Genomic DNA, 51,827 nt, shown 5'->3' with positions numbered 1-51,827 from the left:
GACCGGGGTTCGACAAAACGGCCCGCCGTTTTGCATGGCCGCAAGGCCACCCGCAGGGCGAGCGCAGCGAGTGAATCCCCCTCTCACCGCCACATTTAAAGAAGAGTCCAGACTAACCTCTGGACTTTTTTTTTGCATATTCTCCGCTGAGGGGGATGAGAAGCCCCGACCGGGGTTCGGCGTCTACATACCTTGATGCTTAGAGGTAAAGAGCTCAGGGCCGTTATCGCGAAGAAGTTGCAGCATCCGCATCACCGGTGGGCTCGGTGTGATTTCACCTCGCTCCCATTTCGATACGCTATCGACCGTCATGCCAAATGAGAGCGCCACAAGCGATTGCGACATTCCCCAACGCATGCGCACGTCTTTAATTTCAGTTGCCGTCATGGGCTTTACTGCTGCAATACGCGCGCGGAGTTCACGATTTTTTGCGCGCTTTGCTATGGACTCCACTTCTTCATCCGTTGCCAGTCCTAACGCGTGAAACGCTTTCGCATCTTCAAGTAGTTCGCTCAATTCGGCGGGTTCAGTTTTCATTACATTTAACCTCTCTGACCATTCCGCTTCTGACGAGCAGGCTCATCACTTCACTGTTTGCACGGAAAAACATTCTTGCCACATCCCTGTAGGTATCCAGCTGATCTTCATCGATTTCCCTGGCGTATTTCCTCGACAAGTTTTTAACCCATCCATCGTAATAAACCAGGTTGGTGCCTTGTCTGAAGAAGATGACCGTTCGCGCGCCGCCACGCTTGCCCTGGCGAAGAGCAAGGCGCTTTTTAATAACGCCCCCGCCTAAGTCAGCCTCAAACACGCCAATAATAACGTCACCTGCTGCGTAACACAGGACGCTGTCTGTCAGACGCGTTTTTTTAAACACTCTGTCAAAACGTTTATGAACATAAAGCGTAAAACCCATGAAAAGTCCCTTTTCGTTATGGCGAGAATTATAGTAATGATTACTACACTTCACAAGCCTGAGGCTCCTGGTCTTACGTCCAAATGGGTCTGAAGCTATTCGTAAAAAAGCAAGAAATCCAATCGGTGCGCATCGCCATTACCGCTGGCCATGAATAACACCCGCCCACACTATCAGCGATTCAGATTCCCCACTCACCTGTTCACGCCTTGCCTACGAGAAGTGCGAGCCGCTCCCCAAAAAATTACGCGCTACGAAATGTATCCCCCACCAATACAAAAGGCCTACCGGTCTACCCGGCAGGCCCTTAACACATCCATCCCTTATTTTTTATCCAGTGACCATGTCGCGCTGCTGACATCCACCTTCACCGGCAATAATCCAATCTGCGTAAATTTATCCGCCAGTGTCTGCTGCTCTTTAAAGACATCCGGCGTCATTCGCTCGGCCCCTAAAGGCATTCTTGCCAGCGCGCGCTGCCAGACAAGTTCGGGCAGGCCCGTCGAGCCAGACAGAATTTTAGCGGCTTCGCCCTGATTTTTATTGGCCCAGCTGCTCAGCTTTTCAAGTTCTGAAAGAACCTGTTTTGCGGTGTCGGGATGACCGTCAGCAAATTTGCGACTGGCCAGATAAAAAGTGTAGTGCGGCACCAGGCCTTCGGCATTTTTGAGCAGCAGCGCTCCAGCATTGGTTTCCACTTCCGCCAGGTAAGGGTCCCAGATGACCCATGCATCCACGGCGCCACGCTGGAATGCGGCTCGCGCATCAGCCGGAGGAAGATAAACCGGCGTGATGTCTTTGTAGCTCAGCCCCGCCTGCTCCAGGGCTGATACCAGCAAATAGTTCACATCCGATCCCTTGTTCAGGGCGACGCGCTTGCCTTTTAAATCCTTGACACTTTTTATCGTCGAATCCGCGGGCACCACAATGGCTTCGGTTTGTGGATTCGCCGGTGAGTGACCCAGATAAACCAGGTCAGCCTGTGCGGCCTGCGCAAAGGTTGGCGGCGCGTCACCGGTTGCGGCCAGATCGATACTGCCAATGTTGAGCCCTTCCAGCATTTGCGGGCCTGCCGGAAACTCCACCCAGTGCACCGCAATCCCCTGCTTTTTGAATTCGCTGTCCAGCGTGCCACGGTATTTGAGTAAGGCAAAAATATTGGCCTTCTGAAAACCGATATTCACCACGTTGAGCTTTTCTTCTGCCTGTGCCGTCACGATAGTGCCAATGTGCGCGACCGCAAGCAGCGCGCTAAATAAGATTTTTTTCATGTCTCTTTCCTGAGTGGTGTTGTCATCCGCGCAACATAACAAATCAGGCGCAAACGGCTTAATGCGTAAAACGTCTATCTTTAGTCATAAAACGTCATTGCGGCCATACCCTGTCACGCACGTTAATCGCTCGGGGAAACAGGCCGAGCGCATAAAAGCGATCGGCGATTCTCTGCTGCTCACGAATGATCGCCAGGTTCATTGACTGTGTTTGATGGCTTCGCCGGGCTAAGGCACGACGCAGCGCGCTATCGGACATGCCCAGCTCTCCGGCCAGCAGCCCGGCGGCCTCTTGCGGGTACGCATCAATATAGCGTCCTGTCTGCTCCAGGGCGGTCATCAATATCTGCAGCAGGTCTGGCGAATGGTTCGCGAAGTGATGGTCCGCAAGGTAGAACTGATGGTTATTCACTCGCCCGACACCGTCGGCAATGACCCGAAGCTGATCCCCGCTTTCCGCCTCGCTCAGTAAAGGGTCCCACATCATCCATGCATCAACGGCATTCAGATCGCTGGGCGTTAACGGATATTTAGGCGGTGCATAAACAATCCGCACGTCCTCCGGCGTCAACCCTGCCTCATCCAGGATTTGCAGTAGCAGAAAATGGACGTTGGAACCTTTATTCACCGCAATACGTCTGCCCTTTAAATCGGCAATCTGGTTTATTGGGCTGTGCTTTGCCACCAGCAGCGCCACGCTTTGCGGCGCGGGCGGTTCCCAGGCAACATAGACCAGTGCGCAGTGGCTGGCCTGGGCAAACAAAGGCGGTACTTCACCCGTGGTGCCAAAATCTATTTCCCGGTGGCTCAGCGCGTGTAACAACTGAGGCCCGGCGGGAAACTCGCTCCACAGGACACTGACGTTTTGCCCGGCCAGCTGCTGTTCAAGTTGCTGGCGCGCTTTGAGGATGCCAAGGTTGCCGAACTTTTGATAACCGATGCGCAACTCGCGCTCCTGCGCGACGGCCGTTGAAGCAGTGAGGGGGCTTGACATCAGGCTACGGCGCGGCTTGATGATGCCGAAATGGCCAAGGTGGGTACGCAGGCTGTTACGGCTGATTCCCAGCAGCGCCGCGGCCTGTAACTGGTTGCCCTGGCTCAGTTCATAGGCATTTCTGACCAGCGCCTCGATGACGCGGGGATAAAGTGGCGACTCGCTGCACTGGATCTGCTGGCGAATAAACGCATCAAGCGCATCCTGCTTTTGTACCTGTCCCGCGCCCGTCACCGTGCCCAGCCGTAGCTGCTGGGGTTCTATCTGCGGTGTTTCGCAGAGCAACACCGCGTTGTGCAATGTATTTTCCAGCTCCCGGATGTTCCCCGGCCAGGAATAGGCTTTGAGTGTTTCCATCGCCTCGTCGCTCAGACGCAACTGCGGTCGCCCCAGTCGGCGCGCATACCGTTGCAGAAAATAGTCTGCCAGAACCGGGATATCCTCAGACCGCTGGCGCAGCGGGGGCAAGGCAACGCTGGCGACGTTAAGCCGGTAGTAGAGATCTTCGCGAAACCGCCGCTCGGCTATCGCCGTTGTCAGATCGCGGTTCGTCGCGGCAATAACCCGGACATCAACCTTCACAGCCTGAGAAGATCCCACGCGGGTAATTTCCCTTTCCTGTAGCACGCGAAGCAGCTTGACCTGAAGGGGCAGACTGAGTTCGCCGATTTCATCCAGCAGTAACGTTCCGCCCTGCGCGGCCTCAAACCAGCCACGATGGCGATCGCCCGCCCCGGTAAACGCCCCCTTTTCATGACCAAAGAGTTCAGACTCGGCCAGGCTCTCCGTCAGCGCACCGCAGTTAACCGCCATAAAGGGCGCATGACGACGCTGGCTGTGATGATGCAGATAGCGCGCCATCACCTCTTTGCCGGTACCCGTTTCACCGATGATCAAGACGGTGGCGTCCGTGGGTGCCAGCTGATCCAGAATATGCCTGAACGCCAGGGAAGCGGGGTCAATTAAATCGGGGCCAGCGTGCTGCATAGCGCATTCCTGCAGAGTGAGTGAACGCTAAACATATCCCTTGTTGCGGTCAGAAACGAGCCGGTGCCGGTCGTGAATTGCTGCAAACGCAACAACAGCTGTCACACATTGCTGCATTTGCAGCAGTCATTACCACACCGATGAAAATCCATCTCATTGATATTAATAGATAAAAAATACAACACCGGTTGGCACGCATTCTGCTTAAGGCTATATAACCGAAAATGATTTTTCTAATTACCAATTTCAAATATCGTTATAAAGGAATCTGCTAATGCGTGATGCCGCTGAAAAAAACATTAACCTTTTTTGGTTCTTACCGACCCATGGCGACGGGCGTTATCTGGGGACTACCCAGGGCGGCAGAGCGGTAGATCTGCCCTATCTGCAACAGGTCGCCCTTGCCGCCGATAATCTGGGATTTTACGGCGTACTGATTCCGACCGGGAAAAGCTGTGAGGACGCCTGGCTGGTTGCCTCGGCGCTGACTCCGATAACCAAACAGCTTCGTTATCTGGTGGCCGTCCGACCGGGTTTACAGCCACCGAGCCTGGCCGCGCGCATGGCTGCAACGCTGGATCGTCTGTCTGAAGGACGTTTACTTATTAATGTGGTGACGGGCGGTGACCCGGTTGAAAACAAAGGCGACGGCATTTTTCTCAGCCACGCTGAACGTTATCAGGTCACTCGTGAGTTTCTTGATGTCTATTCTCGCCTGCTTAAAGGGGAAAAGGTGGATTATCACGGGGAACATATTCACGTTGAAGGCGCTGAGATCCTCTTTCCCCCAGTTCAGGCCGAAGGCCCGCCCCTTTATTTTGGCGGCTCCTCAGATGAAGCCGTTGAGGTTGCAGCCAGCCAGGTTGATACCTATTTGACATGGGGCGAGCCGGTAGACCAGGTTGCCGCTAAACTGGAAGGGGTGCGCAAGCGTGCCGAGGAACGTGGCCGGACGCTCTCCTACGGCATTCGTCTGCACGTGATCGTGCGGGAAACCGAGGAAGAGGCCTGGGCCGCAGCCGATAAGTTGATCGCGCACCTGGATGAAGAAACCATTGCCGCAGCACAGAAAATCTTTGCCCGCATGGACTCGACCGGTCAGGCCCGCATGAGCGCCCTGCACGGCGGTTCACGTGATGGACTGCGCATCGGGCCTAACTTATGGGCTGGCGTCGGCCTGGTGCGGGGCGGCGCAGGCACTGCGCTGGTGGGTAATCCGCAACAGGTGGCGGAACGGATACGGGAATATCAGGCGCTGGGCATTGATAACTTTATTCTGTCCGGTTATCCGCATCTTGAAGAAGCACATCGGGTTGCCGATTTACTGATGCCGCTGCTGCCGCTTTCCACCCATGCCGATAAAAAGCAGCGCAGTGTGAATACCGGTCCTTTCGGCGAAACCATCGGGGGCGATCGTCGTCCCGAAAAACAGGCCAGTGCGAGCTAATCAGAGAGGCAGTGTATGTCCGAGCAGCATATTGTCATCGTTGGTGGCGGATTCAGTGGAACGGCGCTGGCCGTTCATTTGGGTCGTCTCGGCAGTTCAGGATTGCGCGTGACGGTTATCGAACCCCGGGCGCAGCTGGCTCAGGGCGTTGCCTACTCGACAACCGATCCGGCCCATCGCATTAATGTGCCCGCCTCGCGTATGCAATTAGCCGGTGATGAAGAAGGCAGTTTTGACCGCTGGTTCCGTGCTTCCAGTGCGTTTATCCGTGATTCGGCTGCACACTGGCATGACGGCAATGTCTATCCTCAACGCAGGCAGTTTGCACACTGGGTGAATCAGCAGTTTGAGGCGGTAAAGGCGCATTCCCCGGTCGGGCTGGTACATGTGCAGGACCGCGCCGTAGCCTTGCGGCAAGGCACGGTCAGCACCGCATCCGGCAAGCGTATTCAGGCGGATATCGTGGTGCTGGCGATCAGTCATCCCGCGCCCCAGCTTCCCGCAGCCTTAACACCGCTGGCAAATCATCCAGGGCTTATCGCCAATCCCTGGCGGCATCAAGCCCTGTCACAGATTGCGCCTGACGACCGTGTCGCGATTGTCGGGTCGGGCTTAACCATGTCCGACATGGTTGCTACGCTTGAACGGCAGGGACATCGTGGCCCTGTCACCGTCTTTTCCCGGCGCGGGCAGCTTCCCCGGCCCAATCTGAGCGAGGCGAACCTCAGTTGGCAGTTTGATGGTGATCTTACCGTCCCCTTGAGCACCCGCACCTGGCTGCGGCGAATAAGGCAGGACATCCGCCAGGCCGAAGCAAAATCGATTCCCTGGCAGGTGGTGTTTGATGAGGTCAGGCGCAATGGCCAGGCGATTTGGCAGCGCCTGCCGTTGGGTGAACAACGCCGCTTTCTGCGGCATCTGCGGCCATGGTGGGACGTACACCGCTATCGCATCGCGCCTCAGGTCGGACAGGTCTTAGAGGACAGACAACGCCGTGGTGAATTATGTGTGCTCGCCGCGCGGCTGACAGTAGCTGAAGCCCTACCGTCCGCCATTCAGCTTACTCTGCAACCCCGTTCTGGCAATGCAGTGATGCTGGAGGTTGAGCGGGTCATCGTGACCACTGGCCCTGCACATGGTGCTTTAACCGAGCGCGATGCGCTGTTAAAACAGCTTTCCGACGACGGCGTTATCCAGCCCGATCCGCTGGCGCTGGGAATACATGTCAATGCGCAGTCACAAACGCTCAACCTTCAGGGCCAGCCTAACCCCCATCTTTACGTGGTCGGCCCCGCGGCGCGCGGGCGTTTTGGCGAACTGATGGGCCTGCCCCAGGTTGCCACACATGCTGAATCCGTCGCCCGCCAGTTGCTGAACCTCACCGCCGAAACGCTAAATGAGCGATGTCCCCTTTCGCTGACTGACTAACTCACCCCTTTTCTTCACCATCCCAATAACGTGGGCGGCCTGACAGTGCCGCATCCGCTCAGGAGTTTGCTATGCCTAAACAACGTGAAATTCGCTTAAATGCGTTTGATATGAACTGTGTTGGTCATCAGTCCCCTGGCCTGTGGGCGCATCCCCGCGACCGCTCATGGCAATACAAAGATCTGGAGTACTGGACGGACTTAGCGGCGCTGCTGGAACGCGGTAAATTCGATGGCCTGTTTATCGCCGACGTACTGGGTATTTATGATGTGTTCAACGGCAATAATGATGCGGCCATTCGCAGTGCGGCCCAGGTGCCGGTGAATGATCCTCTGGCCCTGATTACGCCAATGGCGATGGTCACAAAACACCTCGGTTTTGGCCTGACCGCATCGCTCTCTTTTGAGCACCCCTATCCGTTTGCCCGGCGCATGTCGACGCTGGACCATCTGACCAAAGGTCGGGTCGGCTGGAATATCGTCACCTCCTACCTGGAAAGCGGCGCCCGCAATCTGGGTCAGGCCACGCAAACCAGCCACGATGCCCGCTATGACTACGCCGACGAATATCTGCAGGTGGTTTACAAACTGCTGGAAGGCAGTTGGGAGGATGATGCCGTCATACGCGATCGCCAGCGCCATATTTTCAGCGATCCCAGTAAGGTGCATCCCATCAATCACCAGGGAACCTTTTTCCAGGTGCCTGGCATTCATCTGTGTGAACCTTCGCCGCAGCGCACGCCAGTGCTTTATCAGGCGGGTGCATCCAGCCGCGGTAAAGCCTTCGCCGCGCAGCACGCCGAATGTGTGTTTGTCGCCGCGCCGTCTAAAGTGCTGTTAAAGAAAACGGTGGCCGATATTCGACGTCGTGCAGAGGAAGCCGGTCGCGATCCACGCAGTATTTTGATTTTCAATATGCAAACGGTGATTGTGGGGGAAACCGACAACATCGCCCGGGCTAAATGGCAGGATTACAAACGCTATGTCAGCCATGAAGGGGCACTGGCGCTGATCTCCGGCTGGACCGGCATCGATTTCAGTCAGTACCAACCCGATCAGGTGTTTAAGCATCTGCATACCGATGCGATTCAGTCCGTTGTGGAGAGCTTTTCCACTGCCGATCCGCAACGGGAATGGACCGTACAAAATATGGCCGAATGGGTCGGCATCGGCGGCTTTGGGCCTCTGCTGGTCGGCAGCACTGAAACCGTTGCCGATGAATTACAAAGCTGGGTAGAGGAAACCGATGTTGATGGCTTTAATCTGGCCTATGCCGTTACGCATGAAACCTTTGCAGATGTCGTCGATTTGCTGGTGCCGGAACTGCAAAAACGGGGCGTTTATAAACAGGATTATCAACCTGGTACGCTGAGAGAGAAGCTCTTTGGCCAGGGCGCGCGCCTTGAGCATCCGCACCCGGGCGCTGGCTATCGACGCACCACGTCGGAATCGGGTCTGATTGTCCCGGCGGAGGCATCATGATGAGGTTTGTCCCACCGCCTGAGGTCTGTCCATCTGGCCTGTCAGCCCCTGGTCAGGCCTGAATTATTCCCTCTGAGGCTCTCTTTTCACCGGATGCGCGATAACGCTTCCGGTGTTTCTCATGCCAAAAATAAATTAAATAACTTATTGAATTTAAAATAATAGTTATGACTTTTTGTTGTTTGTTTACGGCTCAATTCCTTCATATAAAGGCATTACCTGTACAGACAATAACGAGGACAACATGAGCACACTGAATATTGATGAGGCGGCGGCGATCCCCGCCTCGCCTCACTCCACGCCTATTCGCTCCGTCAGTGATGTCGCGAAACTGATTAATACCCAAAGTGAGAAAACCAGCTATGCACGCTGGATAGTGTTTCTGGCGCTGGGCGGTGTATTTCTGGATGCCTACGATCTGACGACCCTGTCTTACGGCATTGATGATGTGGTGAAAGCGTTTAGCTTAACGCCCACGTTAACCGGATTAGTCACGTCATCCATTATGATTGGCACGATTTTGGGCAATCTGATCGGTGGATGGCTGACCGATAAATATGGTCGCTATTCCGTGTTTATGGCTGACATGCTTTTCTTTGTGGTGTCCGCCATTGCAGCCGGTCTGGCACCTAACGTCTGGGTACTGATTGGCGCGCGCTTTCTGATGGGCATTGGTGTGGGCATTGATTTGCCTGTGGCGATGGCTTATCTGGCTGAATTCTCGAAATTCTCCGGCAAAGGCAATAAAGCGTCCCGCCTGGCAGCCTGGTGCCCGATGTGGTACGCCGCCTCCTCGGTGTGCTTTCTGATTATCTTCGCCCTTTATTTTCTGTTACCGGCGCAGCACCTTGACTGGTTATGGCGTGCCTCGCTGTTGTTTGGTGCCGTGCCTGCTCTGCTTATCATTGCCGTACGCAGTAAGTTTATGAACGAATCCCCACTGTGGGCGGCGAACCAGGGTGATTTAAGCGGTGCAGTGCGTATCCTGCGCGATTCGTACGGCATCCGCGCGCATGAAGACACCAGTATTCCTGCGGCAACAAAACCGGCCGCACCGGCGGTCAGTTTTCGCGTGTTATTCCAGAAACCTTACCGGGAGCGCACCGTGGTGGCAGCGGTGATGAACGCCTGTATTTCGTTTGAATACACCGCGATTGCCTTTTTTCTGCCCTCCATTCTGGCGCAGTTTCTGGGGGCGGGCATCTTCGAAACCATTTCCGCCTCGCTGGGACTCAACGCGCTGTTTGCCTTTACCGGCGGCCTGCTTGGCATGCGTTTGGCCTGGAAATTTCCGTCACGCCATGTCGCCATTGCCGGATTTGCCCTGCAGTTTATTGCCCTCACCTCACTGGCTTTGATTGGCCATCCCGATGCGACAACCGGCGTGGTGTTTGCCATTTTGATGCTGGGACTGTGGTTGTTTGCTGAGGGCTTTGGACCGGGCGCGCAGTTAATGATCTATCCCGCACTTTCCTATCCCACACATATTCGTGCCACTGGCGTCGGTTTTAGTCGTTCCATCTCGGGCATCGGAAGCGCCCTGGCGCTGTTCATCCTGCCCATCCTGCAGGCGGCTTATGGCACCAACATGTTCTGGATTGTTTCACTGGCCGCCATTATTCCCATCATTTTCTTGTTAGTGGTCCGTTTTGAGCCGACTCGCCACGATATTGATGACCCGTCAACACACGGAGAACACCATGTCTGAACCTGATTACACCTTACTGGCCGCACGTTTTCGCCCCCTTTTCGCCCGTATCGCCGAAGGCGCTGTCGAGCGTGAACGTGACCGTACGCTGCTGCATGAGCCTTTGCGCTGGCTGAAGGCGGCGGGCTTTGGCACGCTGCGTATTCCTCAGGCACACGGCGGTTTTGGCGCGTCCCTGCCTCAGTTGTTCCGCTTACTGACCGAACTGGCCGAGGCCGATTCGAACCTGCCGCAGGCGCTGCGTGCCCATATGGCCTTTGTCGAGGATCGCCTTAATCAACCCGACAGTGACGATCGCCAACGCTGGTTTCGTCGTTTTATCGACGGCGATATCGTTGGCAGCGGCTGGAGTGAAACAGGCAGCGTCAAGTTGGGAGACGTCAACACCCGCGTGTCTCCTACCGACAAAGGCTGGCAGCTCAATGGTGAGAAGTTTTACAGCACCGGCTCGTTGTATGCCGACTGGATCGATGTTTACGCTAAGCGCACTGACAATCAGCGTGATGTGATTGCGGTAGTCAGTACACATCAGGATGCGGTGGCGCGGGACGATGACTGGGACGGATTTGGCCAACGCCTGACGGGTAGCGGTACGACGCGCTTTCGCGAGGCCTGGGTTGAGCCTGCGCACGTCTATGATTTCAGTGAGCGCTTTCGCTATCAAACCGCCTTCTATCAGCATGTTTTACTGGCGACGCTGGCTGGTATTGGGCGGGCCATTGTTCGCGATGTGTCACAGGGCGTGGCAAGCAGAAAGCGAATCTACAGCCACGGTAATGCCCGACAGGTTAGCCAGGATGTGCAGGTTTTACAGGTCGTGGGGCAGATAAGCAGTTGGGTGTGGGCAACTGATGCCGCCGTGCAGCAGGCAACGCATGCGCTACAGCTGGCTTTTGATGCGCACATTCAGGGACGGGACGAAAAACAGATTCATGCGGCCAACGTGCAGGCCGAAGTGGAGGCGGCTAAGGCTCAGGTGGTGGCCGTTGACTGGATTACGCGCGCAGCAAGCGAGCTGTTTAACGCCCTTGGCGCATCAGATACGCGCGTCAGTAAAGCCCTGGATCGGCACTGGCGCAATGCCCGTACTATTGGTTCGCATAATCCGGTGATCTACAAGAGCCGCAACGTGGGTGACTGGGAGGTAAACCAACGTGATCCGACCTTTATCTGGCAGATTGGTGGCGGCGAATAACGCGCCGGGCGAATATAAAAAACCCGGCCGAAGCCGGGTTTTGGTCGCTACATGGCTCAATCGAACGCTAGCTGTAAGCATGCAAAGTGCGCTGACACAGCGCGGAACGCACGCAATCCCCTTTGCCGAAACGGACAATGCCCACCATCTCGTCCTCTTCGAAACGCGCCAGCGCGTCTGCGAGACCAGAAGGCACCCCAGCGGGCAAATCGCACTGGGTTATATCGCCGTTAACAATCACCGTGACATTTTCGCCAAGGCGGGTCAGAAACATTTTCATCTGCGCAGCTGTCACGTTCTGCGCTTCATCCAGAATCACAACCGCATTTTCAAAAGTACGACCACGCATATAAGCAAAGGGAGCGATTTCGACTTTGCCGATTTCGGGCCGCAGACAATATTGCATAAAGGATGCGCCAAGACGTTTAACCAGAATGTCGTAAACCGGGCGGAAATAAGGGGCGAACTTTTCTGAGATATCCCCGGGAAGGAATCCCAGATCTTCATCCGCCTGCAGCACCGGGCGCGTAACGATAATCCTGTCGATATCCTTATGAATCAGGGCCTCTGCCGCTTTCGCAGCACTAATCCAGGTTTTGCCGCAGCCCGCTTCACCGGTGGCGAAGATAAGCTGTTTTGATTCTATGGCGTTAAGATAGTGCGCCTGAGCTTCATTTCGGGCTTCAATCGGTGCCCGGTCACGCACATCGCGCGCCATGCCAATCGAGTCCAACCCACCCATTTGCACCAGCGAAGTGACCGATTCTTCTTCACGCTGACGATGACTGCGGGAGTCATTACGAAGCACTCGTCTTGCTTCTCGACGCGCTTTGATCACTGCTTTCTGTCTTCCCATAGTGGCACCTTACAGTTGGTTTCATTTCCCGCTCAGGCAACAAGCCCGATGCGATTACGTGAACGCTTTAGAGGTTTCAGTTGGCTTCCTTTAGAGCCGTGACAGGCCATGACGATTGATATCCGGCAGCAAAACAGCCTTGCCGTTTACCGGTAAAAAAGGAATGAGGTTGAAGAGAGAAAACACGTTGAGGTGTAAAAGCGATTGAGGAAGAAACGTCCTCACGGGAAAGTGCGATATTGTTTACTGCTGTACGGCTGTAAAAACATCTATCCATGCGCGAACTCCAGTGTGAGACATCAACACGCCCGATTACGCTTTCATAGTAAAGTGAACCATCTTATTGGTATTTTGCAACAGTATTTTCACTTTAATGAAAAATAAATATTCAACCGACCGTTAACACTGACCTTACTTAAATTAAATTACGCTTGTATTACAGCGTGTTAGTTTATTTTTCGTCAGGTGAACAAACGTTAAAAACGGAGCGCTAAAAAAACAGGCAGGAGAGAAAAACGGCCACGCGAGGAGACGGCATCCTGTGCTGTCACACACAACATGCCGTGACTAAAATTTAATCAACTCTCGAGTAAGGACTGGCCTAAATAATGTTTTTCACTGATAACGCCGGGTAATACAAAAAAGTACCCCCCGCCAAACGGACGTATATACTCTTCCAGCGCCTCACCATTCAGACGATTTTGTACGGTAAGAAAGCCTAATTCTAAATCATGCTGATAACAAACAAACAGCAATCCCATTTCCAACTGGCCCGACGCTGAAATACCCGCTGAATAACTGTATCCACGGCGCAGCATCAAACTGCTTTCGGTTGCTGCGGTGCGCGGGTTCGCCAGACGAATATGCGCATCCAGCGCAATAATGTCGCCATCAGGGTCCTTGCGATAATCCGGCACGTCGTGCTCGTTCTGCATGCCTAGCGGTGCACCACTCAGTTTCTCTCGGCCGAAAATCGTTTGTTGCTCACCTAACGGCGTGCGATCCCACATTTCAACATGAAAGCGGATCAACCTTACGGCCTGATAACTACCGTGACGCGCCCACTCGGGTTCAGCCTGTTCTTCCGTTACCCACAGCAGCTTATCCATCAACGCCGTGTTATGCGTGTCCGGGTTAGCCGTGCCGTCTTTGAAGCCCAGCAGATTGATCGGCGTTTCTTTGCCCGCGCTGCGTGCGGCGTGATCGGAAATAAACCCCTCCCGACGCCAGCGAATGCCTAACAGATCGGGCGTGTGTTTGACCACATCACGCAGCGCATGAATCACCGTGTCCTGCGTGTTCGCACAGATTTGCAGCAGCAGATCGCCGTGGCACTGATTTGCATCCAACGCGTCATTAGGAAAACGCGTCATTGCCTGCAGTTTCACCGGTTTCAGCGCCGACAGGCCAAACCGCGCATCAAACAGCGAGTGGCCGACCGAAACGGTCATGGTCAGATTATCCGGGGCAATCTCTGCCCCGAGAATGCCTGAGTCGAGCGGCGGCAACTGCGGGTTGGTCACTGCGGGTGCCATGCCGCCCCGGGTCAGAAAGGCGATGCGCTGCGTCAGCAACCGGAACAAACGCTGCAGTTCCTGCTTGTCGCTGGTCAGCACATCGAACGCCACCAGCATCATCGACGCCTGCTGCGGCGTCGTAATGCCAGCCTGGTGCACGCCATAAAACGGCTGCGTCTGCTGGCGCGCGTTCGGCGTCACTGTGCCCGGCGAAAAGCTGTCGGGATTCTCGGCGGCCCCGGCATGAAACGGGCATCCGGCACTGACGGCCGCCGCGCCACCGAGCATCCCCAGGCCTTTCAAGAGACGGCGACGCGATGGCTGGGTCAACTCCTGATCCTTATCCATGATTAATCCAGGCCTAAGGTGCCACGCAGCAGGGAAAGATCTTCAGCCAGGGCGGTGATCGGGCCCTTCAACGCGGTGCGGTCGGCAGGCGTCAGTTTTTCGTAAGATTCATACCCCTGACCGCTACGGTATTTATCCAGGATCGCGTCAACTTTAGCGAAATTTGCATCTACTTTTGCCAGAAGCTGGGGATTCGCCTGCTTCAGAACAGGACGCAACAGCTCAACAATTTTTTGCGCGCCATCAACGTTAGCCCGGAAATCCCACAAGTCGGTGCGGCTGTACCGATCTTCCTCTCCAGAGATTTTACTGGAGGCCACTTCTTCGATAAGCCCCGCCGCGCCACCGACCACTTTTGCCGGTGGGAAGGCCAGCTCGCTGACGCGTTTTTGCAGATCGTGCACGTCGTTGTTCAACTGTTCGGCATAGCCCGCCATATCTTTGGTGCTGTTATCAGCAAACAGGGCTTTTTCCAGACGGTGGAAACCGGTGAATTTCGGATCTTGCGCTTTTTTCTCATAATCATCTTCACGGGCGTCGATGCGACCATCCAGATCGGAGAACAGCTCAGCGATGGGTTCTATACGTTCATAGTGCTGGCGCGTCGGCGCAAACAGCGCTTTGGCTTTTTCTACATCCCCGGCTTTCACCGCGTCAGTAAAGGCCTGGGTGCCCGTCACCAGCTGATTCACTTCATCAGTCACATAGGCTTTATAAGCGTTGATCGGGCCGGCCAGTTGCATCAGTTCGGTCTTCCCTTTCTGCGCACTTTTGCCGCCGCTGCCCTGCACAATCAACTTACCTTTCGGATTGGTCAGCAGGCCACAGGTCATTTCATATTCACCAGCTTCGAGATTGGCGGTCAGTTTTTGACTGAAACCCGGTGCAATATTTTCGCGCTCCTCAACCACCATCACACCTTTGAGGATTTCCCATTCCAGCGCTTTTTGACTGTTATTTTTGATTAAAAACTGAGTCTTACCCGCCTGAACCGTCAGCGACATAGGCTCGCACTGCTTGTCAGTGACACTCACGCTAACCTGTGGAATCGCGGCGGCCAGCGTAGAACCGGAAACCGCCAGCAGCGAAGCCAGCACCGCATTACGGCGAAAACGCATCATCATATTTTTCCCTATAAAGTCAGAGGCGCGGCGAACGCGCCAGGTAAACGCGTTAGCGCGCAGCGGCTGAGGTTTCAGCGCGTGCAGGCATAACAAACAGTAATAACGCGGGAATCAAATAAAGCAGCCAGACGGCCACCTCACTGATGCTGGGGGCTTCCTGATAGCCCAGAATGCCCTCCAGCAGCGTGCCAAACAGCGAGTGCGTCGATAAGGTATTACTCATATCGAACGCCACCTGCTGAAAATGGTTCCACAGACCAGCCTCATGAAAGGCGCGGATAGCGCCTGCCGCCAGCCCTGCAGCAACGAACAGAATGAAAATACTGGTCCAACGGAAAAAGTGCGCCATGTTGAGGCGCACGCCGCCCCAGTAGATCGCCATGCCCAGCAACACGGCAGTGGCTAACCCAAGCAGAGCACCCAGCGGCGGTGCGTAACCCACATCCTGCGTGAAGGCGGCCAGCAAAAAGAACACCGATTCCAGCCCTTCTCGCGCCACGGCCAGGAAGACCATCAGGACCAGCGCCAGACCGCCCCCGGCGGATTTCTGTAAGGCCTGATCAACCGCCTGCTCCAGTTCCCGTTTGATATTGCGCGCTACCCGGCGCATCCAGAACACCATAGAGGTCAGGATGACGACCGCAACCACCGCCACAATACCTTCAAACAGCTCTTGCTGTTTCTGGGGAAACTCGCCCGTGGTCTGGTTAATAAAGATGCCCAACGCCAGGCAAAGCGCGGCGGCAATAAACACGCCCGCCCACATGGCCGGAAACCATTGTGTGCGCTGCGTCCGTTTCAGGTAGCTGGCGATGAGGCTGACGATAAGTGCCGCCTCCAGACCTTCACGCAGCATGATGAGAAAAGGAACAAACATCGCCAACCTCTTAAATGTTAAGCAGCGTCAATAAGACGTAAATTTACGTAAAAACGAACGATACCGATTATCATTAACACTCAGAAAAAAACAAGTTCCTTGGTGAAATAATTTCGTAACTGTCTGTGCCAAATGGCAGGCAAAAAAAAGCCCGCCCTCAATAAGGCAGGCTTTTTCAACGCATAACGCGATTTATTTGGTCAGGAATTCAGCCTCGGCAGCCTCAAAGCGTTCGACGGCCTGCGCTGAGGGTTCACGACTCGCCAGGCTAAAGATCACGATGGCGATACTCGCAAAGATAAAGCCCGGAATGATTTCATACAGTCCCAGCCAGCCATACTGTTTCCACACCAGCACCGTTACCGCCCCCACAATCATGCCCGCCAGCGCACCGTTGCGGTTCATGCGTTTCCAGCACACACCAAACAGGACCACCGGCCCGAATGCCGCGCCAAATCCGGCCCATGCATAGCTGACCAGGCCTAAAACACGGTTCTCCGGGTTAGACGCCAGTGCGATAGCAATTAATGCCACCAACAGCACCATCAGACGGCCGACCCATACCAGCTCTTTCTGACTCGCATTTTTGCGTAAAAAGCCTTTATAGAGATCTTCCGTCAGCGCACTGGAACAGACCAGCAGCTGACAGCTGAGCGTGGACATGACCGCCGCCAGAATCGCAGAAAGTAAGATGCCCGCAATCCAGGGATTAAACAGGATGCGCGCCAGCTCAATAAACACACGTTCGCCATTCTGCGAAACGCCTGCGGCCTGAGAAGGGTTGTTCTGGAAATAGGCGATACCGAAGAAACCGACGGCTACCGCACCTGCCAGACAGAGAATCATCCAGGTCATACCGATACGGCGCGCGGTGCGAATAGATCGATGTGAGTCCGCCGCCATAAAACGCGCCAGAATATGGGGCTGACCAAAATAGCCCAGGCCCCAGCCCAATAACGACAGCACGGCAACCACATTCAGCCCTTTAAACATATCCAGGTTTTCAGCGCCTTTGGCCTGAATAACCGCCACGGAATCGCTCCAGCCACCTACGGCAATCACCACGAAAACAGGCGTCAGAATCAGCGCGAAAATCATCAGGCTGGCCTGGACCGTATCCGTCCAACTCACGGCCAGGAATCCGCCCACCAGGGTATACAGAATCGTGGCGGCCGCACCGGCCCACAAAGCCGTGGCGTAATCCATCCCGAAGGTACTTTCAAACAGGCGAGCGCCCGCAACCACACCTGACGCGCAGTAGATGGTGAAAAACACCAGGATCACCACCGCAGAAATCACCCGCAAAATTTTGCTGCGATCTTCAAAGCGGCTGGTAAAGAAGTCTGGCAGCGTCAGGGCGTTATCATGGTGCTCTGTCTGGACACGTAACCGCCCCGCCACGATTTTCCAGTTAAACCATGCCCCGATAATCAGGCCAATGGCGATCCAGCTTTCAGAGATACCGGAAAGAAAAATGGCACCGGGCAATCCCATCAACAACCATCCACTCATATCAGAGGCACCGGCTGACAGCGCGGTTACGACACTGCCCAGACTGCGGCCACCCAATATATAGTCGTCGAAGTTTTTGGTTGAGCGCCAGGCGATAAAACCGATGAGCACCATCCCGAGGATATAAATTAAAAAGGTCACCAACATTGGCGTACTTACTGTCATTTGTTTCTCCGTTATTATCCGATCTCTTAAGAGAAATCTTTTTCCTGAACCATCGGAACGTGACGGCGTCAGGGTAGTACCGCATCAAGAGAAAGCGATTTCCCTTAAGGCGCGGTATCCTGCCGTAAAGGCACGGCGCACACAATGCATTTAACACATCCGTCACATTGGTTTCACCTCCCAGGCCTTTTTAAATGTTCACAGGTTGCGCCCGCTCACAATTAAGTTGCACCTTTGCATCCCTTTCAGCCTTCATCTTGAATGGGGTTGCAACATTGGCGAGTTTCTTGCAGCAAGATTTGTGCCGCTTTTAAATGTTAATAATGAAAGGGGTTTCAAAGTGTGCAACTGAGGTCACATTTAACACGGTTGCACAAAGTTGCAACATGGGTAATAGTGCAGCCCATGCTCTGGTCAAAACCGTTCTAAGGAAGAGAAAATCATGGGAACAACCACCATGGGGGTGAAGCTGGATGAAGCCACCCGCAGCCGCATTAAACTGGCGGCACAGAAAATTGATCGCACGCCGCACTGGCTGATTAAACAGGCGATCTTTAATTATCTGACCCAGTTAGAAGCGGGTGAGACGGTGGAAGAGATTCCATTGCAGCTGAGCGATGCGGCCGCCGATGAGCTTGCCCCGGAAGAGATGGTTCAGCCCTTCCTTGAATTCGCAGAAAACATTCTGCCTCAGTCGGTTGCCCGCTCGGCGGTGACCGCCGCGTGGCGTCGTCCAGAGACCGATGCCGTTCCCATGTTGCTTGAGCAAGCCCGTCTTCCGGCCGCGCTGGCAGAAAAAACCCATCAGCTGGCGTACGCGTTGGCCGACAAACTGAGGCACCAAAAAGGGGCAACCGGCCGCGCCGGCATGGTGCAGAGCCTGCTGCAGGAGTTCTCCCTCTCTTCTCAGGAAGGCGTAGCGTTAATGTGCCTGGCCGAAGCCTTGTTACGTATTCCCGACAAACCGACCCGCGATGCGCTTATCCGTGACAAAATCAGCAACGGCAACTGGCAGTCGCACCTTGGCCGCAGCCCGTCACTGTTTGTGAATGCCGCCACGTGGGGATTACTCTTTACGGGGCGTTTGGTCTCAACCCACAATGAAGCCAACCTGTCGCGCTCGCTCAACCGGATTATCGGTAAGAGCGGCGAGCCGTTGATCCGTAAAGGCGTGGATATGGCGATGCGCCTGATGGGCGAGCAGTTCGTGACCGGTGAAACCATTGCCGAAGCCCTGGCGAATGCCCGCAAACTTGAAGAGAAAGGCTTCCGCTATTCCTACGACATGCTGGGTGAAGCCGCCCTGACCGCCAGCGATGCCAAAGCCTATCTGGTTTCCTATCAGCAGGCGATTCACGCCATTGGCAAGGCCTCGAACGGCCGTGGAATCTATGAAGGCCCGGGCATTTCGATCAAGCTGTCTGCGCTGCATCCGCGCTACAGCCGCGCCCAGTACGACCGGGTGATGGACGAGCTGTATCCGATTCTTAAGTCTCTGACCCTGCTGGCCCGCTCTTACGATATCGGTATCAACATTGATGCTGAAGAGGCCGACCGCTTAGAGCTTTCTCTTGATATGCTGGAAAGGCTCTGTTTTGAACCTGAGCTGGAAGGCTGGAACGGCATTGGTTTTGTCATTCAGGCTTATATGAAGCGTTGTCCGTTTGTCATTGATGAACTGACGGACCTTGCCCAGCGCAGCCGCCGCCGCTTGATGATCCGTCTGGTAAAAGGGGCCTACTGGGACAGCGAAATCAAACGCGCCCAGATGGAAGGGCTGGAAGGCTATCCGGTTTATACCCGCAAGGTGTACACCGATATTTCGTATCTGGCCTGCGCCCGTAAACTGCTGGCGGTGCCGAACCTGATCTACCCGCAATTTGCCACGCACAATGCGCACACGCTGGCGGCCATCTATCAGTTAGCGGGAAATAACTACTACCCAGGACAGTACGAGTTCCAGTGTCTGCATGGTATGGGCGAACCGCTTTATGATCAGGTCGTGGGCAAAGTGGCAGAAGGTAAACTCAATCGTCCCTGCCGTATTTATGCGCCGGTCGGCACGCATGAAACCTTGCTGGCTTATCTGGTGCGTCGCTTACTGGAAAACGGCGCGAATACCTCGTTTGTTAACCGTATCGCTGATACGACGATGCCGATTGACGAGCTGGTGGCCGATCCGGTGGCCCAGGTCGAAAAAATGGGCATCAGTGAAGGCACGCTGGGCCTGCCGCATCCAAAAATTCCACTTCCACGTGACTTATACGGCAGCGATCGGGTGAACTCTGCGGGTCTCGATATGGCCAATGAACATCGCCTGGCTTCGCTGTCCAGCGCCCTGTTGAGCGGTGCCAGTGAGCCTTACGCCGCACAACCGCTTATCGACGCACCGCTGAGCAGCGGGGAAAGCCAGAATGTCGTCAACCCGGCCGCACCGTCGGACGTGGTAGGTACGGTCCGCAACGCCTCAGAACAGGAGGTTTCGCAGGCCATTGAGGCGGCGGTGAATGCCGGCCCTATCTGGTTTGCTACGCCACCGCAGGAGCGTGCGGCGATCCTTGAACGTGCCGCACAGCTGATGGAAGGCCAACTGCAGCAATTGCTGGGCATTCTGGTGCGTGAAGCCGGTAAAACCTACAGCAATGCCATTGCTGAAGTGCGTGAGGCCGTCGATTTCCTCTATTACTATGCTGGCATCGTGCGCCATGATTTTGACAACGAAACGCACCGCCCGCTGGGCCCGGTAGTCTGTATCAGCCCGTGGAACTTCCCGCTGGCCATTTTTACCGGTCAGATCGCGGCCGCACTGGCTGCGGGGAACAGCGTACTGGCGAAACCTGCCGAGCAAACACCGCTGATCGCCGCCCAGGCCGTGGAGATTTTACTGAGTGCCGGTGTTCCGGCTGGCGTACTGCAACTGCTGCCGGGCCTGGGTGAAACCGTGGGTGCGCAACTGACCGGAGATGAACGCATTCGCGGTGTGATGTTTACCGGCTCCACGGCTGTCGCCACGCTGCTGCAGCGAAACCTTGCCGGCAGGCTGGACCCGCAAGGCCGTCCTACCCCGCTGATTGCCGAAACCGGCGGCATGAATGCCATGATTGTCGACTCTTCCGCCCTGACCGAACAGGTGGTTATCGATATCGTCGCCTCGGCCTTTGACAGTGCAGGTCAACGCTGCTCTGCCCTGCGTCTGCTGTGTGTGCAGGAAGACGTGGCAGACCATACGCTGAAAATGCTGCGTGGCGCGATGGCGGAATGTCGTATGGGCAACCCGGAACGCCTGTCTACCGACATCGGCCCGGTGATCGATGAAGAAGCGAAAGCCAATATTGATCGCCATATTCAGGCGATGCGCAATAAAGGCTTTAAGGTGTACCAAACGGCGCAGGATAATCCGCAGGACAGCAAAGAGTGGGCAACGGGCACCTTTGTTAAACCCACGCTGATTGAACTGGATAAGGTCAGTGATCTGACCCAGGAAGTGTTTGGCCCTGTGCTGCACGTGGTGCGTTTCACCCGCAGCAGCCTGCCGCAACTGATTGAACAGATTAATGCGTCGGGTTACGGTCTGACGTTAGGCGTGCACACCCGCATTGACGAAACCATCCTGCAGGTAACGGCGGGGGCTAAAGTCGGCAACCTGTACGTCAACCGCAATATGGTCGGTGCGGTCGTCGGGGTACAACCGTTCGGCGGGGAAGGTTTATCCGGTACCGGCCCGAAAGCGGGTGGTCCGCTTTATCTGTATCGCCTGCTGGCGAACCGTCCCGATGACGCACTGAGCATTACCCTCGCCCGTCAGGATGCTGAGCGTCCGGCCGATAATGCGCAGCGTCAACTCCTGCTGGCTCCGCATCAGGCATTGACCGACTGGGCAACAGATAAACCTCAGCTGTCTTCACTGTGCCAGCACTATGCCGCGCTGGCCCAGGCGGGAACCGTGCGTCTGCTGCCAGGCCCGACCGGTGAGCGCAATACCTTCCTGTTGTTGCCGCGTGAGCAGGTGCTGTGTCTGGCGGACAACGAGCAAGATGCACTGATTCAACTGGCGGCGGTGACCAGCGTCGGTAGCCAGGCACTGTGGCCGGACGATGAACTGCACCGCAAAGTGCTCGCCACCTTGCCGACGGCGGTGAAAGCCCGTATCACGTTGGCGAAAGATCCGCTGGCTGGGCATTTTGACGCCGTGATCTACCATGGTGATGCCGACCAGCTCCGTAGCCTGTGCGAACAGGTCGCGGCGCGCGAAGGGGCCATTGTGTCGGTGCAGGGCTTTGCCCGTGGAGAAACCAATCTGCTGCTGGAACGCCTGCTGATTGAACGATCGCTGAGCGTGAATACCGCGGCGGCAGGTGGAAATGCCAGTCTGATGACCATCGGCTAACGTTCCTCAGGCTTTCTCTCTGATCGCTAATGAATAAAGGTTCATGCCCGGCATGAACCTTTTTTTTCGCCTTACGCATGGCGTAATTTATTTCTGGCATCCGTCATCGTTAAATAAAAACAGCGTAAAAAACGAATATTTCCCCAGAAAGAAAAAAACTTTATTGCAGCGACCAATGCTGTCAAATGCGTTGACAGAAAGCGTCAGGTTGATAACGAAAACGCACGCCCTCAGCGCTATTCTCAGGCATTTCCTGCTGATGACTGGCGCACGACAACGCGACAGAAACTTATTAGCGGCACTAACACCTTATTCCACCCTGTCAAAACAAACCCAATATAATGGCCTGATTAAAAAGCAGTAATTTTATTTAAAATTTCAATATCCCATTATTAATACAATTTTGTTAATCCTTATTTTAGCCAGCCTTCTACCCCTTTAGGCGTATTTGGGGATGTTCTTGATATTTATCAAAATCCACAACCGAAACTTAATCATAATTTAACCAGCAAAATTTACGTTAATTGACATTTCATCATCTTTGCCCTCAATGCAGGCAGATGCCTTCACGCCTGCCTGCACGTAACGTTTATCCTGACCCGGAGTACATTGTGAATAAAAAAGAAAGACTATTACGGGAATGGCATCCTGAAGATTCTGATTTCTGGCAACGGCGCGGGCAGCATATTGCTCGTCGAAATTTATGGATTTCGGTTTCAGCGTTGCTGCTGGCATTTTGTGTGTGGATGTTGTTCAGCGCCGTTTCCGTTTACCTGAACCAGGTGGGTTTTCATTTCACCATTGAACAGCTCTTTTTATTAACCGCACTTCCGGCGCTGTCGGGTGCCCTTTTCCGCATTCCCTACTCCTTTATCGTGCCCATTTTAGGCGGCCGTGTCTGGACCACGTTCAGTACCGCTATCCTGATCGTCCCCTGTGTCTGGCTTGGGTTCGCTGTGCAAAACCCGCAAACGCCCTATGCGGTCTTCATCATTATTGCGCTGCTGTGCGGATTAGCAGGCGCGAACTTCGCGTCCAGCATGGGCAATATCAGCCTGTTCTTCCCTAAACGTCAGCAGGGTTCGGCACTGGGCATCAATGGCGGCTTGGGTAACTTAGGCGTCAGCGTGATGCAACTCGTTGCCCCTTTTATCATTTTTGTTCCGTTTTTATCCCACGGCGTTCCCCACGGCGAAGGATCAGCCATCTGGCTGGCAAACGCGGCCTGGATTTGGGTGCCGCTGCTGGCGCTGACCGCTATTGCCGCCTGGTTTGGCATGAATGACATTGCCGGAATGCGTTCGTCACTTCGTGACCAGTTGCCGGTGTTGAAAAATGCCCACGTCTGGATCATGGGCATGCTTTATCTTGCCACCTTTGGCTCGTTTATTGGCTTTTCCGCGGGCTTTGCCGTGTTGGCGAAAACCCAGTTTCCAGCGGTGGATATCACGCATTTCGCCTTTTTTGGCCCGCTGCTTGGCGCACTGGCCCGGTCGGGGGGCGGGATGATCTCCGATAAGCTCGGCGGCGTAAAAGTGACCATCATTAATTTTATGCTGATGGTGATGTTTTCCGCCCTGCTGTTCCTCACCTTACCCGGCAGCGGCAGCGGCTCGTTCCTGGGTTTCTACCTGGTGTTTATGGGGCTGTTCCTGACCGCCGGGCTGGGCAGTGGCTCCACCTATCAAATGATAGCGGTGATTTTCCGCCAGCTAACGCAAAGCAAAATGCTGGCACAAGGCCACAGTCTGGATGCCGCACAGCATGCCGCCGTGACCGATACGGCGGCGGCGCTGGGTTTTATCTCGGCACTGGGCGCCATCGGCGGTTTCTTTATCCCCAAAGCCTTTGGCAGTTCGCTGGCCATTACAGGTACGCCCGCCGCCGCCATGATTGTGTTTTTGCTTTTCTACATCGTCTGCCTGCTCGTGGCCTGGCTTTTATATGGTCGTGGTAAGAAAACCAGCGATTAATTCACCCGATTATTATTCACACATCAGCTCATGATTGAGTTGAATTCAACGGGTCGTTGACCCGACTGGAGAAGTGTTATGAGTAAACTTCTTGACCGTTTTCGCTATTTCAAACAAAAAGGTGAAAGTTTCGCCGATGGCCATGGGCAGGTTTATCACAACAACCGTGACTGGGAAGATGGTTATCGTCAGCGCTGGCAGTACGACAAAATTGTCCGTTCAACCCATGGCGTGAACTGTACCGGCTCCTGTAGCTGGAAAATCTATGTTAAAAACGGTCTCGTCACCTGGGAAACCCAGCAGACGGATTACCCTCGCACTCGCCCAGACCTGCCTAACCATGAGCCTCGCGGCTGTCCGCGTGGTGCCAGCTATTCATGGTATCTCTACAGCGCCAACCGCCTGAAATATCCCCTGGTGCGAAAAGCCCTGCTTGAGCTGTGGCGTGAAGCACTGCGTGAGAACCGCGATCCGGTTGCGGCATGGGATGCGTTGATGTCTGACGCGGAAAAATCGCGTCAGTACAAATCGCAGCGCGGCCATGGCGGCTTCGTGCGGGCCAACTGGCAGGAGATGAATCAGCTGATTGCGGCAGCCAACATCTGGACCATTAAACGCTATGGCCCCGACCGCGTTGCTGGCTTCTCCCCTATCCCGGCGATGTCGATGGTGTCCTATGCGGCGGGTACGCGCTATCTGTCGTTAATCGGCGGTACCTGTCTGAGCTTCTACGACTGGTACTGTGACCTGCCCCCGGCCTCGCCCATGACCTGGGGCGAACAGACGGATGTGCCGGAATCCGCTGACTGGTATAACGCGGGCTACATCATTGCCTGGGGTTCAAACGTACCGCAAACGCGTACGCCCGATGCGCACTTCTTTACCGAAGTGCGCTACAAAGGAACGAAAACCGTCGCAATCACACCGGACTACGCCGAGGTCGCAAAACTGAGCGATCAATGGCTGGCCCCGAAACAGGGCACCGACAGCGCCCTGGCCATGGCGATGGGTCATGTGATCCTCAATGAATTCCACCTGAAAAACCCCAGTGATTACTTCCTGAACTATGCCCGTCAGTACACCGACATGCCGATGCTGGTCGTGCTTGAAGCCCGTGAAGACGGCAGTTATGCGCCGGGCCGCCAGCTCCGTGCCGCTGACCTGATGGACAATCTGGGTGAAGAAAACAATCCACAATGGAAAACCGTGGCCTGCAATGCCGATGGCGAACTGGTGGTGCCTAACGGCTCGATAGGTTTCCGTTGGGGTGAAAAAGGGAAATGGAACCTGGAGCAAAAAGCGAATGGCTCCGCCACCCAACTGGCACTCAGCCTCATCGATCAGAACGATGCGGTGGTGGACGTGGCGTTCCCTTACTTCGGTGGACTGGAAAACCCACAGTTCCGCCATGTTAAACAGGACGACATCCTGCTGCATAAACTGCCGGTCAAAATGCTGACGCTGGCGGACGGCAGCCGGGTGCCTGTTGCATCGGTTTATGACCTGACCCTGGCGAACTATGGCATCGATCGTCAGCTGGATGACAGCAACTGCGCACAGGATTACAGCGATATTCGCGCCTATTCGCCAGCCTGGGCGGAACAGATCTGTGGCGTGCCACGCAGCCAGATCGAAAAGATCGCCCGGGAATTCGCCGAGACTGCCCATAAAACCCACGGCCGTTCCATGATTATTCTCGGTGCCGGTATTAATCACTGGTATCACATGGATATGAGCTATCGGGCGATGATCAACATGCTGGTGTTCTGCGGTTGTGTTGGTCAGAGCGGCGGCGGATGGGCGCACTATGTCGGTCAGGAAAAATTACGTCCTCAGACAGGCTGGGCCCCGCTGGCGTTTGCGCTGGACTGGAATCGCCCTCCTCGCCATATGAACAGCACCTCGTTTTTCTACAATCATGCCAGCCAGTGGCGATTTGAGAAATTGCAGGTGAAATCCATTCTGTCACCGCTGGCCAATCCACACGATTACACCGGTCACCTGCTGGACTTTAACGTTCGGGCAGAACGCATGGGCTGGTTGCCTTCCTCGCCACAGCTTAACGTCAACCCACTGGAGATCAGCGCCCAGGCCCGCCAGGCCAACATGACGCCAGAAGCCTGGACCGCTCAGGCGTTGAAAGCCGGTACCGTTCGTATGGCCAGTGAGCAACCCGACAGCGGCACCAACCATCCACGCAATATGTTTATCTGGCGATCCAACCTGCTTGGCTCATCCGGCAAAGGTCATGAGTACATGCTGCGCTATTTACTGGGCACCGATAGCGGTATTCAGGGCCAGCCAGTGGATGATCCGGCGCTGATGCCAGAGGACGTGGAGTGGCAGACCGAGGCGCTGGAGGGCAAGCTCGACCTGTTGGTGACCCTCGACTTCAGGATGTCCAGCACCTGCCTGTTCTCGGATATTGTGCTGCCCACGGCGACCTGGTATGAAAAAGATGACATGAACACCTCGGACATGCATCCCTTCATCCATCCGCTTTCTGCGGCAGTCGACCCGGCCTGGGAATCAAAAAGCGACTGGGATATTTATAAAGGCCTCGCTAAAACCTTCTCGGCACTCTGTCAGGGCCACCTGGGTGAGGAAACCGATGTGGTGCTCCAGCCTGTTCAGCACGACTCGCCCGCCGAACTGGCGCAGACCGGCGATATCTGTGACTGGAAAAAAGGCCAGTGCGACCTGATTCCGGGTAAAACCGCGCCGCACATCGTGACCGTTAAGCGGGATTACCCGGCCACCTATGAGCGCTTCACCTCTGTCGGGCCGCTGCTGGAAAAACTGGGCAATGGGGGGAAAGGCATCAGTTGGAATACCGATAAAGAGGTCGAACTGCTGCGCAAACTCAATTACGTGAAAGCGGACGGTCCGGCCAAAGGACAGCCGCAGATCAACAGCGCCATTGACGCTGCTGAGATGATTTTAACGCTGGCCCCGGAAACCAATGGTCAGGTCGCCGTCAAAGCCTGGAATGCGCTGAGCGAATTCACTGGTCGGGAACATGCCCATCTGGCCCGCAACAAAGAAGAGGAAAAAATCCGCTTCCGAGATATCCAGGCGCAACCGCGCAAGATCATTTCCAGCCCCACCTGGTCCGGGCTTGAAGATGAGCATGTCTCTTATAACGCCGGTTATACCAACGTCCATGAGCTGATTCCCTGGCGCACCCTGAGCGGTCGTCAGCAGCTCTATCAGGATCACCCCTGGATGCGGGCGTTCGGTGAAAGCCTGGTGGTTTATCGTCCACCGGTTGATACCCGCAGTCTGGAAGGACTGAAACATATCCCGTCCAACGGCTTTCCGGAAAAAGCCCTTAACTTCCTGACGCCGCACCAGAAATGGGGCATTCACTCGACTTACAGTGACAACCTGCTGATGCTGACGCTGTCCCGTGGCGGACCGATTGTGTGGATGAGCGAAGCCGATGCGCAGGAACTGGGCATTGAGGACAACGACTGGATTGAAGTGTTCAACGCCAACGGTGCCTTAACGGCCCGTGCCGTTGTCAGCCAGCGCGTACCTGCCGGCATGACCATGATGTATCACGCCCAGGAGCGACTAATGAACATTCCTGGTTCTGAAGTAACAGGCATGCGCGGCGGTATCCATAACTCGGTGACCCGCGCCTGTCCTAAACCCACCCACATGATCGGTGGATATGCCCAGCTGGCCTATGGCTTCAACTACTACGGCACGGTCGGTTCCAACCGGGATGAGTTCATCCTGGTGCGCAAAATGAAACAGGTTAACTGGCTGGATGATGAAGGCCGGGATCAGATTCAGGAGGCAGCAAAATGAAGATTCGCTCACAGGTCGGAATGGTACTGAATCTGGATAAATGTATTGGCTGCCACACCTGTTCGGTGACCTGTAAAAACGTCTGGACCGGGCGTGAAGGCATGGAATATGCCTGGTTTAACAATGTCGAGACCAAACCCGGCATAGGTTATCCCCAGGCCTGGGAAGACCAGGAGAAATGGAAAGGCGGTTGGATACGCAAAATCAACGGCCAACTGACGCCACGTCTGGGGAGCCGCAGCGCCGTGCTGGCTAAAATTTTCGCCAATCCCGTGGTGCCGGGCATTGATGATTATTACGAGCCCTTTACCTATGACTACCAACACCTGCATACCGCTAAAGCAGGTAAAAGTCAGCCGACCGCCCGTCCACGTTCGCTGATCAGCGGCGAACGGATGGATAAAATCGTCGGCGGCCCTAACTGGGAAGAGCTGCTGGGTGGGGAGTTCAGCAAACGCAGTGCCGATAAAAACTTCGATGCCATGCAGAAAGAGATGTATGGCCAGTTTGAGAACACGTTCATGATGTATCTGCCGCGCCTGTGTGAACACTGCCTGAACCCAGGCTGTGCAGCCACCTGCCCCAGCGGTGCGATCTATAAGCGTGAAGAAGACGGCATTGTGTTGATCGATCAGGATAAATGCCGGGGCTGGCGTTTATGCATTAGCGGCTGTCCCTACAAAAAGATCTATTTCAACTGGAAGAGCGGCAAGTCAGAGAAGTGTATTTTCTGCTATCCCCGCATTGAGTCAGGCATGCCGACCGTCTGCTCTGAAACCTGCGTGGGCCGCATTCGTTATCTGGGCGTGCTGCTCTACGACGCCGATAAGATTGCCGATGCCGCCAGCACGGAAAATGAGCACGACCTGTACCAGCGCCAGTGCGACATCTTCCTTGACCCGAACGATCCCGCCGTGATTGAGGAAGCCTTACGTCAGGACATTCCGCAAAGCGTGATCGACGCCGCCCAGGCTTCGCCGGTCTGGAAAATGGCAATGGACTGGAAGCTGGCCCTGCCGCTTCACCCGGAATACCGCACCTTGCCGATGGTCTGGTATGTGCCGCCGTTGTCACCCGTTCAGTCGGTGGCAGATGCCGGTCTGCTCGAAGCGGACGCCAGCGTTTTACCCGATGTGGAAAGCCTGCGGATACCTGTGCAATACCTCGCTAACCTGCTGACGGCGGGCGATACCGCGCCAGTATTACGCGCGCTGAAACGGATGATCGCAATGCGCCATTACAAACGCTCGCAGACGGTTGACGGCGTGACGGACACGCGCGCGCTCGAAGAAGTGGGCCTGAGTATGCAGCAGGCAGAAGAGATGTACCGTTATCTGGCCATTGCCAACTATGAAGACCGCTTTGTTATCCCCTCCAGTCATCGCGAACTGGCCCGGGATGCCTTTCCGGAACGCAACGGCTGCGGCTTCAGTTTTGGTGACGGTTGCCACGGCAGTGATACTCAGTTCAATTTGTTTAACAGCCGCCGCATTGATGCCATTGATATCGGTAATAAAGCGGGAGGGGAATGATGGATATCCTGAAACTTATTGGCATGTTGCTTGAATACCCGGATGAATCGCTGTGGCAGCACCAGGATGAGGTGCGTGCACTGATCGCGCAGCACTATCCTGCACTTTCGTCCTTTACCCAGCATTATCTGGCGGCGGCACCGCTGGATAAGCAGAGCGACTGGTGTGCCCTGTTTGAACGCGGGCGGGCAACATCGCTTCTGCTGTTCGAACATGTTCATGCTGAATCGCGCGATCGCGGTCAGGCGATGGTGGATCTGCTGGCTCAGTATGAGCAGGCCGGTCTGGAACTCCACTGCCGGGAGTTGCCCGATCATCTGCCGCTCTATCTGGAGTACCTGAGTCAACAGGATGAGAAAGCGGCGCGTCAGGGCCTGAAGGATATCGCGCCAATTCTGGCCCTGCTGGGCGGACGACTGAAAGCGCGCGGCAGTGAGTTTAGCCAGCTGTTTGACGCCCTTCTCAACCTCGCGCGTAGCCCGCTGCACAGTGAGAGCGTTGCCCGGCAGGTTGCCACCGAGCCGCGCGATGACACGCGCGAAGCGATAGATGCGGTATGGGAAGAAGAACAAATTAAGTTCATCGATGATAAAGCCTGCGATCGTTCTGAACGGCAACAGCATCAACGCCGTTTCAGTCAGGACAGCCGTCCGCAGTATCTTGAACTGACCTCTGGAGGCGCACAATAATGCACTACCTGGACGTGTTATTTTTTGATATCTATCCCTACCTGTGCGGAACGGTTTTCCTGGTAGGCAGTTGGCTGCGCTATGACTACGGACAGTATACCTGGCGCGCCTCATCCAGCCAGATGCTGGACAAAAAGGGCATGCGCTTTGCGTCCAACGTCTTTCACATCGGCATTATTGGGATCTTATTTGGGCATCTGTTCGGCCTGCTGACGCCGCACTGGATGTACGAACCCTTTCTGTCGATTGCCACCAAGCAGAAACTCGCGATGATGGCCGGTGGCGTCTTTGGCTTGATGACGCTGGTTGGCGGCTTTCTGCTGCTGAAAAGACGGCTGCTCAATCCACGCATCCGGGCGACCTCGACGCGCGCCGACATTGTGATTATGGGTATCCTTGTGGTGCAGGTTGCCCTGGGGCTGATTTCCATCATCTTTTCGCTGCAGCACATGGACGGCCTTGGCATGATGAAACTGGTCGGCTGGGCGCAGGCGGTGGTGACATTCCAGGGCAATGCTGCCCAGTGGCTTGACGGCGTTGAGTGGATTTATCGTGTTCACTTGATTCTGGGCATGACGATTTTTCTGGTCTTCCCGTTTACCCGTCTTGTGCACGTCTGGAGCGCGCCAGTTGAGTATCTCACGCGTCGCTATCAGGTGGTACGCGCACGTAAATAAGACGGACGTGAACCCGACCACCTCATCGCTGGCCGGGTTCATTTCTCTTTTTCAAACCGCTGATAGCTCGCCCCGGCCAGACGTTATGCCCCAAACGCGTGGTCAGGTGCCAGGGCAGACTGGCCGTTTTATCAGGGTTGGAAAGATAAACAGCGCGCGCCCTGCTCCCCGATTCGTCAGCGACCAGACGGCAATGGAACAGAGTGAGCAGAGGGCCACAATCACCAGCGGATACAGGCAGGCCCACAGCCAGGAAAACCACGCTAATTCAAACAGCTGATGACGCTGTGCCAATAAAATGGCCGTCATACCGAAATACTCAATAAAGATACGATGGAGAACGTAAATGGGTAAAGTATGACGCCCCATCCAGTTGAGCCAGGCCATGCTGCTGATCTGATTTAACCAACGGCAGGCGGCAATACTGATGAGGATGGCAAGGACAGATACGAAAAGGCGCTTATCCACACCGAACAGGCCGTGCAGACCTGCCACCAGCGCCAGCAACAACCACGGCAAGCCATTTTCCCGTCGCCACTCGCTCAAACGCAGCATCTGCGTACACCAGAACGCCCCCAGTATGAAGAACACAAAATACTGCGCCAGACTCTGTGGCCCCCAGAAGGGAATCACCTTTTCTACAGCCAGGTAATTGAGCAGCGTTGCCGCGACCAGCAATGGCACCTTATAACGCTGAAAAAGTTTGGCGCACAGGAAGTAGATCGCTAAGCCATATAAGTACCATGAGGTACTCATCGCCAGAAATGTCAGCGTAAGAAACTCCGCCAGCGATCCCGCATAGGCCGCATTAAGATTTTGTGAAATACGCTGTCCGGTGATTTCTGTTGAAATCCCCACGATTGACCACCACTGAATGGCTCCCCATACACGGTACAGGTAAAACAAATTAGTGATTCGGCTGGTCGTGATGTGCTTCCAGGGGCGATTAACAATGGCATTGCTGGCCAACAAACCTGAAACAAAGAAAAAGGCAGGCATACGCAGTGGGGATAATAACCTATTGAACAGTACCCACATCTCTGCGGGAAACACGCCCGCGCTCAGGTCTTTTAGCGTATTTTCAAAGCCGGGCAACACCGTATGGTACAGCACAACAAGCAGGATACAGATGCCTTTGAGCGTATTAATCCATGCAATGTGTTCTTTTTCATTGTGCTTCATCAGGGAATTTCCGCCGTGGTGTCATTCCAGAAAAAACGAATTCGCGCTGCTCATATGACCGTTATGTGGAAAGTATTCCGTATGTCCTGTCACCTGAATGTAGCGAAAGTCTTAAAGTTATCTGTCGGAAACGGTTTAGAACCCAGCTTTACAATAAAGGATATTCTTTGACATTTATGCCGGCTTTAATTTGACGTCGGTAACATTCATTGAGCGTCAGAATAAATCAGGATCGCCCATCCACAATGGAATATGACTTTACTATGAATTTTCTCTGTCGGTACTTGCTTAACGCTATTTTTGCCATTACGTTAACTGTACTTTGAGACAGGCCACTCAACGTAAGTGCAGGTGAGCGTTTTCAATGCATCCGACAATCGCGAGTGAGTCAGTCCTCCAGGTAAAAGAGTTTGCCGGAAAAACATTTTTCCCTACGTCGAAACGTATTAATCATGTTGCCCCTTCTCCTGCCGCCTTTAGGGTAATTTCAGGTCCGGATATCACCTGAATAACAGAGAGGGCGCACGGGTCGTGTGGATAAATGCCGTTAATAGCTTATTCGTCTTTTTTATTTATGCCCTGCGGAATAACGCAGACAGGCTAAAAAGGCCATTTTGGCTTTTACGGATTCAGGATTAATTTTTCAGTTTTCCATTCGGCACGCGCTGTCTGAATGGTTGTTTCTGATTTACTCACAAATGGAATGTCATCATGAAGCAGACGCGTTTTACGCCCGTTGCCACTACCGCTACCGTTAACGACCAGCAGATACTGGCAAACGACTGGGGCACCCTGACCAAATACGATATGACCTATGTGCGCACCGATGGCACAGAACAGCGCTTTACCCGTGAAGCTTATGATCGCGGTCACGGTGCGACCATCCTGCTCTACAACCGCGACGACAGGACGGTCATCCTGACCAGTCAGTTCCGCATGCCTGCTTTTTTGATCGGTCATCACTTTGAGCTGATTGAAGCCTGTGCAGGATTGCTCGACGCACGTGACCCCATTCAGGCCATCAGAAGCGAAGCGGAAGAAGAAACGGGATACAAGCTGAATGACGTCACTAAGATTGGCGAGATATTCATGAGCCCCGGTTCCGTTACCGAGCGTCTGCACTTTTTTATCGCCCCTTTTACCCGTGAGATGCGAATAAACGCGGGCGGGGGTATTGCCGCCGAAGGCGAAGATATCAAGGTGATTGAGGTGCCGATTAAAGAGGCGCTTGCCATGATTGATGCGGGGACCATCATTGACGCGAAAACCATTATTCTGATTCAGCATCTGGTCATCAAAGGCATCTGCACGCCAGATTAACGTAGACAAAAAACGGGCCAGTAAGCTGGCCCGTGAATTCAGGATGATGAGGTTTGCGTTTCCGCCTGATGCTTACTGAGTAAACGCGGGTGGATAAACAGTATCCGTCCGGGTCCACGGTTCAACAGCGTCCAGACCAACAGCGAAAGCAACGTACACACCGCCACGCCGGTTAACGGCATCAACAGCGCCCAACCCCAGCTAAAGCCCGCATTGCCGAACCAGCCATAATGCAGCGCCAGGGAAATGGCGCTCAGCCCCACTAACTCGATAAAAATACGGTGTAAGACATAAATCTGCAGCGTATTGCGGCCGATGTAATTCAACCAGGCCATATTGAAATGCGCGTTAAGAAAACGGCACAGCACAATGCCAAAGACGATGGTCAACAGGCTGTAAAACGGATTTTTATAAATGCCGCCCGCATGATGAAGGATGCCGATCAGCGCTATTGCGCCCAGCCACAGCCAGTGACGACCTTTCAGACCGCTGAGTTCAATTAATGCCGCGCTGAAAAAGACGCCCAGTAAGAAATAGAGATAGTTTTGCGCGACGCTGGCCGGTCCCCATCCGGGAATAAGGCTAAACTGCGCCGCATAGTTCGCCGCAATCGCGAATACGACCAGCACTATTTTCTGTCGATGAAAAAGCTTGGTCACCAGGAAGAATCCGGCCAGCGCATACAAGTACCACAGGCTGGTCATCGACAGCATTAACAGCTTGATAAACTCCAGCGGGGAATCAGCATAGGCGGCATTCTTACTGCTCGACAGCCGCTCGCCCAGATGGGTTGAGATGTAGTGGATACTCAGCCATTGAATCACGCCCCACAGCAGGTAGAGGTAGACAATATTGCTGAACTTCTTGGTAAAGACCGCTTTCCAGCTTTTCTTCACGACCGAATTGGCGGCCAGCAGTCCGGACACAAAGAAAAATGCAGGCATCCGCAGGGGCGAAAGCCAGGTATTAAATGCTACCCACCAGTGAGCCGGGAACAGACCGGCACTCAGATGAGGGAGCGAAGGTGCGAACGTGGTGATGATGGAGTGATGCAATATCACAAGTAAGATGCATCCTCCTTTTAGGGTATTAATCCAGAGGATTTCCTTTCTGTCCTGACTCATTATTTCGTCCTGATCGTGCGATGAATTTGTGAAGAATTATTTATATTTTCACGCAGGTCTCAATCAGGCGGCTCTTAAAAGTTACAGTCTGTTACTCGCGCAGAAGCTAATCCGGAATAAAACCATCAAAATCAAACCATTAAAATAATACTAAATGTAAATTTTCAGAAGAAACTGAGAGAATAAAAGCAGAGGGCACGGCAAGAAACGCCGCCTTATTCCGGCGGCGTCGGCGTTTATTGATTAAGAAATTTATCGAGAAATTGTCGAGTCCGCGCTTGCTGCGGATCGCTAAACAGCGCTTTAGCCGGTCCATGTTCTATGATGCGTCCCTGATCCATGAAAATGGCGCGGTCGGCGACGTCGCGGGCAAAACTCATCTCATGCGTGACAATCACCATAGTGCGCTTTTCCTGTGCCAGCGCGCGGATAGTGTTCAGCACCTCGCCCACCAGCTCCGGGTCCAGCGCAGACGTCGGCTCATCAAACAAAATCACTTCGGGTCGCATTGCCAGCGCACGGGCAATGGCAACACGCTGCTGTTGACCGCCGGAGAGACGCCTTGGGTAGCTGTCTTCTTTACCGTGAAGCCCGACTTTTTCAAGCAGGCTCCGCGCGCGGGCAATTGCGTCCGCCTTTGCTTCACCTTTTACAATCACCGGCCCTTCAATGATATTTTCCAGCACCGAGCGATGGGGAAACAGGTTGAAGTTTTGAAAGACAAAGCCCACCTGCTGGCGCAACAGGCGCACCTGCTCTTTCTGCTTGTGGATGCCCAGGCTGGCATCAATGGTGATATCCCCCACTTTAATGCGACCGGCGTCAGGCACTTCAAGCAGGTTAATACTGCGCAACAGCGTAGTTTTGCCCGAGCCGCTGGGGCCGATGATGGCGACAATTTCACCGGGCGCGACGTCAAGGTCAATGCCGTGCAGTACCGTTTGTCCGTTAAACTTTTTCACCAACTGGCGAACGTCGATTGCACTCATTTCGCCTCCTGATCCTGACGGTTAACGTGGGCTTCCAGACGGTTTTGCAATGCTGACAGCACGGTGGCCATCACCCAGTAGATCAGCGAAGCCGCCAGGTACATGGTGAACACTTCCAGGGTACGCGAGGTAATCAATTGCGCCTGGCGAAACAGTTCAGGAACCTGAATGGTGGCGGCCAGTGACGTATCTTTTACCAGGCTGATAAAGCTGTTTCCCAGGGGTGGCAACGCGGTGCGGGCAGCCTGTGGCAGAATAACCCGACGCAGGGTTTGCCACGGCGTCATGCCGATACTGGCAGCCGCTTCCCACTGACCACGCTCAATCGCTGCAATTGCGCCACGCAGCGACTCCGATGCATAGGCCGCCATATTCAGCGATAACCCAATCATCGCCGACGGAATGGGGTCCAGCTCAATGCCAAACTGCGGCAGACCGTAGTAGATCATAAACAGCTGCGCGATGAGCGGCGTGCCGCGAAAGATGGACACATAGATACGCGCCAGCCAGTTTACCGGCCAGAAGCGCGATAAACGCATCAGGGCCAGCAAAAAGCCCAGTATCAACCCAAAGAACATCCCGCCGATACTGAGCTGTAGCGTGAACAACGCGCCTTTAAGTAAAAAAGGTGCTGAATCCAGCACCAGTTGTAAACTTTCCTGCATTATTTCGTTACGTCCGCGCCAAACCATTTCTCTGACAGCTTTTTAAGTGAGCCGTCTTTCTGCATGTCCGCAATGGCCTGATCGATCGCTTTCAGCAAGTCTTCATTGCCTTTGCGCATTGCCACGCCCGCTTCCAGACGGGAGAATGCCGGACCGGCTACCGCCATGGTATCACCGGTTTTCTTCACCAGATCCAGGGCTGCCAGACGATCGACCAGAATCGCATCAACGCGACCAGAACGCAGATCCTGATACTTGGTTGGGTCATCATCGTAAGTACGGATATCCACGCCTTTGACGTTGGCACGTAACCACTGTTCGTAGTTCGTCCCCAGGCCCACACCGACTTTCTTACCGGCCAGATCCTCTGGTTTGGTAATGCTGCCCGCGTTTTTCTTCAGCGTCAGCGCTTGCACACCTGAAATGGTATAGGGCGTAGAGAAGTCATACTTCTTTTTACGCTCATCGGAGATCGTGACCTGATTGATCACCACATCAATACGTTTGGAATCTAAGGCGGCTAACATGCCATCCCACTTGGTCGGTTTAAGCTCGGCTTTCACCCCCATGTGTTTCGCCAGTTCCTGGGCGAACTCCACTTCAAAACCCGTCAGCTTGCCCTTTTCATCCTGAAAACTGAAAGGGGGATAGGTGCCTTCCAGGCCCACACGCAGCTCGCCTTTGCTTTTAACCTGCGTCAGTAAATTCTCTGCCGCAAAGGTTTTAACGCTGACGCCTGCAACCAGCGCAACAGCCATCATTCCCGTCACCAGCTGGCGACGAATCTGTGAAAAAGCCATGTTTACCCCATTTATTATTTATCAGTGTGGTGTTAAGCGGCTAAACACGGTTTGCCGCTCTGTCATTATGGGCGTTATTTCGCATAAGACGTCAAAATAACGCCTGAATTATAACCCTTTTTTGCGCCGCGTCTCAGACCGAAGGGTGATAAGCAAATAACGCCGGTGCACCGCCTGTATGCACAAACAACAACGGGCCTTCACGGCGGAAACGATTCTGGTTAATCCCATCAATAAGACCGGCCATCGCTTTACCGGTATAAACGGGATCAAGAAAAATGCCTTCAAGACGGGCCAGCATTTTCACCGCCGCCATGCCCTCTTCATTCGGCTCGCCGTAGCGCGGAGAAAAATACTCATCCCATAGCGTTATAGGTGCCTGCGCCTGCACGGCTAACTGCGTCGCCAGCGCCTGACGTAGTTCTTCAACCTTAGGCAATTGCTCACTGACTTTACGCGACACGGTTACGCCAACCAACTCGGTCTCTGGCAAGAGCTGCTCCAGTCCTATGGCCAGGCCCGCATGGGTTCCGGCGCTGCCTGACGCCACGACCACCGCCGCAAAATCCACTACGCCTTCACTTTGGTGCGCAATCTCCTGGGCACATTCCACGTAACCGAGCGCACCCAGTGCATTTGAGCCGCCCACAGGTAGCACGTAAGGCCGGAAACCCTGCGCCTCCAGACGTTCCGCCTGTTCCGCCAGCTGCGCAGCGGGATGGGTCAGGGCATCGACCATCACTACGTCAACATCCATCAGGTCCAGCATCAGGCGATTACCATTGGTCAGGTAGTTTTCACTCTGAGTCGCAATCGGATTTTCCAGTAACGCTACGCATTTCAGGCCCAGTTTCGCGGCGACCGCCGCCGTCTGCCGCACATGGTTTGACTGAATGGCACCCGCAGTCAGCAACACATCTGCGCCTTCACGCAGGGCATCTGCGGCCAGAAACTCCAGCTTACGCAGCTTGTTGCCGCCCATCGCCAGCGGCGTCACGTCATCACGTTTGATAAAGATGTCGCGGCCAAGATGGTCCGATAATCGGGGCAGGTATTCTAACGGCGTCGGTGCGCCCAGAAGTTCGATACGGGGAAACTGATGAATAAGATGTAAAGACAATGCGGCCTCCAGTTGGGCACAGAGCAGTGATCTTTACAGTGTTACAGAAGATGCAGAAAGGATCATCCTGAATTCAAACTCAGGTGATGAACGGAGAAGCGGTCGGGCAAGTATCCACCGGCTGTTACACAACTTCCCCATTTTCCCCCTGTGGACAGGGGAAAATGGGGTGGGAGACAGAATGTCAGAGGAAAACCTGCCTGACACTTTTACCCGATCCCTTAACGTTGCTGCCAGCCCAAAAACTGGTCGTACTTACGAAGCGCAATACGATAATTGTTATTACCTGCATCGGGTAAGTCTTCTTCCAGGCATTGATGCCAGCTATTGCCTGTGAGTTTTTCAGCCGGAAAATTTCTGGCCTTCAACATATCGTCAAGCCGACGTAAGCGAACCACATATTCACGAATGGTGCTTGGGCTCATTTCAGTCTGTTCAAACAGATATTGTTTGAAGGCCATGATGTCAAAATAATTAGGATGCGTATTACAAAAAATATCGCTGCAAAAACGACAAAGTGCCGTTAATTCTGGCTGCAGTTTTAGCCAAAGCGGCTCATCAATCATTTGGTCCATCCGTGCGATGGCCTCTTTATTGATGATCTGGCCACGAAAGACCAGCGCCATACGGTCTAATACTTTGCCACAGTGTGAACAATTGTTTTGGCTGTGTTTGTAGTCTTTAAGATAACGACTTAAAGGTCTGGCTTTGGTTTTGGCTCCCACTGTTGAGTCCCCGATTTCTTATTATTTATAGATCGCCAGGAACTGAGCCTTCTAGCGCGCTCCCGTAAGTCGGGCACGCAAGCGTTTTATCGCCTGACTGTGCAGTTGGCTGACTCGGGATTCCCCCACGTCAAGTACCGCGCCAATCTCTTTCAGATTCAGTTCTTCCTGGTAGTACAGTGTCAGCACCATCTTCTCGCGCTCGGGCAACGCCTCGATCGCTTCAATGACGCGTTCACGCAGACTCCCTTCCATTAACTGATGAAGTGGATTGGCCTCTTCGTGCCCTTCCGTCACCAGTTCCGCACTGTCACCGTGTTCTTCTCGATACTCATCGTACGAAAAGAGCTGGCTGTTGTTGGTATCCAACAGAATCTGCCGGTACTCTTCTATCGAAACATTCAACTGTTGCGCGACTTCCTGTTCAGAAGCGGCCCGACCCAGCATCTGTTCGACCTGATGCATAGCCCCGGCTACCTCACGAGCATTTCGTCTGACGCTACGCGGCGCCCAGTCCCGGCTGCGAAGCTCATCAAGCATGGCCCCACGGATGCGCTGTACTGCATACGTGGTAAAGGCGGTACCCTGAAGCGCGTCATAGCGCTCCACCGCATTCAACAGACCAATGCCCCCGGCTTGAAGCAGGTCGTCAAGTTCAACACTGGCTGGCAGGCGGACCTGTAAGCGCAGTGCTTCATGACGTACCAGTGGGACGTAGCGCTGCCAGAGCGAATGTTTGTCCATCACGCCATCGGCGGTATAGAGATCGTTCACGTTGACTACCCTGCGTTAATGAAGTTATCGGCATGATTATGCAATTCTGTAGGGCTTTTGATTGGCTGAATAGGCGGGATAAACCAAGGTTATTTCAAATTTGTGATGTTTCAGAGCGGGAGGTCCCGCTCTGTACAGACAGACTAACGTAGTGACAGTAAACGCTGGCGGGTTGCGGATGGCACGTTTTCCCACAGTGCACAAACCTGCCCTTCCATCTCCTGATAAAACGGACCAATGCTTTCACGCGTTTTTTCATCCGCATGAAAACGCACCTGCCCGGAATCACCATCAATGCTTATCATTTTGTTGACAAAAAGCCGCTGTAAATCGCTACGCAGGAACAACCCGTTATCCACACTGTTGTCTGCCAGAAAACCTTCATCGTTTTCTCGCGTGTCGATATGGCAGGCTTCAACCCACGGCCACTGATGCGGGTCGAGAAGGCTGGTTCCGGTAATAATACAGGCACCGTAGCGCGCTTTTACGGCCGCCATAAATTCTGACTGGCTGGCTTTCTGCAACACTTTGGCTTTGACTCGCCGCCCCACTTCAGTACCAGGCATAACTGCAGCGGGAATCTTATGTTCGGGCGTGCTCAGTACCACAATAAACTGGATGCGACGAGACTGCGGGAAACAGGGGTTAGACTGCACGTTGAACAGCTGCCACCAGGCATCTTCTTCATCTTCACGCATCAAAACCAGTTTATAACCCCGGCTGTTGATCAGGTTTTGCGCCTGCGCAGAATGGGGATCGACCATGGCATAGACATAGCTTTTCCCTATCACCTTCCAGCGATTATCCTCATCCTCTTTTCCACGGCGAAAATAGTGAAAAGGCTGCTGCTGTTTAAGGTAGTACTCAAAACGGCGCAAATAGTTTTTCCGTTCATTGTCGTTAGCAATGAACAACAGGTCTTCCAGAGGACTGTTACTCTCTTCCTGAGCAAAGACAGCACGAATTTTTAACGTTCGATAGCTGGTTGAAGGACTCAGCAGCGCACGCGCCGTCAGTTCTTTCTCATCAGGGTATTGCTGTGCATAACGCCGGGCGATCTCTTCAAAAGAAAGGCGTTCGCCCGGAAGCAGGTCATAGTTAAAGCGCATAACCACCCCAGAACATGAAAAGTTATATCAAAATGAGAGTCATTCTGAAGGGGATTATCGGCATAGTTGTAATGAACTGTAACGCTGCGATGACTTTTTTATTATTTCCCCGTCCGGATTAAAATCCTGCCGTTTAAGTACGTCACATTTGCCTTATTACGCGAGAAAACAGGTATTTTCGTCGCGGATGACCGGGTGTCTTTTCCGCTTGTGCGCTGCGTCTTTAGCTTATCCTTTACTTTACCTGCTTTTTTATCGGTTATTCTTGCCATTAGTTTCACTTGCAAGCTCGTATTCTTTCATCATCACTCTGCAAGCGTAGACCGGTTCTAGAGGAAGTGAATAGGGGGGACGTCATACATGCCCATCGTGAATGGGTTGATTGCAGAACGGGTGACAATTTCCAGAGAGTTAAGGGGCATGGCCTGAGATCAGGGCTTCCAGGAAACCTTGCTGAAACAATTACCTAAAGGACCACACCTGCCAAATGAGGAATAACCGCAAAGTGACTTTTCTATCGCCAGTACTGCTGTTGATACTGTGTGCAAATGATCAGCAAGGAACATTACCGCAGGAGTCGCTCTGATGCGCGTTTTACTAACAGGTGCTTATGGTCAACTGGGCCGCTGCATACTGGATCGCTTTCCCACAGACTGGATTACCCTGGCGTGTGGGTCAGCAGAGCTGGATATTACCGACCGTTCAGCAGTCATGCGTATTGTTAAAAAATTCAAGCCTGATGTCATCATGAATACGGCTGCGTACACGGCAGTCGACAAGGCAGAAACTGACCGTACACGCGCACTCAAAGTTAATGCCATCGGCCCAGAGAATCTGGCTCAGGCGGCCAAACTGGTCAGTGCTCGTCTGATTCATATTTCTACTGACTACGTTTTTGATGGCATTAAAAAAACCGCTTACACCGAAAGCGATCAGCCCTGCCCGATTAATTTTTATGGTCTGAGCAAGTGGGAAGGTGAAAAGCGCGTAATAGATATCTTACCTGAAGCCATAATCATCCGTACCTCTTGGGTTTTTAGTGAATATGGAAGTAACTTTGTCGACACGATGCTCCATTTAGCGGAAACGCGTCATGAGATAAAGGTGGTGAATGATCAGTACGGTTGCCCTACCTACGCAGGCGATCTGGCCCAGGCAATGATTCTTCTTGCTGTACAGCCTGAAGCGCGGGGGATTTATCATTACTGTGGTGATGAGCCCGTAAGTTGGTGTGAGTTTGCACAAGCGCTTTTTATCGCAGTAAAAAAAGATATTTCAGTATTCGGCATTCGCAGCACCGATTATCCAACCGCTGCGGTTCGACCGTTAAATTCACAATTATGTTGTGATAAAATCAAAAAAATGAATATAAAAACCTCAGACTGGCAAAGTTATCTGCTAACTATTTATAAAAACTATAAAATAGCCTCTTAGCAGAGGTTGTCATAATGGGGTAATGTTTACACGACAAAGATGTACCAGCCAGTTATAAAGCAATCTAACTGGCTGATACATAAGCATTTCATATCAAGGCTATCGCCTCATTATTGAAGTATAGTGTAATCAAAATCTCCCTCTTGCCTGCCTGCTAGCAAATGTCACCCGTTTGCCTCTGTTCATTTCTCAGCTTATTTTTTCAATCTATAAACGTTATCTTTTTTGAATATGGTTATTTGAGCAATGCGAGTGTAATGATGCAGGATAGAGAAAAGTGCTTACTACATTAGAAAGTATTAAGCATCACAGCTAAGGATGAGAAAAGCGTAATAACAGTAAGCAAAACCACAAATAAAATCGTATTATTTCCCTAAACACGATCAAAACTCATAAATATAAAATCCTTGCGTCTTTGCATAGCAATCTTATCGGAGATAGAGCTCACTCTGAGGAGGTGCGTACATTACTCACTCCGAACGGAGCGCGATAAGAGGTGATCTTTTAAAAATCTTCATCGATGATTATCCTTACAAAATACTTTTTACCATTCTCATCACGAAAAAACGCATTTTTAAAGTCACCATGCGTTGTCGCACGCAATATTTTCAAATGTTCATCAAGCGTAGCGACAGAGTTCAAATCTAATTCACACAGCGCGTTATAGTCCTTAATTCCGTTGTAATTCCCTTCTGCCTGTGGTTTCTTTGTCGTATATGAACCGGAGATGATAGTAAAAATATTTTTACTTATGAGATACTTTTCTGTTGCGATGACGTTTCTGTAAACTGTCAAAGAAGTATCTGAAACTTTCACTTTAACTACTTGCTGATCGATAATTTCGCCATGGTCAACTTCGGCGTCCATTAAATGAATTGTCGCGCCCACAGGCAAACCATTGATAATTGAAAAAGCCTGGGGATACCATCCACGATTAAAAGGATTGAGACCGGGATGAAAGTTAATACAGCATAGGTTATCAGTAAGGGCGGCAGGGAAAATTTGTTTACAATGCAAACTGAAAACCAAATCATACTCCTGAATGATCCTTTCAACTGTGGACTCATCTTTTACATTAATCCGGGTCGCTCCAATAGCCATCATTAGTTGCGGATTCGTGTTAAATGACGTGTAGCAAAAGTCCGCGTTGAAGGGTAGCTCAAAGGGCTGTTTTTCAAGTTCCTCTTTAAGATAAAGCGACAGCTCCTGGTTATCGGACACCACCAGTAAACGCTGAGCCTGCGTACTCAGTCGTGCACCTGTTGCCTCTGTATAAACTTGAGTCATCGTCTTAATCCTTTATAAATACGAAATAACCGAAACGGGTTGTAAAGTGTACGAGGAGAATGTGTTTATCTTATATCGACAGTTTACACTGATTCTTACTGGGGTTTGGGACTCCACGAAGATAGTGTTTAAAGGATTAAGAGGGCTTACCCGCGGCAAGCCCTCTTTTTACCTTTACTGCATGTCAAAACGTATTAATCAGGCAACCACATATTCATCCAGTGGCGGAGAGGCTCTCCAGTAAGCATCCAGTCTTTGTGGATGGCATTTCGCAATGCCTCGCCCGAACGTCGTGAGGCTTCCGGATCATCAAGATGCATCTCGATTGCCTCCACCCAGTCTTTATAACGGTTTTTGACGCGCGTGACAGGTAAGTCATAATGATAACACTCCACATCACTGCAAATGACGGGGTATCCGCATGCGCCGTATTCCAGTAGTCTTAGATTGCTTTTACAGCGGTTAAACAAATTATCCTCAACCGGTGCCAGTGCTAAATCGAGATTCAGTGAAGCCAGTTTTTCAGGGTATTTCTTTATCTCTACACCGCTGTAGTATTCATGAATATACGGACGAAGTTTTGGCGGGCACATTCCAAAAAAGACCCATTCAACCCGATCTGCAAAGGCACGAACAACATCCGCAATCATTTCCAGATCGCCCCTATGGCTCGACCCGCCTGCCCAACCAACCCGAGGTTTCTTACCCTGGTTTCGTAAGCTGGTAAGATGTGCCCACGTTTTAACAGGCAAGCGATTTTCAGCTACGCGGATGTCATGATGGTTACCGTCGAATGCATTAGCCAGAGCGGGCGTGGAGACAACAAAACGATCAGCCAGGCTCAATGCTTTGCGAAGCGATTTCAAGATATCTTTCGGCATATTGGCGCGATGAATACTTTTCATTGGCAGATTAGGTAAGTAATCATCCAGTTCAAAGATTTTAAAGGTATTTTTTAATACCCCCAGCCGACGCTGCCATTCCAGTGATTCCGGAGTAATTTGTCTCTGTAAGACGATGCTGTCAGGAGCATACCGGGCAAGTTCAGCCGTGTGATGCATGTAATCCGAAAGACGCCCTTGTACCAGCCCTTCCGCCTTCATTGCTTTTAATGGTTGAATAATTCGGTACTGGCCGCAACCGGTGAAGTCCGCCATCATGGCAATAATAGTCGGCAACGGTTTCCATGACAGTGGTTTCCAGGTCATGTCTAAAGCCTGTTCCAGCTCAAAACCAGTGCCGTTGAGTGACAAGTTAGCGTTATAAGAAGGATCGTTAGCAATTAGCGGCAGCCATTTTTTATAAAAGCTGTCCTGCTCGTCTGTAAATCGTTTGATCTTCTTCTCTTGAGTAGACTTATCCACTTTTTTCTGGCTGACACTCCCTTCGTGCATCACGACGGCGTGCGGTGTCCATACGGTCAGATAGCCTTGTTCACGAACCTTAAGGCAGAGGTCGACATCGTTGTAGGAAACTTTAAAATTCTCTTCGTCCAGTCCGCCAACCGATTCATAAACGGATTTACGGATCATGAGGCAGGCCGCTGTAACCGCAGTGTAGTTTTGATCGACCATCAGGCGGCGCATGTAGCCTTTTGCATCTGCCGGCTCACCAATAAAGGGATGTTCTGCAGGTCCTCTCAGACCTAACAAAACGCCCGCGTGCTGTACTGTATTGTTAGGGAAAAGAAGTTTGGCACCCACCACACCCACTTCGGGCCGCTGTGCATGATTGAGAAGCTCATCAAGCCAGGCACCATCAATAATGGCGGTATCGTTATTTAACAGTACCATGTACTCACCCCGCGCTTCGCGCGAGGCCAGATTATTCATAGCAGAATAGTTAAACGGATAAGGGAAACGCAGAACTTTTATGCGCGCAGGGTCAACAGTTTCTAATCCCGATAACCACTGTTTCGCTTCCGCTGTTTCACTATTGTTATCGACGATGAGGAGCTCATAATTTTTATAAGCCGTTTTTTCCAGCAATGATGTCACACACGTTATCAGTACGGGTAACTGGTCTTTAGTCGGAATAATAATTGACACAAGAGGCTTTTCTGCGTGCTCATATCGAAGATTATACAATCCCGGCCAGGTATTTTTGACCCAACCATTCGAATAACCCCGTTGACGTAGATGTGTGCTCAGGATATCCAGGTACTCTGGATTGGTATTAAGTGAAAAAGTATGAGAAATCACCAGTGGTTCAGGCAGATGCCCAATACTGTTTGTACCATATTGTTCGATAAGTTTAACGATGCCTGCAAACTCCCATGCATTAACATAGCGCGTATCGAAAAAGCCTGAGTTAACGATACACTCACGGCTAAAGAGCCAATGGCGCGCCATTTCAGCAGGATGACTTAACAGTAAATCCAGATTAAAATCAGGACGGAAAGAGGTTCCCGTAATCTCGCCAGCTTGCTGATACATTTCATCCGCATAGACAGCGCTGCAGCCTGCCGCAGAAGGTAATGACAGCGCAAGTTGCAACAAGCCACTTTCTGTAAGCACACTTCCCGCATTAATGATCAGAATCCATTGTTCCTGACGTTGCTCGATATGTGAATTGATTGCTTCCGCATCATTTCTTCCATATATGGTTTCAGCATTGCAGGATAATTGTCCGTTATGGTTTACAATAACGGGTACCAACGTCAGGCCTGAAATATGCTTTTTATTAATATCATTTACGGACTGTTCAATAAATAACGGTTCGGCACCACTCGATAAGATATAAACCGCAATCTGTGTGCTAAACATCTGGCTGCTGATGTAATCATCAATCCTTGCTGAATCACGATCGGTGACTGTACGTAATGCCAGCCACTCTTTTAAGCTCTTGTTCGCGCGGTTACCGTCCGACAAGTGTAATGCACTGCTCATCGCAGCAAGAAGATTACAATTGATATAATTCTGGGGATGACTAAGCGCCGTAACCCGCACAGACTGATTCTCATTAGGATCGCCTTTGTACAATCCTAACTGCTCAATCATTAACGGAAACTGTTGATAAGTATTAGAGACAATATCCGCCTGAGATGAAGCCTGATGGCTGACCTGACTTTCAGATACCCTAAATTGCGAAAGCGGCTCACTGATAAAAGCCAAATTACCTTTAACTAAAAGGTTAACATAAATGCAGAGGTCATAAAGATAGGGCAGGACCTGGCCGTTCAGGTAAACCGGATTATGATTTAATTCCGTTAAGGCTTCGCGGCGGCATAGTACGCAGGAAGGCTCACCAATAAAATTAATGATGTAATCACAAAGGAATGAAATAACATCCCGCCCTTCTAAAATAACATCGCCACGGAAAGGATAAGCGGTTGCCATGATATCAGCCAGCACATAACCAGACTCGTCAATACGCTGCCGACGTGAGGAGGCAAGAATGATATCAGGTGAAGCATTGAGTGCTTTGACTAAGCGGCTTACACAATCAGAGCGCAGAATATCGTCGTCATATAAAAATTTAACGTATTCGCCCTGGGCAAAGGATAAGCACCGCTCTATGTTACCCAGTTCCAGTAGCCGTGTTTCGTTTTTATAATAGTGAACTGGATGCGGGCTCCCCTGACTCACTCGCTCAACGACACGAGCGAGCTCATCGCTGCTACTGTCATCACAGATGATAATTTCAATTTCAGGGTAATCCTGCTGCATAGCACTTTTTAGTGCATCCTCGATATAATCACTTTTATATGCAGGGATCAGGATAGACACCAGATTACTTTTTGACATACTAAGCCTCAATGACGATGTGGGAACATCGCAAAATTGTTATTTACGCTGCTCTGACGTGACCGGCTGTCAGGATGACGTGAATAATCTCATTCTGACTCTCTTCACTTAAGGTCGGATAGATGGGTAAGCAAAGAACTTGCTTAGACAGTAAGGACGCCTCAGGGAGATTATCAGGAGATGAAGACGAATAGCCTTTATACATTGGGAATTCTGAAATCAATGGATAAAAATAGCGGCGTACATAAATATTTTTTTCTTTAAAGAGCATATACATCGCATCGCGAGAAAGTGGGAACAGGCTTTCATCGATAAAAATTGCACAGTAGGCATAATTCCAGTCCACACCGGCTGGGACAAAACTAAAAGAAATGCCCTTAAGATGGCTCAACGCCGCAACATATCTCTCAAAAATTTTTCTGCGACAATCCAGCGCGTAGTCAATATGTTTTAATTGCAATAAGCCAAATGCAGCCTGAATCTCGTTCATTTTTCCATTAATGCCCGGGGCAACAACGGTGGTTTCATCTGCAAAGCCAAAGTTTTTCAAATAATCGATGCGACGCTTGATTTTTTCATTTGGGCAAATGATCGCGCCGCCTTCAAAGGTATTAAATACTTTGGTCGCGTGGAAACTTAATACTGACAGATCGCCATGATTCAGTATGCTTTCGCCGTCCTGCTTCACCGAAAAAGCATGGGCTGCGTCGTAAATCACTTTAAGGCCATACCGATCGGCAATTTCCTGAATAGCGTCCATATTACAGGGAATGCCATAGCAATGGACCGGCAATATGGCGGTTGTCTGAGGCGTGATCGCCGCCTCGATTTTAGCCGGATCGAGATTGCACGTTACCGGATCGATATCGACGAAGACAGGTTTTATGTCATTCCAGAGTAAAGAGTGAGAGGTGGCAACAAAGGAAAAAGGCGTCGTGATGACTTCACCAGAGATACGCAAGGCCTGCAATGCGGTCACCAGTGCCAGCGTACCATTTGCGAACAGGCAAAGATGTTTTACATCCAGATACTCAGCCAATGCCTGTTCAAGCTGTTGATGAAAAGGGCCGCCATTAGTCAATTGCTTGCTCTGCCAGATCTCTTCAAGATAAGGCATAAACTCTTCCAGAGGCGGAAGCAACGGACTGGTCACCATTATATTGTTATTCATACCCTCTCCTGCTGACCATATGTCATCAAAATAAACCAGATTGATTTATTCTACTCAGGTCAAGGGAGAGTCAATCGGCGCAAAAACACTATAAAAGCGCAGTATTCTTGCTTATCAATAGCAACAGAACAGATAAAAAAACCCTGCCAAAAGGCAGGGTTCGAATGCGTTGTAAAGAGGATTAACGCAGCAGAGAAAGCATAGTCTGTGGCACCTGGTTGGCCTGGGCCAGCACCGAAGAACCTGCCTGCTGCAGGATCTGCGCGCGGGACATGTTAGACACTTCGGTCGCGTAGTCGGCATCCTGAATACGGCTGCGGGCTGCGGTCAGGTTGGTCACGGTGTTGTTCAGGTTGCTGATGGTGGACTCGAAACGGTTCTGAGATGCACCCAGCAGGCTGCGCTGGTTGTCGACAGATTTGATTGCCGCATCGATATCAGTCAGTGGGCTGCCATCTGTAGCGCCACCAGAAGTAACGGTACCTTTCAGTACGTCAAAGCCTTCAGCGACGGTTGAACGTGCGTTACCGTTGATTGTCTGACCTGAAGTCTGACCTGATGCACTTGCAGTATTGAACAGGTTGAAGCCGTTACTTGAACTGATAGTGATACCGATAGTTTCGCCATCTTTCGCGCCAACCTGGAAGTTATAGGTCGTGCTGCCAGAACCGGTGTTCAGGACTTTAATGCCGTTGAAATCGGTCTGCTGAGTAACACGGTTGATCTCTTCCATACGCTGGTTAACTTCAGACTGAATGGAGTCGATGTCAGACGCTGAGTTAGAGCTGTTCTGCGCCTGTACGGTCAGGTCACGTACACGCTGCAGGTTGTTGTTGACTTCGGTCAGTGCGCCTTCAGCGGTCTGTGACAGAGAGATACCGTCGTTGGCGTTACGTGCCGCAACGGTCAGACCGTTGATGTTAGAGCTGAAGCGGTTAGCAATTGCCTGACCCGCTGCGTCATCTTTGGCGCTGTTGATACGCAGGCCAGAAGACAGGCGCTCAATAGCAGTACCTAATGAAGACTGGGATTTTGTCAGGTTATTCTGGGTAACCAGTGACAGGGTATTGGTATTAATAACTGCCATGATAAGTATCCTTCATAAAGAGATTTAGGTTTGGTTTTTGGCCTGCGGCTTAATTGCCTTCAATAATGTTATCGCCCGCTATGCGCAAAACTTTAAGCCTTACTGGTATTTTTTATCTTAATAAAGGAAAAAACAGGTTTGCGAAAAATTATTTGACCGAGTTTTAAAATCGTCCTTACTGGCTGTCAGCCCCACCTCTCTGAAGACTCATAACCTTATGTTTTTTAAGTCATCATTAAAAATATACATGACCAAATCACAGTATCTGACCAGTATATAGACCTCTAACACTACCGCATTTCTGTTGAAGAGAAAGATGCTAAGCCATTGAATTACTGTAAAACCATAATAGTGTAATAGTATTAGTAATGTAACGGACGCAATAATACTTTATCGCGCAATTGAAACCCTCACCGCCCTATTCCGTCTACGTATCACCTTTTTTATGCATGTTATAATCACGGCAGGTTAATAAATGCGGTTTTGCCAGTTAATTAAAACAAGCTATCTTTACGAAATTATAAAAAGAATCAACGATAGTAACGCACAGGATGACAGTAGCAGACTATCCGCTGAAAAATCTTTGCCGCGGTAACATATCCACGGATGGGAATATGAGATAACTGCGTGAGGTTTCAGGCGCCAGAAGACGGAGCTAACGTTTTGCAGCTTCCTACGCGCAGGACGCTATCTAAAAGCCACTTAGCATAGCCAGTAAGGGTGAAAGCCTTAAAACAGTACTGCTTCACTTCAGCTAATATCAGGCCGTCGTAAAACTGTGACTGGCCTGGTATATGCTTGTATAAAATAAAAAAACGCCCTCATTACTGAGGGCGTTTTTATTAATGCGTGCTTTGCGGCAATTAACGCAGCAGAGACAGCATAGTCTGAGGCACCTGGTTGGCCTGCGCCAGCACCGAAGAACCTGCCTGCTGCAGGATCTGCGAGCGAGACATGTTAGATACTTCGGTCGCGTAGTCCGCATCCTGAATACGGCTGCGGGCCGCGGTCAGGTTGGTCACGGTGTTGTTCAGGTTGCTGATGGTGGACTCAAAACGGTTCTGAGACGCACCCAGCAGGCTGCGCTGGTTATCAACCGCTTTAATCGCTTTATCGATATCAGCCAGCGGCGTAGTACCCGTTGCAGTACCACCGCTACCACCCGTTACAGCACCTTTCAGCACGTCGAAGCCGACTGCTGAAGTGGTACGCGCGTTACCGTTAACGATATCTGTGCCTGAAGCCATAGCACGGGTGTTCTGAACACTACCAGACTGACCCGCTGCGGCCAGGTCAAAACCGTCGCTTGAGCTGATCGCGATGCCGATGGTTTCGCCGTCTTTCGCGCCAACCTGGAAGTTATAGGTGGTGCTGCCTGAGCCGGTGTTCAGGACTTTAATGCCGTTGAAATCGGTCTGCTTGGTGACGCGGTCGATTTCCTGCATACGCTGGTTAACTTCAGCCTGAATCGAGTCGATGTCAGACGCTGAGTTAGAGCTGTTCTGCGCCTGTACGGTCAGATCACGTACACGCTGCAGGTTGTTGTTGACTTCTGACAGGGCGCCTTCAGCGGTCTGCGACAGAGAGATACCGTCGTTGGCGTTACGTGCCGCAACAGTCAGGCCGTTGATGTTAGAGCTGAAGCGGTTGGCGATAGCCTGACCCGCTGCATCATCTTTGGCGCTGTTGATACGCAGGCCGGAAGACAGGCGCTCAATCGCAGTGCCCAGGGATGACTGAGATTTGCTCAGGTTGTTCTGAGTAACCAGAGACAGGGTATTGGTATTAATGACTGCCATGATGAATATCCTTTAATAAGAAATACTGGGTCAGGTATTTGGCCTGCGGCTTTATCGCCTTCAATATTGTTATCGTCCGGGCTAAGCAAAACTTTATGCAAGAGGCATATTTTTTAATCGTCTAACGGAAAACAGGTTCAGCCAGGTCTTCAGTCATACCTGAAAAACATCAGCAGAGCTCGAAAGGCCGTAGCGCCGTTTCACTTTCGCCGCTGAATTTCCGATAGCGTAAAAACCGTGGTTAGGATGGAAAGCCAAACGAAAGAAGCGTGGTCGAGGATAATATTGACAGGCCATAAATGAAAAACGCCTTCATCACTGAAGGCGTTTTTATTAATGCATGCTTTGCGGCAATTAACGCAGCAGAGACAGCATCGTCTGAGGCACCTGGTTGGCCTGCGCCAGCACCGAAGAACCTGCCTGCTGCAGGATCTGCGCGCGGGACATGTTAGATACTTCGGTCGCGTAGTCGGCATCCTGAATACGGCTGCGGGCTGCGGTCAGGTTGGTCACGGTGTTGTTCAGGTTGCTGATGGTGGACTCAAAACGGTTCTGAGACGCACCCAGCAGGCTGCGCTGGTTATCAACCGCT

Annotated in this window: 38 protein-coding genes; 14 read left to right on the top strand and 24 right to left on the bottom strand. The window is 52.4% G+C overall.

From position 1 onward, the window contains the following. Nucleotides 1–183 precede the first annotated feature (183 nt). The 4 genes from CMR03_RS05430 to CMR03_RS05415 all read right to left on the bottom strand — a co-directional run bounded on the left by CMR03_RS05430 (nucleotide 184) and on the right by CMR03_RS05415 (nucleotide 4,171). Entirely contained in the window at nucleotides 184–537 is a 354-nt protein-coding gene (locus CMR03_RS05430) for a type II toxin-antitoxin system MqsA family antitoxin (protein WP_063879931.1), read from the bottom strand. Next, complete coding sequence (locus CMR03_RS05425; RefSeq protein WP_096011019.1) at nucleotides 527–919, bottom strand: type II toxin-antitoxin system RelE/ParE family toxin; 393 nt, start codon at nucleotides 917–919, stop codon at nucleotides 527–529. Before CMR03_RS05425 ends, CMR03_RS05430 begins: the two co-directional genes overlap by 11 nt. A 323-nt stretch (nucleotides 920–1,242) precedes the next feature. Then, complete coding sequence (locus CMR03_RS05420) at nucleotides 1,243–2,190, bottom strand: sulfonate ABC transporter substrate-binding protein (RefSeq protein ID WP_096011018.1); 948 nt, start codon at nucleotides 2,188–2,190, stop codon at nucleotides 1,243–1,245. Between the two features lie 94 nt (nucleotides 2,191–2,284). Then, entirely contained in the window at nucleotides 2,285–4,171 is a 1,887-nt protein-coding gene (locus tag CMR03_RS05415; RefSeq protein ID WP_096011017.1) for a sigma-54-dependent Fis family transcriptional regulator, read from the bottom strand. 274 nt (nucleotides 4,172–4,445) lie between these two features. Between CMR03_RS05415 and ssuD the strand changes: the two genes are divergently transcribed. The 5 genes from ssuD to CMR03_RS05390 all read left to right on the top strand — a co-directional run bounded on the left by ssuD (nucleotide 4,446) and on the right by CMR03_RS05390 (nucleotide 11,430). Then, the gene (gene ssuD / locus CMR03_RS05410; RefSeq protein ID WP_096011016.1) at nucleotides 4,446–5,618 is read left to right on the top strand and encodes an FMNH2-dependent alkanesulfonate monooxygenase; all 1,173 of its coding nucleotides are present in this window, start codon (nucleotides 4,446–4,448) and stop codon (nucleotides 5,616–5,618) included. A 15-nt stretch (nucleotides 5,619–5,633) separates the two neighbouring features. Further along, nucleotides 5,634–7,046 (top strand): FAD/NAD(P)-binding protein, encoded by a 1,413-nt coding sequence (locus CMR03_RS05405; protein ID WP_096011015.1) that lies wholly within the window; start codon nucleotides 5,634–5,636, stop codon nucleotides 7,044–7,046. A 71-nt stretch (nucleotides 7,047–7,117) separates the two neighbouring features. Then, on the top strand, nucleotides 7,118–8,527 hold the full coding sequence (locus CMR03_RS05400) for an LLM class flavin-dependent oxidoreductase (protein ID WP_096011014.1): 1,410 nt from the start codon (nucleotides 7,118–7,120) through the stop codon (nucleotides 8,525–8,527). Between the two features lie 244 nt (nucleotides 8,528–8,771). Further along, nucleotides 8,772–10,235 (top strand): MFS transporter, encoded by a 1,464-nt coding sequence (locus tag CMR03_RS05395; RefSeq protein ID WP_096011013.1) that lies wholly within the window; start codon nucleotides 8,772–8,774, stop codon nucleotides 10,233–10,235. Beyond that, nucleotides 10,228–11,430: an acyl-CoA dehydrogenase family protein gene (locus tag CMR03_RS05390; protein ID WP_096011012.1), complete on the top strand. Its 1,203-nt coding sequence runs from the start codon at nucleotides 10,228–10,230 to the stop codon at nucleotides 11,428–11,430. The genes CMR03_RS05395 and CMR03_RS05390 overlap by 8 nt, the downstream gene beginning before the upstream one ends. A 67-nt stretch (nucleotides 11,431–11,497) precedes the next feature. Here CMR03_RS05390 and phoH read toward each other — a convergent pair whose 3' ends face one another. The 5 genes from phoH to putP all read right to left on the bottom strand — a co-directional run bounded on the left by phoH (nucleotide 11,498) and on the right by putP (nucleotide 17,829). After that, nucleotides 11,498–12,286 carry a phosphate starvation-inducible protein PhoH gene (gene phoH, locus CMR03_RS05385; protein ID WP_096011011.1) on the bottom strand — a complete coding sequence of 263 codons (789 nt, stop codon included), beginning with the start codon at nucleotides 12,284–12,286 and terminating at the stop codon, nucleotides 11,498–11,500. 578 nt (nucleotides 12,287–12,864) lie between these two features. Continuing rightward, nucleotides 12,865–14,151, bottom strand: coding sequence for an iron uptake transporter deferrochelatase/peroxidase subunit (gene efeB / locus CMR03_RS05380; RefSeq protein ID WP_096011010.1), 1,287 nt, complete (start codon nucleotides 14,149–14,151; stop codon nucleotides 12,865–12,867). Between the two features lie 2 nt (nucleotides 14,152–14,153). After that, entirely contained in the window at nucleotides 14,154–15,275 is a 1,122-nt protein-coding gene (gene efeO / locus CMR03_RS05375; protein WP_096011020.1) for an iron uptake system protein EfeO, read from the bottom strand. Between the two features lie 49 nt (nucleotides 15,276–15,324). Beyond that, a complete protein-coding gene (efeU, locus tag CMR03_RS05370; RefSeq protein WP_096011009.1) occupies nucleotides 15,325–16,152 on the bottom strand; it encodes an iron uptake transporter permease EfeU in 828 nt (275 codons plus the stop codon). 192 nt (nucleotides 16,153–16,344) lie between these two features. Next, entirely contained in the window at nucleotides 16,345–17,829 is a 1,485-nt protein-coding gene (gene putP / locus CMR03_RS05365) for a sodium/proline symporter PutP (protein ID WP_063879942.1), read from the bottom strand. A 442-nt stretch (nucleotides 17,830–18,271) separates the two neighbouring features. On the opposite strand from putP, the gene putA reads away from it, so the two are divergent. From putA to narI, 7 genes are all read left to right on the top strand, one after another. Next, nucleotides 18,272–22,216, top strand: coding sequence for a trifunctional transcriptional regulator/proline dehydrogenase/L-glutamate gamma-semialdehyde dehydrogenase (gene putA / locus CMR03_RS05360; RefSeq protein WP_096011008.1), 3,945 nt, complete (start codon nucleotides 18,272–18,274; stop codon nucleotides 22,214–22,216). A 43-nt stretch (nucleotides 22,217–22,259) separates the two neighbouring features. Continuing rightward, complete coding sequence (locus tag CMR03_RS05355) at nucleotides 22,260–22,580, top strand: hypothetical protein (protein ID WP_096011007.1); 321 nt, start codon at nucleotides 22,260–22,262, stop codon at nucleotides 22,578–22,580. Nucleotides 22,581–22,827: 247 nt separating this feature from the next. Then, the gene (locus tag CMR03_RS05350) at nucleotides 22,828–24,189 is read left to right on the top strand and encodes a NarK family nitrate/nitrite MFS transporter (RefSeq protein WP_244181341.1); all 1,362 of its coding nucleotides are present in this window, start codon (nucleotides 22,828–22,830) and stop codon (nucleotides 24,187–24,189) included. A 78-nt stretch (nucleotides 24,190–24,267) separates the two neighbouring features. Next, entirely contained in the window at nucleotides 24,268–28,005 is a 3,738-nt protein-coding gene (locus CMR03_RS05345) for a nitrate reductase subunit alpha (protein ID WP_096011006.1), read from the top strand. Continuing rightward, nucleotides 28,002–29,537, top strand: a complete 1,536-nt coding sequence (narH, locus tag CMR03_RS05340) for a nitrate reductase subunit beta (RefSeq protein WP_096011005.1) — start codon at nucleotides 28,002–28,004, stop codon at nucleotides 29,535–29,537. Before CMR03_RS05345 ends, narH begins: the two co-directional genes overlap by 4 nt. Next, nucleotides 29,537–30,226 (top strand): nitrate reductase molybdenum cofactor assembly chaperone, encoded by a 690-nt coding sequence (narJ, locus tag CMR03_RS05335; RefSeq protein ID WP_096011004.1) that lies wholly within the window; start codon nucleotides 29,537–29,539, stop codon nucleotides 30,224–30,226. The genes narH and narJ overlap by 1 nt, the downstream gene beginning before the upstream one ends. Continuing rightward, nucleotides 30,226–30,903: a respiratory nitrate reductase subunit gamma gene (gene narI, locus CMR03_RS05330; protein ID WP_096011003.1), complete on the top strand. Its 678-nt coding sequence runs from the start codon at nucleotides 30,226–30,228 to the stop codon at nucleotides 30,901–30,903. The genes narJ and narI overlap by 1 nt, the downstream gene beginning before the upstream one ends. Nucleotides 30,904–31,005: 102 nt before the next feature. On the opposite strand, the gene CMR03_RS05325 is transcribed toward narI, so the two are convergent. Beyond that, nucleotides 31,006–32,085, bottom strand: coding sequence for an acyltransferase family protein (locus CMR03_RS05325; protein WP_096011002.1), 1,080 nt, complete (start codon nucleotides 32,083–32,085; stop codon nucleotides 31,006–31,008). A gap of 711 nt (nucleotides 32,086–32,796) precedes the next feature. On the opposite strand from CMR03_RS05325, the gene CMR03_RS05320 reads away from it, so the two are divergent. Next, a complete protein-coding gene (locus CMR03_RS05320; RefSeq protein ID WP_063879950.1) occupies nucleotides 32,797–33,405 on the top strand; it encodes an NUDIX domain-containing protein in 609 nt (202 codons plus the stop codon). A 38-nt stretch (nucleotides 33,406–33,443) separates the two neighbouring features. Here the strand turns inward: CMR03_RS05320 and CMR03_RS05315 are convergent, their stop codons facing one another. The 8 genes from CMR03_RS05315 to CMR03_RS05280 form a co-directional block, all read right to left on the bottom strand. After that, nucleotides 33,444–34,529, bottom strand: coding sequence for an acyltransferase family protein (locus CMR03_RS05315; RefSeq protein ID WP_096011001.1), 1,086 nt, complete (start codon nucleotides 34,527–34,529; stop codon nucleotides 33,444–33,446). 236 nt (nucleotides 34,530–34,765) lie between these two features. Next, nucleotides 34,766–35,518: an L-cystine ABC transporter ATP-binding protein TcyN gene (tcyN, locus tag CMR03_RS05310; protein WP_096011000.1), complete on the bottom strand. Its 753-nt coding sequence runs from the start codon at nucleotides 35,516–35,518 to the stop codon at nucleotides 34,766–34,768. Continuing rightward, complete coding sequence (gene tcyL / locus CMR03_RS05305; protein ID WP_063879953.1) at nucleotides 35,515–36,183, bottom strand: cystine ABC transporter permease; 669 nt, start codon at nucleotides 36,181–36,183, stop codon at nucleotides 35,515–35,517. The genes tcyN and tcyL overlap by 4 nt, the downstream gene beginning before the upstream one ends. After that, on the bottom strand, nucleotides 36,183–36,983 hold the full coding sequence (gene tcyJ / locus CMR03_RS05300) for a cystine ABC transporter substrate-binding protein (protein ID WP_096010999.1): 801 nt from the start codon (nucleotides 36,981–36,983) through the stop codon (nucleotides 36,183–36,185). Before tcyJ ends, tcyL begins: the two co-directional genes overlap by 1 nt. A 133-nt stretch (nucleotides 36,984–37,116) precedes the next feature. Then, the gene (locus CMR03_RS05295; protein ID WP_096010998.1) at nucleotides 37,117–38,103 is read right to left on the bottom strand and encodes a D-cysteine desulfhydrase; all 987 of its coding nucleotides are present in this window, start codon (nucleotides 38,101–38,103) and stop codon (nucleotides 37,117–37,119) included. 221 nt (nucleotides 38,104–38,324) lie between these two features. Continuing rightward, complete coding sequence (gene fliZ / locus CMR03_RS05290) at nucleotides 38,325–38,828, bottom strand: flagella biosynthesis regulatory protein FliZ (RefSeq protein WP_063879956.1); 504 nt, start codon at nucleotides 38,826–38,828, stop codon at nucleotides 38,325–38,327. Between the two features lie 51 nt (nucleotides 38,829–38,879). Then, nucleotides 38,880–39,602 carry an RNA polymerase sigma factor FliA gene (locus CMR03_RS05285; protein WP_063879957.1) on the bottom strand — a complete coding sequence of 241 codons (723 nt, stop codon included), beginning with the start codon at nucleotides 39,600–39,602 and terminating at the stop codon, nucleotides 38,880–38,882. A gap of 143 nt (nucleotides 39,603–39,745) precedes the next feature. Beyond that, nucleotides 39,746–40,711, bottom strand: a complete 966-nt coding sequence (locus tag CMR03_RS05280; protein ID WP_096010997.1) for an HNH endonuclease signature motif containing protein — start codon at nucleotides 40,709–40,711, stop codon at nucleotides 39,746–39,748. Between the two features lie 585 nt (nucleotides 40,712–41,296). Here CMR03_RS05280 and rfbD point away from each other — a divergent pair. Further along, nucleotides 41,297–42,145 (top strand): dTDP-4-dehydrorhamnose reductase, encoded by an 849-nt coding sequence (rfbD, locus tag CMR03_RS05275; protein WP_096010996.1) that lies wholly within the window; start codon nucleotides 41,297–41,299, stop codon nucleotides 42,143–42,145. Nucleotides 42,146–42,649: 504 nt separating this feature from the next. On the opposite strand, the gene CMR03_RS05270 is transcribed toward rfbD, so the two are convergent. The 6 genes from CMR03_RS05270 to CMR03_RS05245 form a co-directional block, all read right to left on the bottom strand. After that, nucleotides 42,650–43,432, bottom strand: coding sequence for a dTDP-4-amino-4,6-dideoxyglucose formyltransferase (locus tag CMR03_RS05270; RefSeq protein WP_096010995.1), 783 nt, complete (start codon nucleotides 43,430–43,432; stop codon nucleotides 42,650–42,652). Between the two features lie 194 nt (nucleotides 43,433–43,626). Next, a complete protein-coding gene (locus tag CMR03_RS05265) occupies nucleotides 43,627–47,178 on the bottom strand; it encodes a glycosyltransferase (protein ID WP_096010994.1) in 3,552 nt (1,183 codons plus the stop codon). A 43-nt stretch (nucleotides 47,179–47,221) separates the two neighbouring features. After that, complete coding sequence (locus CMR03_RS05260; RefSeq protein ID WP_096010993.1) at nucleotides 47,222–48,349, bottom strand: DegT/DnrJ/EryC1/StrS family aminotransferase; 1,128 nt, start codon at nucleotides 48,347–48,349, stop codon at nucleotides 47,222–47,224. 181 nt (nucleotides 48,350–48,530) lie between these two features. Then, nucleotides 48,531–49,436, bottom strand: coding sequence for a flagellin N-terminal helical domain-containing protein (locus tag CMR03_RS05255; protein WP_096010992.1), 906 nt, complete (start codon nucleotides 49,434–49,436; stop codon nucleotides 48,531–48,533). 863 nt (nucleotides 49,437–50,299) lie between these two features. After that, nucleotides 50,300–51,235 carry a flagellin N-terminal helical domain-containing protein gene (locus tag CMR03_RS05250; protein ID WP_096010991.1) on the bottom strand — a complete coding sequence of 312 codons (936 nt, stop codon included), beginning with the start codon at nucleotides 51,233–51,235 and terminating at the stop codon, nucleotides 50,300–50,302. 354 nt (nucleotides 51,236–51,589) lie between these two features. Continuing rightward, the coding region (locus CMR03_RS05245; RefSeq protein ID WP_262959167.1) for a flagellin at nucleotides 51,590–51,827 on the bottom strand (238 nt) is incomplete at its 5' end.

This window comes from Pantoea allii, assembly GCF_002307475.1.
GTDB classification, from domain to species: Bacteria; Pseudomonadota; Gammaproteobacteria; order Enterobacterales; family Enterobacteriaceae; genus Pantoea; species Pantoea allii.
This window is presented reverse-complemented; position numbering and strand designations above follow the sequence as displayed.

Excerpts from the sequence above, each read along its gene's own strand:
- CMR03_RS05430 (WP_063879931.1), bottom strand. The coding sequence starts at position 537 with ATGAAAACTGAACCCGCCGAATTGAGCGAACTACTTGAAGATGCGAAA.
- CMR03_RS05425 (WP_096011019.1), bottom strand. The coding sequence starts at position 919 with ATGGGTTTTACGCTTTATGTTCATAAACGTTTTGACAGAGTGTTTAAA.
- CMR03_RS05420 (WP_096011018.1), bottom strand. The coding sequence starts at position 2,190 with ATGAAAAAAATCTTATTTAGCGCGCTGCTTGCGGTCGCGCACATTGGC.
- CMR03_RS05415 (WP_096011017.1), bottom strand. The coding sequence starts at position 4,171 with ATGCAGCACGCTGGCCCCGATTTAATTGACCCCGCTTCCCTGGCGTTC.
- ssuD (WP_096011016.1), top strand. The coding sequence starts at position 4,446 with ATGCGTGATGCCGCTGAAAAAAACATTAACCTTTTTTGGTTCTTACCG.
- CMR03_RS05405 (WP_096011015.1), top strand. The coding sequence starts at position 5,634 with ATGTCCGAGCAGCATATTGTCATCGTTGGTGGCGGATTCAGTGGAACG.
- CMR03_RS05400 (WP_096011014.1), top strand. The coding sequence starts at position 7,118 with ATGCCTAAACAACGTGAAATTCGCTTAAATGCGTTTGATATGAACTGT.
- CMR03_RS05395 (WP_096011013.1), top strand. The coding sequence starts at position 8,772 with ATGAGCACACTGAATATTGATGAGGCGGCGGCGATCCCCGCCTCGCCT.
- CMR03_RS05390 (WP_096011012.1), top strand. The coding sequence starts at position 10,228 with ATGTCTGAACCTGATTACACCTTACTGGCCGCACGTTTTCGCCCCCTT.
- phoH (WP_096011011.1), bottom strand. The coding sequence starts at position 12,286 with ATGGGAAGACAGAAAGCAGTGATCAAAGCGCGTCGAGAAGCAAGACGA.
- efeB (WP_096011010.1), bottom strand. The coding sequence starts at position 14,151 with ATGGATAAGGATCAGGAGTTGACCCAGCCATCGCGTCGCCGTCTCTTG.
- efeO (WP_096011020.1), bottom strand. The coding sequence starts at position 15,275 with ATGATGATGCGTTTTCGCCGTAATGCGGTGCTGGCTTCGCTGCTGGCG.
- efeU (WP_096011009.1), bottom strand. The coding sequence starts at position 16,152 with ATGTTTGTTCCTTTTCTCATCATGCTGCGTGAAGGTCTGGAGGCGGCA.
- putP (WP_063879942.1), bottom strand. The coding sequence starts at position 17,829 with ATGACAGTAAGTACGCCAATGTTGGTGACCTTTTTAATTTATATCCTC.
- putA (WP_096011008.1), top strand. The coding sequence starts at position 18,272 with ATGGGAACAACCACCATGGGGGTGAAGCTGGATGAAGCCACCCGCAGC.
- CMR03_RS05355 (WP_096011007.1), top strand. The coding sequence starts at position 22,260 with ATGCCCGGCATGAACCTTTTTTTTCGCCTTACGCATGGCGTAATTTAT.
- CMR03_RS05345 (WP_096011006.1), top strand. The coding sequence starts at position 24,268 with ATGAGTAAACTTCTTGACCGTTTTCGCTATTTCAAACAAAAAGGTGAA.
- narH (WP_096011005.1), top strand. The coding sequence starts at position 28,002 with ATGAAGATTCGCTCACAGGTCGGAATGGTACTGAATCTGGATAAATGT.
- narJ (WP_096011004.1), top strand. The coding sequence starts at position 29,537 with ATGGATATCCTGAAACTTATTGGCATGTTGCTTGAATACCCGGATGAA.
- narI (WP_096011003.1), top strand. The coding sequence starts at position 30,226 with ATGCACTACCTGGACGTGTTATTTTTTGATATCTATCCCTACCTGTGC.
- CMR03_RS05325 (WP_096011002.1), bottom strand. The coding sequence starts at position 32,085 with ATGAAGCACAATGAAAAAGAACACATTGCATGGATTAATACGCTCAAA.
- CMR03_RS05320 (WP_063879950.1), top strand. The coding sequence starts at position 32,797 with ATGAAGCAGACGCGTTTTACGCCCGTTGCCACTACCGCTACCGTTAAC.
- CMR03_RS05315 (WP_096011001.1), bottom strand. The coding sequence starts at position 34,529 with ATGAGTCAGGACAGAAAGGAAATCCTCTGGATTAATACCCTAAAAGGA.
- tcyN (WP_096011000.1), bottom strand. The coding sequence starts at position 35,518 with ATGAGTGCAATCGACGTTCGCCAGTTGGTGAAAAAGTTTAACGGACAA.
- tcyL (WP_063879953.1), bottom strand. The coding sequence starts at position 36,183 with ATGCAGGAAAGTTTACAACTGGTGCTGGATTCAGCACCTTTTTTACTT.
- tcyJ (WP_096010999.1), bottom strand. The coding sequence starts at position 36,983 with ATGGCTTTTTCACAGATTCGTCGCCAGCTGGTGACGGGAATGATGGCT.
- CMR03_RS05280 (WP_096010997.1), bottom strand. The coding sequence starts at position 40,711 with ATGCGCTTTAACTATGACCTGCTTCCGGGCGAACGCCTTTCTTTTGAA.
- rfbD (WP_096010996.1), top strand. The coding sequence starts at position 41,297 with ATGCGCGTTTTACTAACAGGTGCTTATGGTCAACTGGGCCGCTGCATA.
- CMR03_RS05270 (WP_096010995.1), bottom strand. The coding sequence starts at position 43,432 with ATGACTCAAGTTTATACAGAGGCAACAGGTGCACGACTGAGTACGCAG.
- CMR03_RS05265 (WP_096010994.1), bottom strand. The coding sequence starts at position 47,178 with ATGTCAAAAAGTAATCTGGTGTCTATCCTGATCCCTGCATATAAAAGT.
- CMR03_RS05260 (WP_096010993.1), bottom strand. The coding sequence starts at position 48,349 with ATGAATAACAATATAATGGTGACCAGTCCGTTGCTTCCGCCTCTGGAA.
- CMR03_RS05255 (WP_096010992.1), bottom strand. The coding sequence starts at position 49,436 with ATGGCAGTTATTAATACCAATACCCTGTCACTGGTTACCCAGAATAAC.
- CMR03_RS05250 (WP_096010991.1), bottom strand. The coding sequence starts at position 51,235 with ATGGCAGTCATTAATACCAATACCCTGTCTCTGGTTACTCAGAACAAC.